The following is a 57,671-nucleotide window of genomic DNA, read 5'->3' as shown; positions in this document are numbered from 1 at the left end:
GGTCAATTAACACCACCGATCATGGGTGCAGCAGCATTCTTGATGGTTGAGTACGTGGGCATCTCTTACGTAGAAGTAATCAAAGCAGCACTACTGCCCGCTCTGATCTCTTACATCGCCCTGATTTACATTGTTCACTTAGAGGCATGTAAAGCAGGTATGACGGGCTTACCTCGTCGTCACACACCAACTATCGTGCAAAGCCTACTCTCTTTCACTGGTACTATCTTAGGCCTATGTGTCATCAGTGCAGCGGTTTACTACGGTGTCGGCTGGACAAAAGATGTCTTTGGCGCTGCAGCCACACCAATTGTGACTGTTGCTCTATTAGTCTCTTATGTCGCTCTGGTTCGTGTTTCTGCTAAATACGCAGCTGAAGGTGGCATGGAAATCGACGAGAACCTAACAGAAGTACCTGATCCAGGCCCAACGATTAAGTCTGGCCTTCACTTCCTACTGCCTATCGTAGTTCTAGTTTGGTGTTTAACGGTTGAACGTTTCTCTCCAGGTCTGTCGGCATTCTGGGCGACCGTGTTCATGATCTTCATTCTGATCACTCAGCGTCCTTTAATGACTCTGATGAACAAATCAGACGATCTCGCAGAACAAACAAAAGCAGGCTTCGTTGATCTAGCAGAGAGCTTAGTTTCAGGCGCACGTAACATGATCGGTATCGGTGTAGCGACAGCTGCAGCTGGTACGGTTGTAGGCGTGGTAACGCTGACAGGTATCGGCCTTGTAATGACCGATTTTGTTGAGTTCATCTCAGGCGGTAGCATCATTCTAATGTTGTTATTCACTGCGGTAATCAGCTTGATCTTAGGTATGGGCTTGCCAACAACGGCGAACTACATCGTTGTATCAACATTGATGGCACCAGTAATTGTTACCTTAGGTGCAGCGCACGGCTTGATCATTCCACTGATTGCGGTTCACTTATTCGTGTTCTACTTCGGTATTCTTGCGGACGATACACCTCCGGTAGGTTTGGCTGCATTTGCGGCCGCTGCGATTGCTAAATCAGACCCGATTCGTACCGGTATTCAAGGTTTTACCTACGATATCCGGACCGCGATATTGCCGTTCATGTTCATCTTCAACACCCAACTACTGTTGATGGGCATTGATTCTTGGTGGCACTTAGCACTGACGATTTTCTCTTCGGTTACTGCGGTACTTATCTTTGCAGCAGCGACACAAGGTTGGTGGTTCACTAAGAACAAGTGGTGGGAAACTATACTGCTTATCGTTCTGACCTTCTCTTTCTTCCGCCCTGGCTTCTGGTGGGACATGATTTATCCAGAGAAAGTTCTTTCACCTGGAGTTGAGATCGCTCAAATCACAGAAAATCTATCTGTGGGACAATCACTTGAATTGAGAGTCGGTGGCGAAAACTTAGAAGGTAACTATTCTGAGAAAACAGTTCGCCTTCCGTTTGAAGATTCTGCGACAACAAGTGAAGACCGCATTGCTTCAATGGGCCTAATGCTGACCCAAGCTGACGACAAGATGATTGTTGATATGGTTGAGTTTGGTAGCCCTGCTGAAGCTGCTGGCATTGACTTTGATTGGGAAATTAAATCCGTTATCCAAGATGCAGAACGACCAATGAAAGAGTGGGTATTCTTACCTGCCCTATTAATTTTGATTGGTTTAGCGATGAACCAAAGAAGGCGTGCTCGTAAGGATGAGATTAGCGCGTAATGGATAGAGCCAAATAGCGCTCTACTCTATTTGGCTTTTTTACTACATGGAAAAGATAATTACAGCGCTTGGTATGTACTCGGCGCTGCTCAAAAAGAGACGAATACATGTATAGACAAATCCTTGTTCCCGTTGATCTGAACGACAAAGGCTTTTCTGATAAAGCGGTCGAGCTAGCGGTATGGCACGCGAAACACAGTAATGCTGAGATCCACATTCTGAACGTATTACCGGGCATCCACATGTCGATGGTAGCGTCTTACTTCCCGAAAGATGCAGCAAACCAAATGAAGCTTGATGTTAAAAATCAGCTGAAAGAATTTGCTGATAAGCATATTGACGATGATGTGATCTATAAAGTTCACGTTGCCGAAGGCAAGGCCTACACAACGATTCTTGATTGCGCAGAGAAACTAGGGGCAGATCTTATCGTGATGCCTAGTCATAAGCGCTCGAAAATCGACAAGGTTGTACTGGGTTCTGTTGCAAGCAAAGTGGTTCAGAACTCACCAATCAATGTATTGGTAGTTAAGCCGCAAGGCTAAATCACTTAATCGACACAACGATCTAAATCTAAAAAGGTTGGCCTAAAAGCCAACCTTTTTTTATTTTGTGCTTGCACCATTCAATTCTTCAATCAACTCACTAAGTTCTGCGGATTACCTGCAACAAACCCATCAATATTATCGATTAAGATATCAGACAGTTTTTGAATTGAACTGTCGCTGCCCCACGCCACATGTGGTGTTAGCAGTAAATTAGGTAAGTGGCTGTTAGCCAATAGTGGATTCGAATTATCTGCAGGTTCTTGTGTAAACACATCCATGCCCGCACCTGCAATCTCATTACTTTTCAAAGCTTCAACTAAGGCCTGCTCATCGACAAGTCCACCACGGCCAGCATTAATTAATACCGCACTTGATTTCATCATGGTTAGCTCTCGCTCTGAAATCAGATTTCGAGTCGCTTCAGTTAATGGACAATGTAAGCTGATCGCATCCGCTTGCTGTAACACCGTATCAAAAGGTAGATACCCTTCTCGACAAGAATCAGCCCCTTTACGCTCAGTAAAGATGACATTCATACCAATCGCTTTTGCTAATATCGCGGTCGCTTGCCCTAAGCTACCACTCCCGATTAAGCCCAATGTACTGCCTGCAACATCTTGAATCGGATGAGTAAAGAAACAGAATTGTTTGTCCTTTTGCCACTCGCCAGCCTCGATATCTTGATGATAACCAACGAGGTTTCGCTTAAGCGTAAACAGCATCGCGATAACATGTTCAGGTACCGATTGAGTCGCGTAGCCTTGCACGTTTGTCACCGCTATGTTGTTACTCTTGCAGTAGCCAACATCGACATTGTTCACACCCGTTGCTGAAACAGCTATTAGCTTAAGTTGTTGTGCTTGAGCCAAATTCGATTCGTTAAGCACGACCTTGTTGGTAATAACAACATCAGCGCCTTCTATTCGTTCAGACACTTGTTCTGGCGAAGTGAAGTCATACTCCACCCACTGATGCTCAAAGCTAAGGGGTTTTAAATGTATTTGAGATGGGATGGTAGCTCGGTCGAGAAAGACCACTTTCAACTTCGGCATTGTACGTCCTTGCATTGGTATTAATTTAACCATTCTAAGCTTTTAGCTTACTGTAGTCTGGAAGCTCTGGCGCAATTTCAAAGTGCTGCTCGATTTGTGGCGATGCTTGAGGGTAAAAATCACATGGCACGAAAGCTTTGAAAAGCTGATTATTAGCCGGATGATAAAAACTCAGTTCACATGCGTGTAAAGCTAACCTGTCACTATAATTAAACGCATCTGGTGTTGCATAAAACTCGTCGCCCACAATTGGATTCCCTAGCTCCATGCAGTGAACACGCAACTGATGAGAGCGACCAGTGATCGGCAGCAATTTCAATAATGTCGTTTGAGGCTCTTGTTGCTCAACCACATAGCGAGTCTGAGATGGTTTACCATCGTCGAAACACACTTTCTGTCTAGGGCGATTCGTCCAATCGCAAATAAGAGGAAGGTCAATCAAACCTGCCTTGTCTTCCATTGAACCCCACACTCGTGCGTAATAAAGTTTGTGTGTCAGTCGATATTGAAATTGCTTCTTCAAATGCCGCTCAGCCTGTTTATGCTTAGCCAATAGCATCAAGCCTGATGTAGACATATCCAACCGATGCACAACTTGAATCTCCGGAAATTCGACAACCAACCGACTCCACATACTGTCGTAGTGCTCCGGCAGTCTCCCCGGTACCGAAAGCAGGCCTGCTGGCTTGTTCACCACAAGAATATCATCATCTTGATAGATAATATCAGTCCACGATTCACGTGGTGGTGTGTACTGTTCTAACGCCATTAGAGCCTCTTAATTACTGGTTAATAAATAACTCATGGTCGATTCGTTTATTAAAAAATACAATTTTAAACACTTTTGTACATAAAAGTTGACGAAATTACGAAACATGGTATTGATAAGGTAACGGAAAATAAGAACTAAGCCTCAAAGGAAAAACGATGGAAAGTACGGCTAAAACCACCTCAACACCAACCTCCACACCACTTTCAAGCCTGATTAAATCTTTTGGCCCAGGAATCATGATGGCCGCAGCTGCGGTCGGTGGATCTCACTTAGTCGCTTCAACGAAAGCTGGCGCTATTTATGGATGGCAACTAGCCGCACTGATTCTTTTAGTTAACGTATTTAAGTACCCATTCTTTAGAGCCGGCATCCAATATACCCTTGGTACTGGGCAAAGCTTGGTGGAAGGATATTCTAACCTCGGTCGACCTTACCTTGTTATCTTTTCGATACTAAGTGCCATTTCCGCCGTGGTAAATACCGCAGCCTTACTGCTATTCAGTGCAAGCTTACTGAGTTACTTTATTCCTTTTGATTTGGCCACCAGCACATTGTGCATGATCGTTTTAGCTACGTGCTTGATCATTCTATTCGCTGGCCATTATCGCGCGCTCGATACACTGTCTAAAGCGATCATGGCGATCCTGACCATCACAACCTTGGCTGCAGTCGCTATTGCTATCGGCTCTCCAGTTGAACCTGATGCGGCTTTTGTTCCACCATCACCTTGGTCATTGGCAGCTATTGGCTTTATCGTTGTCACTATGGGTTGGATGCCCGCGCCTATCGAGATATCAAGCATCACCTCTATGTGGCTAAAAAGCCAAAAAGAGAAACAAGAAGTGACCGCTCAATCTGCACTGTTCGATTTCAACGTAGGCTACATTGGTACGGCACTGCTTGCTTTGGTATTCGTTGCTTTAGGTACACTAGTACTTCATGGAACAGGCGTTGAATTGTCTCGCTCTGGTGTTGGCTTCACCCATCAATTGGTCGGCATCTACGCTTCCACGATTGGTGAATGGTCTCGCCCACTGATCGCTCTTATCGCCTTCTTCTGTATCTTTGGCAGTACCATTACCGTTATCGATGGTTACTCACGCGTGCTTGCCGAATCACAGCGCCTGTTATTGAAAAAAGAATCGAGCCCAAAAATGCTGCAAGGCTGGATCATCATTGTCTCTCTCGCGGCACTCGCAATTGTGATGTTCTTCAGCGCAGCACTGATGCCAATGCTTGATTTTGCGATGGTGCTTGCCTTTGCTACTACGCCATTCTTCGCATTGCTTAACTTCATCTTAGTAAGCAAAACTAAGCTTCCTGAAGGATTGGCGATTGGCACTAAGCTAAAATGGTTGTCTGTGGTAGGCCTTGTTTACCTATTTGGCTTCTTAGCTCTGTTCGTTTGGTGGAAATGGTTGATGTAATCTGCTCTCCAAATTCTTAGCCAAACTGTTAACCAAGCTCTTAACTAAGTTATAGATACAAATAAGGCCTTCATGATGAAGGCCTTATTTCGTTAAAGCATTTAGCTAATTCAAAACTAGTTGTGAGAAACCACAATCAAACGTAGCGAATCAAGCTGAACCTGAGCCTTGCTGATGTAACCTGTCAGTTCGTTGATTTGAGCTTCGATAACCTCTAGCTCTTCATCACGAATGTTAGGGTTAACCGCTTTAAGCGCTTGTAGACGCTCTAACTCACCGTTCAAGTTAGTTTGCATATCTTTCTGAGCTTGTTGACGAACCTCTTCAACCTTCGGCAGTACATGCGTCTCACCTGCTTCGATTAGTTTGTGAATCTCACCTTGTACCGAGTTCACTAGCTTGCTCGCTAAATGACGGTTTACCGGGCTTAGTTGACGGTTAAAGCTATCGAATTCAACCTGAGCAGATAAATCGTTACCACGACCATCCATCATCAAGCGAATCGGCGTCTTAGGCAGGAACTGGCTGATACCGCTGCGCTTTGGCGCTTGTGCATCAACAAGGTAAACCAACTCAAGTAGAATCGTACCGACTGGCAGCGCTTTGTTCTTCAGTAGAGATACCGCAGACGCACCCACACCTTCACTCAATAGCAGATCAATACCGCCCTGAATCATTGGGTGTTCCCAGCTAATAAAATTCATGTCTTCACGAGAAAGCGCGGTTTCACGGTCAAACGTAATCGTTGCACCTTCATAAGGTAAGCCTGGGTAGCTTGGCACCATCATGTGTTCAGAAGGTGTCACAACTAGTGCATTTTCACCCTTGTCATCTTGGTTCAGACCAATGGTGTCAAACAGGCTCAGTGCAAAAGAAACTAGGTTAGTATCACCATCAGTAGACGCGATCTTTTCAGCAATCTCATGGGCTTTATCGCCACCATTTGAATGCATCTCTAGTAGGCGATCTCGGCCTTTTTCTAGATCCGATTTCAGGCTTTGATTGAGCTTCGCTGATTCTTCAATGACTTCATCAAGCTGCTCAGTGTTACCAGAAGCCAGCATTTCGATCAGTACATCAGAATACTTATCGTAAACCGTGCGACCAGTAGGACAAGTCTCTGCGAATGCATTCAAACCTTCATCGAACCAACGCGCTAGAATCGCTTGCGATGTGCCTTTTAGGTAAGGGACATGAATGTCGATATCTCGAAGTTGACCGATACGGTCCAAACGACCAATACGTTGTTCAAGCAAATCCGGGTTAAACGGAAGATCGAACATCACTAACTGGTTAGCAAACTGGAAGTTACGACCTTCAGAACCGATTTCGCTACAGATAAGAACCTGAGCGCCGCCCTCTTCTTGAGCAAAGTAAGCCGCAGCTTTATCACGCTCTAGAATCGACATGCCTTCGTGGAATACCGTTGCACGCACACCTTCACGCTCACGCAGTGCTTGTTCTAATTGCAAAGCAGTACTTGCACGAGAAGCGATCACTAGGATCTTTTCGCTGCGCTTGTCTTGGATTTTTTCAATCAACCAGTTCACACGTGAATCGAACTGCCACCAGCTTGAATCTTCACCTTCAAATTCTTGGAAGATCTCTTCTGGATACAACATCTTCATCGCTCGAGCTTCTGGTGCCATCTTGCCACCGATCATGCCCGATACACGCATCGAGGTTGTGTACTGCGTTGGAATGTCCATCGGCAGTAGGTTTACATTACGCTTAGGGAAGCCTTTGATTGCAGCACGTGTATTTCTAAAAAGAACACGGCCAGTACCATGGCGATCCATAAGGTTATCAATCAGTTCTTGGCGAGCTAAGGCTTGCTCTTCTTCGCTGCTATCACCTTCGATAACACGGAACAGTGGCTCAACATCTTGCTCAGACAGAAGTTCTGTAATTTGGTTCTTCGCGCTGTTTTCAAGCTTCACGCCAGAGAACAATGCCGTTACTGCATCAGCAACTGGCGCATATTGGTCTTCTTCTTCAACGAATGCTTCGTAATCGTAGAAGCGATCAGGATCAAGCAGACGCAGACGCGCAAAGTGACTCTCACGACCCAGCTGTTCAGGGGTCGCTGTCAGTAGCAATACACCAGACGTGTTTTCAGCTAATCCTTCAACCACTTGGTATTCGCGGCTCGGTTTGTCTTGGCTCCACTCAAGGTGGTGCGCTTCATCGACAACCAACAAATCCCACTCACCTTCAAGTGCTTGCTCGTAGCGCTTACGGCTCTTGCGTAGGAAATCCAAAGAACACAGGACGTATTGCTGTGTATCGAATGGATTATCTGATTCTGCAAAAGATTCAATACAACGCTCTTCATCAAAGATAGAGAAGTGCAGGTTGAAACGGCGCATCATCTCAACTAGCCATTGGTGTTGTAGTGTTTCAGGAACCACAATAAGAATACGTTCCGCACGGCCAGACAACACCTGCTGGTGGATAATCATACCCGCTTCTATGGTTTTACCTAGGCCAACTTCATCAGCCAGTAAAACGCGTGGAGCGTGACGACGACCGACTTCATGAGCAATGTAAAGCTGATGAGGGATAAGACCTGCACGCATACCACACAAGCCGCGCATTGGGCTCTTATGTTGTTGGTATTGGTTGCTTAAAGCACGGTAGCGCAACGCAAAGTTATCCATACGGTCGATTTGACCTGCGTACAGCTTATCTTGTGGCTTGTTAAAGCGGATCTGGTTACTTAAAAAGATTTCACGCAGAGTCACCTCTGTCTCTTGAGTATCTTCACGAATACCCAAATAAGTCAGTAGCCCTTTATCTTCGATAACTTCTTCAACAGATAAAGACCAACCTTCTTGGCATTCGATGACATCGCCTACATTGAACGCCACTCGGGTTACGGGAGCATCTGTGCGTGCATAGACGCGGTTTTCTTCTGACGCAGCAAACATTACTGTTACTGTGCGAGCATCCATTGCTACAACGGTACCTAAACCTAAATCGCTCTCCGTATCGCTTATCCAGCGTTGCCCCAAAGCAAATGTCATGAATCGACTACCTCAATCTTATAGTTGGAATTTGGTCTTTCTAACTGCAATTTCAAACAAGAACGTTATTGCTCTTGAACTAAAAATATAGCCAAAAATGCCTAGTTTGCAGCCACTTTTTAAGTGCGCTCTTAATAATAAATATCTTGAGAAAATGGTGCAGAAAAAGGTCGCTAATCTTACTCGATGCTGTGATTTAGGTCACGCCTAAAGGAGACGATTTCATACTTTTTTTCTGTTTTCATAAGTGCAATCAAACTGTCAAAAAATCATGGTTATTCTATGGAGAGCAGAATGCAGCTCTCAAATGAAGTTTAGGTGAGTTGTTGACTATCACTAGAATCAGATACTAACCTTTATATGAGCTTAATCTACGTTCAATGAATGCAAGGCAAGCCGCACGTCGGCAAGGAGATGCTATGGGCGAGACCAACCGGAAGCTATTTGTTTTAGACACCAATATCCTACTTCACGAACCCTTCGCTATATTTTCTTTCCAAGAGCACGATGTCGTTATCCCAATGACAGTGCTAGAAGAACTCGACAGAATCAAAGACAGTAAAAGAGATGTTGCTCGAGATGCGAGAATTGCGATTCGAACTCTCGAAGACTTATTCAGGGAAGCCACACCAGACCAAATATCGGAAGGCATCCCTTTTTCTAAAGACATAAACGCATCTGGCAGTATTTCAATACTCGCAGATTACGAACTTCAAGAAAGCATCAAAGCCTTCGCCGATGACAAAGCTGGCGATAACCGAATCCTCAACGCAGTCCTCTATCTTCAAAATAAACGCGCGCCACGCGAAGTGGTTCTTATCACCAAAGACATCAACATGCGTTTACGAGCCAAAGGCGCCGGTGTCCGTTTTGTTGAAGACTATCAAACCGACCAATTGATTGATGATATCCAATACCTCACCAAAGGCTTCCAACAACTGGAAGGCTCATTTTGGGATGGTATCGATAATGTCGAGAGCAGAAGTTTAGGCGGAAAGACCCTGCACACCTTAGCAAGAGCGCCGTTCGAGCCAACCTTTCTCAACCAGTATGTGATTGACGAAGAAAGTGACTTTGCAGCTCGAGTCGAAGAGATTGAAACTGAAAGCATTACACTAAGAGACCTCAGTCGCGAAAGACTAATGAATCGCAGAGCATGGGACATCACACCCAAAAACGTATACCAAGGTATGGCGATCGATGCCCTGCTCGACCCTGATATTGATCTGGTGATTCTCACTGGCGCTGCTGGTAGTGGTAAGACACTGTTAGCCATGGCTGCTGCACTTGAACAAACTATTGAACGTAAACAGTTCGATAAGATCATCGTAACCCGAAACACACCTGATATAGGTGAGTCGATAGGGTTTCTTCCGGGTACAGAGGAAGAGAAGATGTTGCCTTGGTTAGCTGCAGTGACCGATACACTGGAAGCGCTGCACAAGAATGATCACTGCACAGAGGGCTCGATGAAGTACATCTGTGATAAAGCCAACATCCAGTTCAAATCGATTAACTTTATGCGTGGTCGTTCAATTCAGAATGCATTTGTGCTTTTGGATGAGTGTCAGAACCTGACCGCTTCACAAATCAAAACCATCATCACCCGTTGTGGTGAAGGGACCAAGATCGTCTGCTCAGGAAACCTAGCGCAGATAGATTCTTCCTACCTAACTCCTGTGACCTCGGGGCTCACCTACATGGTCGAGCGTTTTAAAAACTTCGAAGGCAGTGCCAACATCCACCTCAATGGTGTGGTGCGTAGCCGACTGGCTGAGTTCGCGGAAGAAAACATGTAGACTCTGCGCGCTCACAGAACCAGTAACCTATAAACAAAAAGCGCCTCACAATAGAGGCGCTTTTCAATTTATCTTTATAGTGATTTTTCAGAGGCTAATCTGCTTTACTCAGTACCACCGACGGTTAGCGAGTCTAGCTTCAACGTTGGCTGACCAACACCCACTGGCACACTTTGACCAGCCTTACCACACACACCAACACCACGGTCAATGCTTAGGTCATTACCGACCATAGACACCTGCTGCATTGCTTCGATACCAGAACCGATCAGCGTCGCGCCCTTCACTGGGTGAGTGATCTTGCCGTTTTCAATCATGTACGCTTCAGAAGCTGAGAACACAAACTTACCTGATGTGATATCAACCTGACCGCCACCGAAGTTCGGTGCGTAGATGCCTTTCTCAACCGTTGCAATGATCTCTTCCGGTGTGTGTTCGCCCGGCAGCATGTATGTATTCGTCATACGTGGCATTGGAAGATGCGCGTAAGACTCACGACGACCATTACCTGTCGGCGCTACACCCATTAGACGAGCGTTTAGCTTATCTTGCATGTAACCTTTTAGGATGCCGTTTTCGATTAGCGTATTGTACTGACCATTAACACCCTCATCATCAACGTTCAATGAACCGCGTAGATCCGTTAATGTGCCGTCATCAACAATCGTACATAGGCTTGATGTAACTTGCTCGCCGATCTTGCCAGAAAATACTGAAGACTCTTTACGGTTGAAATCACCTTCTAAGCCGTGGCCTACCGCTTCATGCAGTAGAACACCAGGCCAACCAGAACCAAGAACCACAGGCATTGCACCAGCAGGCGCAGCAACCGCTTCAAGGTTAACTAATGCTTGGCGAATGGCTTCATCAGCGAACTGGTAAGCAACTTGAGAACCGTTAGCATCACTTAAGAAAAAATCGTAACCAAAACGACCACCGCCACCGGCACTGCCACGTTCACGACGATCGCCTTTCTGTGCAAGTACGCTAATTGATAGACGAACCAACGGGCGAATATCACCAGCGAAAGTACCATCAGTTGCCGCAACAAGCATCTGTTCATGTACACCACTTAGGCTCACCGATACTTCAGTTACCATCGGTTCTTTAGTACGAATGTAAGCATCAAGCGCTTTAAGTAATTCTGTCTTTTGCTGCTTTTCCCAGCTTGCTAGCGGATTAACTGCATCATAGTAAGCTTGGTTAGAGTTACGCTTGAAAGCTTGTACCTTACCGTTTTGCCCTTGCTTAGCGATACCGCGAGCCGCGATTGCACTCTGTTTAAGGCCATCCAATTGGATTTGGTCAGAGTAAGCAAAACCGGTTTTTTCACCAGATACCGCTCGTACACCAAGACCACAATCGATATTGAAAGAGCCGTCTTTAATAATGCTGTCTTCTAGCACTAAAGATTCATGCCAGCTTGACTGAAAGTAAATATCAGCATAATCAATTTGGCGGGTAGCAATGCTCGCCAATGTATCTGCGATATTTTGCTCCGTCAGCCCTGTTGGGTTCAGTAGCGCTTCTTCAATTTGATTGATGCTCATAAATGGCTCTTATTTGTAATTAAAATTGATTGGTAAATCGAGAATGCTGCGCGATTGGCATATTTTGCCTGATTGATTCGCAACTGGATGTGTCTATCTCAACCACCATACTTTTAGGATCTTGGTCTAGCTGTGCAACCACTCGTCCCCATGGATCAACCACCATTGAGTGTCCCCATGTTTCTCTTTGGCAAGGATGATTTCCGCCTTGCCCTACCGCAATAATCCACGATTGTGTTTCGATCGCGCGGCATCTTAATAATGCTTCCCAGTGAGCTTGCCCTGTTACTGCGGTAAAAGCTGCCGGTACCACTATGATTTGTGCACCTTGCTTGCGTAACTCTGAATACAAGTGCGGAAAGCGCACATCATAACAAATACTCAAACCTAAGCGACCAAAAGGCGTTTCCGTTGTTACCACTCGGTCACCGGGCGTGAAAATATCCGATTCTCGATAGCACTTATGTGCGTCAGCGACATCCACATCAAACATGTGTAGCTTGTCGTAATGAGCAACGAGGCAACCAAAATCATCAACCACCAAAGTTGTGGTAGTCACGCCTTTAGCTGTGCTTATCGGCATACTGCCAATAACAATCCAAATTCGGTAAAGCTTTGCTAGCTCAGAGACTTTCTTTTGCAGTGGGCCATCATTTAGAGGCTCAGCATACTGGTGATAGTCGGCTTTACTGCCAAAGACTAACGCATTTTCAGGGCACACAACCCACTTAGCCCCCAACTCTTTGCACTTTGCTACTTCTTGAGCAAGATAATCAAAGTTCAAGTCAGGTCGAGGGCCTGATGTCATTTGAATCAACCCAACACAATCCATGTGTATCGCTCCTCCATTCATTATGATTCAGAAATCAGCATTTCACCGTATATTAGCTGATTAGGATACTAAGTTTTTTTCGGCTAATTTAAGGTTTATTTGGCTAATTTAAGGCTTATTCGGCTAATTTTCTGAGTTTTTCTGGTAGCTGGAATTCTCCAGAACTGCGAGAAAGCTCGCTCACTGTTGGTGAATCCAACGGTCCTTTCACCGAATAATTAACTTGGGTAAAGACTTCAACAACCGGAGAAATAACCGTAGTCACCGCTAACACGTATAGCGCTGTTTGAGGCGTTACCGCAAAAGCCGTTAATACTGGAATCCCGGAGGTGATATCTGGGGTGAAGTTCACTTCAGCATCGACCTCGCGTGTATTGAGGTTGGCGATCCCTTTTATTTTCATCTCACCGGCGACCGCATCCATATTCAGATCGTTAGTCAGAAAGATACCATTTTGAATCTCGCCAGTTCCTGTGATGCTGTTGAATGCCATGCCATTATCAAATACGTCCGAGAAGTCGAGCTGCATCTTACGGATAATCGAATCTAGGCTAAACAGCCCCAGTAATCGAGCTGCGCCACTCACATCCGAGATAATACCTTTACCAAATTGGGTTTTAACGTTGCCATCAAGGGTATCCATTTTGATCCCCCAAGGCGAACCATCCCAAGTCAATTGACCTTCTAACTCAAAGGGCGCTTTTTGAATCCCGGAAGTAATACCGAAACGCTCCATTAACTCACTGTTGTTTTCACCTTCAACATCAAGAGTTAACGATGAATGACTCTTATCGCCTTGCAGTTCCCACCAGCCACTGATATCCGCTTTATTTCCGCCGCTTCTCACCTGAATCTTATTCCACTCAATGCGGTCTTCCTTTCTCGCCATTTCAACATCAACCTTGCCAACTTTATAGCCTTGAAGCCAGAAGTCGTTCAAGGTCAGCGTCAAATTCGGCATCGCATCATGGAGCTTTCTATCCAACTCAGAGATCAATGGTGCTTCTTGCGCCTTACGCTGTAGCAGTTGATCTTGGTTTTTCTTGTCACTCCACCCAGGAACAAACAGATGCAGGCGATCCAATGAAACCGTCAAATCATAAGGTGGCAGGTAGTTAATATCTCCTTCTAGCTCTTGGCTAGACACTTCCATTTGCCATGCTTGCTTATTTTTTCGAGCGCTAAAATCAACATCATTCCAAGAAATACCACCTAAGATCAGCTCTTTGCTCTCGAAGGTGATGCGACGTGGCGCTGGAATGGTTGGCCTGTTCATCTGGCTAAGGACAGCATCCGATGGTTGCACTGGCTCCATGACTACTGACAGCCAGTCATCGGCATTGAACTTATCGGTACGAATCAAGGCATGGTGCCCTACCACGGGGCTAATTTTATAGCCACCACGACCAAGGACTAAATTGGTCGCCGTTAATTCAGGAACATCGCCGGAAATATCAATCTCAGCTTGGTATTTAGTGCTCGGCAATTGCAGACGCGCGGTAATCGATTCTTGATTGCCCGAGGCTTGTAGCCTTGCCGAGCCACTTTCTAATGACTTTTTAGCTAATGGGTATGGGTAATCACTCGCTAAGTATTTGAGGTCTGACTGTAAGTCGAGTTGGTAAGTAAAACCAATATCATTAAGTTGAATATCGATCTGGCTTTGCCATTGTGCATGACCCGACAAACGGCTTAACCACTGCTCTCCGACATACGGCTTTAGAGGATTGACGTCCCAATCACCTAACACATCAAGATCCACTGCATAGCCAGGTCCATCATTAAGACCTTTAAAGTCAACCGAGATACCTTGATTAAGCAAATCAGCTGCAAGACCACTTGCTGTCACGACATCATTATCAAATTCAATACGACCAGTGGTGTTCTCTAGCACCATTGGTGGAGCTTCAATCTCAACATGATTACCACTCAGATCTGCATATCCCCACGCTCTAGGTTCTTGTTCAGAATCAAACGGAATATTAAGCTGGAACTCAGAAGAGACATCACCACTCACTTTAAGCGCAGTTAACGCAGCACCCACAGAATCTACGAGTGGCGAAGCAGTCATGTAATTTCGAACTGCATTACCAGACGCCGTTGCTTTAGCTTCAATTTCGATATGACCGCCTTCCCCTAAATAAGGAATACGACCAGTGATTCGATCTGCCGCCACATCCATCAATTGAGCGGAGCGAGAGTCTAAATACATCGCATCATTTTCAAATAACAGGTCAAGTTGAAGGTCGGTTATCAATGGCCACGCGGTATCGAAGCTGAACTTAGCGTCTTCTAAGCCAACCCAAACTTGGAAAATACCATCATGATTGGTGTACGGGTATTGGGCTAATTCACCATGCCAAAGTAATTTAACGGTGTCGGCCTTACCCGCTTGAATCGCTGTTGAAAGGTAATCGGTTAAGTCTTGGCCAAGTGCCAATGTCGGCAAATAGCGCCATGTCTCACCGACGTTGTAAGCGTCCGCTTCACCATAAAAAGAAAGGTAAGGGCTAGCGTTATCTGGAAAGTCCAAGCGAAATGCGCCTAGTACTTGTAAATCTGGCGTGGCTGCAGTGATTTTGTCCGACCACAGTTTCCAGCCGTTTTCATCTTGCTGCCAAACAATATCAACCTGACCTTGTTTGATATTCAGAGGCGCTTGGAAAACATCACCATAAGGAAACACATCATCAATAACATATAAGCTGGCTTTCGCTTCCGAAGCCGAGCCAAACACATGCCCAGATACTTGGCTAAAGCCAGGGACTAACTCCCATTGTTCGATCGCCAAATCGGAAAAGTTCGCAGAGTAACGCAAGCTTTCAATTCCAGAGTCCATCGCAACGCGAATGTCTGAAACGATACCGCCCGGTGCCAATGCATTGATCATTTGGGTAGATTGCGAAGAATCTGGCATCAACTTGATCAACGGAGTAATGGTTTCAACATCAAGTTCAGAAACATTAAGTTCCCACGGGCCTTTATTCCACTTGAAAGCGACATCAAGTTCAGGCCAAGGCCTGTCATCCGTTCTTAGATTTAGTGAGTGACCATTAACCTGCCATCCACCATCAATGGGGGATAATTTAAAAACACCCGACTCAAGCATCAAGTCATGTTGACCATCTTCATTCCAAGTCAGTTCTGAAGGTAATACCTCAACATAAGCGCTAACTGGCTTGCTATTTCGTAGCGTTAGCCAGCTATTCAAGCTCACCGTGCCCGTCTCAATGCCGGATTCTGCCTGCATATAACGAGTTAACCAAGGCATTACTGAGATACTATCCGCGCTGACATAAAACTCGCCCGTCATATCAGTTAAAGAACCACCATCAACAAAGTTAGCACTTACTGACAAAGAGTTGAGGTTAGCGTCTTTAATACTTACTACCCCCTCCGCAAGGTGATGTTTACCTGAGTTTTGCCATTTTAAAGTTTCGATATCAAGCTGACGTTCTTCACCAGAGATAGTTCGATATAGAAGAGAGGAATCTTTAGCGGTCACATCCACCAAAGTTTTTAAAAGTAAATTGTCCAGCTCCTGCATCACTCGCTTGGAAGAGCCGGGGTCTTTAGGTTCATCTTTACCGTTTTGCCCGGCAAATAGATCAATTGAGCGGATGTCGAGGTACATTTGATTCATGACCAAATCGGCCACGACAGGACGCATCTGCACGACCGATTGAATCAAGTCAAACTCAACTTCAACACGCTCAACAGAGAAAGCCACATCTTCTGCGTTGGGAAGGCTAGCCTTAACACCTTGCAGAGCAATAGAGGGGTGAGTGTTACGCCAAAAACCACCCACATCTTGAATAGAAAACTCAAAACCGGAATGTTGGTTTACCCAAAGCTCAATTTCAGATTGATACTTATTTAAATTGGGTAAGGCTACACGCAGTGTAGTGACAGCAATGGCTAGTGTTACTAAGAGAGTAACCACTAACCATAGACATGTACGAAGAATCAGAGTAACGCTTGAACTCACAAAATATCCATTACATCATAACAACATCAAACTGCTCTTGTATGTACAGAGGCTCAGCCTGAATTTTAACTTGCTTACCAATAAACACTTCAAGCTCAGCAAGCGCGTGAGATTCCTCTCCTTCTAACGCCTCGGCAACGGCAGCCGCCGCATAAACAACAAACTTATCGGCGTCATACGCGCGATTCACTCGTGTGATCTCTCGAAGAATTTCATAACAAACGGTTTCAACTGTCTTCACGCTACCGCGACCTTCACAAGCAGGGCAGCTAGAACACAGAATATGCTCAATACTTTCACGAGTACGTTTACGAGTCATCTCAACCAAACCAAGCTGTGTGAAGCCATTAATGTTGGTTTTCACACGGTCTTTGTCTAATGCCGCTTCTAAAGAAGTTAGTACTCGCTTACGATGTTCTTCAGACAGCATATCAATAAAATCGATAATGATGATGCCGCCTAAGTTACGAAGGCGAAGTTGACGAGCAATAGCTTGTGTCGCTTCGACGTTAGTATTGAAAATCGTTTCTTCTAGATTACGACGACCAACAAAGGCACCAGTATTGATGTCGACGGTTGTCATCGCTTCTGTTTGGTCGATAATCAGATACCCACCAGACTTCAATTCGACTTTGCGATCCAATGAACGTTGAATTTCGTTCTCGGTATCGTACATATCAAAGATAGGCTTATCACCTTCATACAACTCAAGCTTGTCTGTTAGCTCAGGCACGTATTCAGAAGTAAACTCTTTTAGGTTTTCATATTCTAGACGAGAATCGACCTGAATCTTGCTCAGCTCAGTACCGACAAAATCACGTAAGATACGTTGGCTTAAGCACAACTCACCATACAAGCGAGTACGAGCTTTGTGCTTACCACGACGTTCTAACACCTTTAGCCATAATCGCTTCAAGAATGCGGCATCTTGCGCCAACTCATTTGAATCTGCGCCTTCTGCTGCCGTACGGATGATGAAGCCACCGTGCTCGTCACAGTAACGAGACACGACTTTTTTTAGGCGGTTGCGTTCTGACTCACTATCAATTCTCTGAGAAACACCAACGTGGCTTGCGCCCGGCATGAATACCAGATAACGAGATGGTAATGTAATGTCAGTGGTTAGACGGGCACCTTTGGTACCAAGAGGATCTTTGACCACTTGAACGACAATATCTTGCCCTTGGCGAACAAGCTCTGAAATATCACGAACCTGAAATTGCTTCTTTTCATTCTCAGCAACACATTCAGTGTGGGGGACAATATCAGAGGCGTGCAAAAAAGCTGCTTTATCAAGGCCAATATCCACAAATGCCGCCTGCATTCCAGGCAAAACACGGCTTACACGTCCTTTGTAGATATTTCCTACGATCCCGCGTCGAGCATCTCGTTCGACATGGATCTCTTGAAGAGCTCCCCCTTCAATCATGGCCACACGAGTCTCACTCGGGGTCACGTTCAGCAACAATTCAGCACTCATGGTGCACCTCAGATTAGTAATTATAAGAATTCTTGCAGTAGCTGGTCCGTTTCAAATAAAGGTAAGCCGACAACGGCGTAATAACTACCTTCGATTCGGGTAACAAAGCGTCCGCCCAAACCTTGGATCCCATAGCTACCAGCTTTATCGCATGGCTCCCCTGTTTGCCAGTATTGTTCTATTTCTTTTTCACTGAGGGGTTTAAACCATACGTCGGTAATAATGATTTCTGTCTTTTGTTTTTCTTCCGATACAACAGAAACTGCCGTCATCACTTGGTGACGATCATTCGCTAACTGAGTAAGCATACGCTTAGAGTCAGCAAGGTCTATTGGCTTTTCGAGCACTTGCCCTTGGCTTACGACGACCGTGTCAGAGCCCAGAACCACTGTTTCAGAATCAAGAGAACTAGCAACTACAGTATCAGAACCAGAAGCAACATGCTGTTTTTCAGAAGGGTTATCTTTCAATAAAGACAACGCAGCTAAGGCTTTATCTAAAGATAGTCGCTTAACGTACTCTTCGGCGGTTTCTTGAGCGTGTTTACACTCTTCGACATCAGTTACAAGGACATAAAACTCATAACCGAGTTGAGATAACAATTCTTTGCGGCGTGGAGAGCCGGATGCCAAAACTAAATGTTTCTTTTCCATCGTCACTCTACCTTACATGCCAATGGCGACGTACACGTCTCATTAATAAAAACATCCAAGGCCAAAGTATACAGTTTATCAATGCGCTCCATAGCGATAACGGATTGAAAACGACATCTTGGATCAAATATTCACCAAAGAATATTAGCACCTCAAACAACACAGTTAAGGCTGCAATGATTATCGCTTGCTGCCATAGCGCCATATTTCGAATCACGAGGAAGTTCATTGCAATAATGTACATTACTATTGCCATCATCATGCCTCTAATACCGAGAGTCGAACCGATCAAAAGGTCCCACAATAAGCCCAGTACTAGAGCACTACCAACGTTAACTCTGTAAGGTAACGCTAAAACCCAATAGCAGGTAACCAGTAATAACCAAGATGGCCTGAATAGGTCTAAACTACCCGGCCAAGGGATCGTTTGTAGAATAAGTGCTATCAAAAATGAGCAGCCAATTACTACTTTGCTTCTTAAAACGCTATTGGCCATTTTCACCTTCTAACAATGCTTGTTCGATACTAGATTGCTCTGCTTGCATCTGTTTATTTTCATCAGGCCACACAAGCAACAAGTATCTGAGCTTATCAAACTCAACTACAGGTTCTCCTTTGATAACGGCGAACTCGCGCTTCGGGTCATAATCAACGGCAGTCACATAAGCGACTGGGTAACCCTCTGGATATACACCACCGAGTCCAGATGTCACCAACAGATCTTCTTCTTGAATATCAGTACTGGTTGGAATGTGCTCTAACTGGATCTCATCAATCATGCCATTACCAGAAGCAATCACACGTATATCGTTACGAATAACCTGAACAGGAATTGCGTTATTTGCATCAGTCAGTAGCAAAACACGACTATTATGAGCAGCAACAAAAGTGACTTGACCAACAATGCCTTTTTCATTGATCACAGGCTGACCTTCGTACACCCCATCAATCTGACCTTTGTCGATCACGACTTGGTGACGGTAGGGTGAAGTATCAACGGCCATAACTTCTGTGACGACTTTCTTTTCATCACGGATAAACGGAGAGCCTAATAGCTTACGAAGGCGCTTGTTTTCCTCTTGATATTGCTCAAGCAGAATCAGCTCGCTCTTCAGGCGCAAGACTTCTCGTTTAATAGTATGGTTGGATTCAATTAGCCCTTTGCGAGTACTAAAACGGTCGTATACGCCATCAAACATGGTGCGAGGCAAATTAGCGGCATACTGAATTGGCGCAACCATGCTGTTTAATAGATAGCGGACATTTGAGAATGCATCTAAACGACTATCAGCCAGCATAAGGCTGGCTGATAATGTTACAGCAAAAAACAGGCGCAATTGTAGAGAGGGACCTCTACCAAAAATTGGCTTCATTCTATATTTGGTCCTAGAGCGACATTTGATCCTATAGACAAGGTCTTAGGCTCTTTACATAAAACTAGATAAGAAAAGAGCCTAACACTAGATACTATTCTTCGCTGAAAAGATCACCGCCGTGCATGTCGATCATCTCTAGAGCTTTACCACCGCCTAGAGCAACACACGTTAATGGCTCTTCCGCCACAACAACAGGGATACCCGTTTCTTCAGTTAGCAGACGATCAAGGTCTTTAAGCAGTGCACCACCACCTGTCAGTACCATACCGTTTTCTGAGATATCAGAAGCAAGCTCTGGTGGACACTGTTCAAGTGCAACCATGACTGCAGATACGATGCCAGATAAAGGTTCTTGAAGCGCTTCAAGGATTTCATTTGAGTTCAGACTAAAGCTACGAGGAACACCTTCAGCAAGGTTACGACCACGTACTTCAATCTCATCGACTTCATCGCCTGGGTAAGCAGAACCGATTTCGTGTTTGATCTTTTCGGCTGTTGCTTCACCGATCAAGCTGCCGTAGTTACGACGAACGTAGTTGATGATAGCTTCATCAAAACGGTCACCACCGATACGTACAGAAGACGAGTAAACCACACCGTTTAGTGAGATAACGGCAACTTCCGTCGTACCACCACCGATATCAACAACCATTGAACCTGTTGGCTCAGATACACGTAGGCCTGCACCAATCGCAGCAGCCATAGGCTCATCGATTAGGTAAACTTCACGAGCACCAGCACCCAGTGCTGATTCACGGATTGCACGGCGCTCAACTTGCGTTGAACCACAAGGAACACAAACCAATACGCGAGGGCTTGGTTTAAGAACACTGTTATCATGCACTTGCTTAATGAAGTGCTGAAGCATTTTTTCCGTTACGTAAAAGTCAGCAATTACGCCGTCTTTCATTGGACGGATTGCTGAGATATTACCAGGCGTACGGCCAAGCATTTGCTTAGCAGCGTGACCAACCGCAGCGACACTCTTTGCAGAACCCGCACGATCTTGGCGGATAGCTACAACTGAAGGCTCATCAAGAACAATGCCTTGGCCTTTTACATATATAAGGGTATTGGCAGTACCTAAATCAATCGATAGGTCGTTTGAAAACATGCCACGAAGCTTTTTAAACATATTCTTCGCTCATCCTGCAAGAATTAGAAGACAAAAATTGCACTAAATGTACCAATGCCTTGCTGTCACGGCAAGGCATTGAAGTATAAACATGGACTGAAACCCACAATTTCTTACAGATTCCTAACTTAACAGCCAAAAAATCATATTATTGCTGACCTATTAAGCCACTTTCACCTCGGTAGATCACACGATCGTTCCCGCGATGGATACCAAAGGTGACTACTGTTGATGGGTTTTCTTCATCAATACCATCTTGGTCCCAATCAAACATTAGCCAAGGCATATTATTATTTATGGAGTCAAGCTGTTGCCAAATTTGCACTTGCTCCCTAGTTACAGCATTAGGGGCTTGCTGTGCTGTAAAGTTGTTCGACACTCCATTATTCACATCAGCAGCTCCCGTTAATGTCGCCGTAGTCGCTCCCCCAACAGGCCATATAACCGTAGGGTTTCCATCCATTTCAGCATCGATATCAGTAAAACTATCAAATACATTGTTAATAAAAGCACCGTTTGTCCAATACTGAACTTGAAGAGGAACGGTAATCGAACTACCTTCAACCCCACCTACATCACTCAAATTCACACGACCAAAAACCACATTGGGTTGGCTATCAGGCAGTCGTTGTGTTGTCATGCCTGAAGGATCGGTTGGTTGTGTTTTGAATTGCACAGGATCTGAAAGTGTTGCTGTAAAAATATTCAAAGAGACATCTCGAATTGGCCCCCCATCAAAATTAAAAGGACCATCAGGCGAAAAGTCAGCCTGCTTCTGCCATGATATATCGTTGTTATTGATCGCCCCTCGACTACCTCGATAAGTTAAATTCAAGCGATTACCGTTGAGTAAACGCCCTTCATCTAACTCAAAAAAAGCTTGCTGAATAGTGTTAAAACTTCCGTAATTCTGAGTTTCGTTCCCCAACGCACTGTAAGCCTCAACGTCAACGGAGACATTATCAAACTCTTGATTCATGTAAGCAAAAGCTTGCCCTGCAGGGTTTCCCCACACATTATTCAACGTATTAAAGTAATCAGGATAAAAGCGGCCAATGACTTGGTGATCTTTTTGTATATCACGACCAAGATAAATAGCACTACTAATAAACTCGATAGCGCCAACTTCGCTCCAAGTATGAACGAGAGTATTCAGTACTTGGTTGGTACTAAATGAAGGAATCACATTAGGAGTCACAGCCCCTGGTTGGGGGTTTAATGATGGAGCTGGGTAAACCACCTTAAAATCTAAATCTAAGGGACCACTATCAAGTGAATAATTACTTGTCACTGGGTAGGCACACTCATCAGTGATGCCTAATGCTGAATCTGGATGAATGATTGGTTTATAGTCAACAATGAAATCTGTTCCTGCTGATATAAAGCCACCTCCTGTTTCCCCACCAGCAGGGTTAAACGAAGATCCTGAACGAACATTACATATTGCTATTTTCCAAGGGCGAGCCTTCAAGGTAATTTGACCTTTCAACGTACCGCCATCGCTAGGGCAGTTCGCGACTGTCGGGGGTTGAGTTGAACACCTAAAGCTCTTATCTTCAAGTGTGACAACTAACTCGCCTGAGTTATCAAATTGAATAGCAACATCCTCAACCACCCCTTTAGAGAAGTTAAAATCGCCACTGCCAAGGCTACCGCCACCACTTCCGGGCTTTTGAAGCACGTATCCAAGATCGTTCACATCTAACTTTTCCGCATAATTCATCACAATCGGCGTTGGTGATGCATTATTACTACAAGCCAAGACTCGAACATCAATATCTTCTGCTTTTCCGGCAATGACCTCTAGCGGCTGATTGTTCCATGTAGAACTAGCACTCGGCTTAATATCAAACCGATAAGGTACAAAGCTAATGTCTTTTTGGTCTTGGATAGTCGTTCCATTAACTGATGCAGTCGCAAGCACATCACCGTATTTATTACCACTTCGACCATCAATATCAAAAACAAACCTCTTGTTTTGGCTATCAAAAGAGCCACCGCTAAAAGTTACCTCAGGTGCACTTATAGATACCGTCTCCCCATTGACATCGCTCATTGGCTGACTGTTTTCATCATAAGGCACGACATACACCTCAGCCTTGTCATCACAAGTTAAGTGATAGTTGTTTGGTTTGATCTCTATATATTTTATCGTTGGGCTAGGAGGCGTGTAACATCCTGCTATTGACTTAGCCCTTATGAAGCTAGTGTCTGACGACCTAAATGAAACTCTAGGAGCGGTAATTGCTCCTGTCATTTGAAAACGAGCGACACCATTAATATCGAAACCAGCACTGATAGCCTCTGGCGATACATACACATTCGCATTCAAACGGATATCAGAACCACCTAAAGGCCAAAAAGATGAAAAACGGCCATGACCAATAAACGTAAAGTCATTGTGATCATAGCTAGAATCACTCTGCTCATCTATTCCTGCATTAATATATATACGACTTTTATGAGACAAATTTATATGGTTGTAGTGAATAACAACTGGACCATCACCTTTAACCTTAATGTAAGAATCGTTATGATTAAAATTGATGGTGTCAATCCAATACTCTCCAGCGGGAAAAACAACTGTGCTCGTATTTGCGCTAAAAGATAATGAAGTATAATTAAATTGAGTCGCCTCAGTCGTCTGATTATTGCCAGCCGCTATCAACACACCGCCCGAAGGGTTAAAAGCAGTAGTATCCGGAACACCTAACGGAAATAAGTTCTTAGCCGAACTCACCGTACAACTTCCGCCACTATTCTGCCCGTCTTTATAAACACAAGCTCCAAGACCAGACACTCTAGAAGAAGTAAAACCTAATGCTTCTGATTTGGAAATTTGATCGAGATAGATATTATTTCCAGTACCACTTCCTGAAGATATATCCAGTTGTCCATCCCATGGAGTCCATTCTCCGGGATTTGCACCTGGCAAATAACGGTTTGATTGCAACATTTCAGGAAAGTAATCACATTTTTGAATAGGGGGTTTTGGCCTTACTTCTTCAAATGCAAAGAACCCAACTCTTTCATATGTCTGATGCGAGCGATTTGAAGCGTCTTCTTCTAGCATAAATGTAAAATAATCCGGATTCGATAGTTCACATAACCTTAACCACCCTCCATCCGATCCACTTCGAGTTTGCTTTTGAATAATCACACCAAAGTCTTGGAACGACTGGCCATGGAACACCTGATTATCAATACAAGACTGCGCTAATGAAGCGCTTTGATTGTATGAACTACTGGGTTTATTAAAAACAAAACGAATACCACCTGAAGTTTGCCCAGAAAACTCAGGTGCCGCCATATACCCTACAGTTCTGCGTCTATAGCTTGTAGGAGTTGGTACATTTTGCCGGCCAAACTCTAAGGCCAGCCGAAAATTCGAGGTTCCAACATTTTTGTGTGCGGTAGTTACCCAAAAATCCTTACCGCTATCGGGCTGAACTTGAGAAAAGACAATAGGAGCCGCAGAGAAACGTTGAGAGTATGTTTCTCGTTTCCAGCCTTCCCTCCTTGTATCGCCTGCCGTTTGGAAGTGGTTCAACTCAACTTTACTTACACGTATTATTTTCCCTGGCTGAGATTCATCTAGTATTACGTCCCCAACCTCTGCGGCAAAATAATAGATCGGATCCATTAAGTTAGGGTCCGAGCTTAAAGGGAAGCGCTGTTTCACTTCGACCCGATCTTTAGTCACAGATGTGACGAACATTGCCGATGGATTATCATTTAGATTATAAGAAGACATCAATATAACGACAGGCGTCGTTTTAAAATCTTCATCAAAATCAAAGCTACACGTATACCCATTACAAGAGCTAGCGTCTACCTCTCCAAATTCAAATAGCGGTTTAGAACGTGGTACCAAGGGCTGGCAATCTTTTTCCGATATACAGTATTGGGAACTACTAGTGAAACTATCACCAATCAGTGTAATGGTAACAAATGGGTCGAATTTATCGGCGCCAGTGGCATAAGATAAATCAAAGTTATTAATAACTTTTTTCTGAGTACCATCTACTGAGTAGGTTAATTTTCCACTTATCCATCTAGCGTTATAATTAGAAGTACGCTCAAACTTAACCTGAAATTGTCGAAGGATGTCATCATCTTCATAATCTTCGTCAAAGATTTGCTGATAATAATCATCAAAATCATCATCATCTGTCCATAACGGGAAATATTGGCTATTCGCTAATCGAATTCGATTCGACCCGTCAGACTCAAGAGAAAAAGTGATACAAAAACCATTGCGAGCATCTACAGAAGAGCCATTAGCTAGACAAGTGGAAGCATACGAAAACGATGATATGCCGAGAGAAAACAACAAAAACAATGATAAAAATAGTACTCTCATTATCTCACCCACACATCTTGACTACGTTGCATTAAATTCACACCCGTTCCGCACATTGCGACCGCTCTTACCGTGTATAACTGAGAACTATCGACAAGTTGACCACCTGTTGGTGAGCACGTTATTTGAACATCTGCACATGTAATTGTCGTTGCGAAGTTCATTGCTGTTCCATTCAAGTTTGTACACTCTGCAGCCACATCAAATGAAACCGTTGTGTTGGCTCTAGGTGGATATATCTGCATTAAGGCTCGCTCTATTGCCGAATGAGCTAAAAGATGGGCTTGAGTACCAATCACATCTTTTGTATGTGCGTCATTATTGGACCACTCTATGCGGCTTAAGGTTGTAGCAAGAAACCCCATCACCACCAATACAAAAATAACGACAATATACAGGCTTCCGACTTGTCTTTTTTTAAGGAACATTGATCACCTGTATGTCTTGCTGGAAATTGGTCAGTTCATCCCCGACTTGGTTTCTAAATTCAAACTCAAGATGGACGATACCATTACGCTGAACATTTGCGGGTTGATAGTCTAAATCCCCAGTCACTCCCGTATCCGAAATTGGGATTAGCGCGCCATTACCTTCACTTCTCCATACTCGGCCATTCACAATGCAATAGGTGACGCGGCCATTAGGATTGTAAATATAATGTCGATTTGAAACCGAATTACCCACAAGGTTTACAGACTCATTAGCAAGCAAGAAAGTATTATTGGTTGCAGTTACAGTAGCTAAGGGGAAAATATTATTGGTCGGCGCCGCCTCTGTAGGGTTTATCACTAAAGATAATGGGGTTAGCGCAGCTGTCGTCAGTGTATTATCAGCCGTAACAAATTGAATATCATCGCCCGACACCGCATAAATCCCAGAGGTAACGATAGGGAAAAATGAAACACAGCGAGCTCCCGGGACGACAGCATTCTGATTGAACATATTCGGTACAGCATGACGCACTTCACGAGTGATTTTTTCCAAGACAAACTTGGCTTGAGTTTGTAAACGCTGCCTATCTACGGTGTCCGCATAGCCACGCGCACCCAATTCAACAAACCCAGCAATGCCTACAACTAAAATGCTACCAACAATCATGGTGATAATCATTTCAATAAGAGTGAAACCTTGCCTTCTCATTAGTAATTCCCTCGATAGGCATCCAGCACGATAGGAGGATAATTTGAGGCCGAGATCGTTAGGTTGATTCTTTTCAGTTGATCGACCATTTGGTACGTCACATCAACATCTAGGCGGTAGTTTCTGTAGGTTGTTGCGCCATTTTCATCCAGTAATAGATTAAGGTCTCGACACCCGTTAGTTGCACCGGGTTCCCAACACCCATCATAGTCATCGACATCATTGTATAGAGCAATGTCAGCCTCTTCTGGGCCAAAGTTAGCCTCAGCAGTGCAATTCACACCAGACGCCCCCTCACCGCATCTAAATTCCCCACCATCAAAATCACTATTCTCGTCGAACCCTCGAGCAAGAATCATCGACATCACGCTTTGCCCTAGCGCGGCTGAACGAGTCTGATAATGAGGATCACCAGATCGACTAACCTGAGGCGCTAAAAAGTTTATGATGGTCATCATCGCGAGCCCCATAATCACAATCACAATCACACTTTCAATTAATGTAAAACCACGTTCTTTTACAGGTGATTTATGAATACTATTCATGAGCACACCCCATTTTCGACATAACCTTGCGCGTTAATTTCCACACGGCAGGTATTCACATTTGAAGTAATCGTAATCACCACACCAGCTGCAACGTTAACGACAACGCCTGCAGGTGTTTCACCTGTTGTAGGGTTACCTAATAAATCAAAGTTAACTAGAGATAGAGGAATAGCGGGAGTGGTATCAGATGCAGCCGTTAAGTTAGCTCCGTTGAGCATAACCCAATCACTCCGCGCTTGGCTTCGCGCGGTACAGCTCACTTCCGAGCCGATACAATTCCCAACGATAGCGAGAATAAAATTGCTCTCTCCAACGACGGCCCCAAGGTCCACATTGGACTGCATACGATTCACTTGAACTTGGCGGACAACAGAAGTTACTTGCTCTTGAGCTGCAAAGGCAGAAAAGCGATCCCTTCCAGAAAGACGGCTAGCAGCGTAGGCAGAGACAATCGCGATCAACAAGATCACAATGATTAACTCGACTAAAGTAAAACCTTGTTGCTGAAATCCGATGTTTCTGTATGTTCTATTGAATTGATTCACCGAAATCCAATCCGCTAAATATTTGATAGTTTGAAGATTAAGTGTAACTCAGGGAAAGGAAGTTGTCTTTGTCGCTTACCTGAATTTCAGATAGAAAAAAGACCAGCAATGCTGGCCTTGATATCCTCTAATAATACTATTAACAGCCATCCGCACCAGTAGTGACAACATCAACAAATGCTGGTGTTGTGGCATTGGCAGCTTCAACATAAATGACAAAACAGCCATTGTTATTCGCAGGTGTAGTTGCATCGTATACAAAACCATTGTTCGCTTGTACTGGGTCAGTCCCCGCAAATGAATAAGCGACAGCGTCTGGAACAACGCCAGTTTCCGTCACATTCACTACAACCCAATCGGTACCAGGTAAACCAACTACAGCAGTTTCAATACCAGCCGGAACACCTGCGATATCAGCAGAAGTTGGATAACCAAAGTTAATAGCCACACCATCTGTTGTTTGTGGCGTTGTTGCCAGAGCTGTTTTAGGTTGACCTTCACGACCATCTACTGCTGCACGGCCATAAACGATACCCGTCGCACCTGCCATTGCGCCACGCAGGCCTTGCATAGATGATGTACGGGCATCACCTTGTAAGTTAAGAAAACGAGGTGCTGCAGTAACTGCAAGAATACCTAGAATAACAATTACCACCACTAGTTCTATTAGGGTGAAACCGCTTTGTTTTTTCATAGTCTTTTCTCTCTATGTATATTTAAACGCAGGTTTACTGCAGTGTTACGGTCACACGACCAGTTCTAATCTCGTAAACGAATTGATGCTGAGTACCGCCTTCCAATTGAATGTAAGTGCAGTAGTCATTGCTGTTATCCGCTTGCGCTGAATATTTGTAATTCGAACCATTTGCCACATTGGTTAATGTTCCAACCTTAGGAGGGTTCTGAAGTAGATTTTCCATTAAATCGACACACGAAGCATCGGTCACATCATTAGACGGAGCTGAAGCTGAATTGGTGTTTATAGACCATGGGTAGCCGTCTCTAAAATTAGTACTTCCATTGCTACTTGTTGATCTGGTTAGCCAAAAATCAACACCATCGTAATTTACAGTATTGTATGTTTCAACACCAATTCTTTCTGATGGACGAGCTTCTGCTTCCCATTGCGCTCTTGCTGAAAGTACTCCTGTCGCAAAACCACCCGCGACACCTTCAATACTGGCTTTCTTGGCTTCGTCTGTCACATCCAAGAAACGGGGTAAAGCTGCAACAGCTAATAAACCCACAACAACAATCACTATGACTAACTCAACTAGGGAGAAACCCTTTTGATTTTTAAGCACTTTCTACCTACTCATCTAATTGCTAATGCGCATTATACATTTGAATATGCATAAAACCATAAAAACAGCGTCAATACGTTCACAAGGCCAATATATTGACTTTGACACTAAATCTTTCTTTTTTGAGTAATATATCTATCTGATACTTATCACTATAATGATAACGGCAATGAAAATGAATGTTATCACTTTTGTCTTCAATGTTTGGAGAGCTGAGACCTAAAATACGCCCCTTAGGATATAATTGCTCCAACCAATAACCGCAATTTCGAGCCGAGTCTTGAATTGGCATAACCCACCCCGTTCTGCTGTAAGTCTTTGGCGGTTTCGCATCATTCTTTTGCTCCACACCAGATAACAAATACTGCTGTTTGAACAAATTCGCTTGCTCAAGAATTCGCTTGCTCGCAACGATTAATGCCGTGTTCGTTGCTTCTTCTTCTACTGTTTTCCATACAGAAAGCAATCCCATAACGAGAAAAAGAATAACCGTAACCCAAATAACAAAACGTGAGCGCTGTAGGTTATTCAGCATCCCCTAACCTTTGATTGCATCCAGCATTCCCCACATTGGCAAGAAAATACCCAGAGCTAAAACCAGCACCATTCCCGCAACGATCGTCAACAGAATAGGTTCAATTCTAGCGGTTAACGTTTTTAGATCGTAATCAACCTCTCGGTCGTAAAAATCCGCAACTTCAAGCAGCAACTCATCAATACGACCCGTTTCTTCACCCACAGAAATCATTTGTATCACGAGTGGTGTGAAAATCTCGCTGTTAATCGCGGTAGAAGAAACGGTACTTCCCGCTTCTATTGCCGATTTCATACCTTGAACACGAAGTTCTAAAAAACGATTGTCCAAAGCTTCAGCCGATAGCGATAACGATTGGTTAAGCGGTACACCTGCTTTTAGCATCAAAGCAAAAGTACGTGAGAAGCGCGACAATAGAGCTCGATTGACCACCCCACCAATCACTGGCATTTTTAAGCGCAGCCGATCCCACTTTTCCCACCCTTTATCTGTCTTAACCCATGCTTTAAAAGCAAAAACAAGACCAAAGATTAATCCAAGCATTAACCCCCAGTAATTAACAAAGAACTCAGACATTCCCATTAAAATACGAGTTGGAAGTGGTAAGTCGACCCCAAAACGCGCGAACATACTCGAAAACTGAGGAATCACGAATATATTCAAGACAAACATAGCGATTGTAATAAAAGTAATCACGAACGTTGGGTAACGCATTGCCGTTTTGATTCGCTTTCGAGTTTCAACCTCTTGTTCGTAGTATCCAGCCAGTTGTAACAATGCCTGATCTAAACGACCTGTATTCTCACCAACACTGATCATCGATACAAACAATGAACTAAATACCTTAGGGTGCATTTGCATCGACGCCGCTAACCCACGACCGTTTGTGAGTTCAGCGACCACTTCTTCAAGTGCTACTTTCAGTTGCTTATTTTCACAATGTTGAGTTAACCCTTTCATCGATCTTAATAGCGGAACACCCGCCTTAGTTAAACTATACAACTGTCGGCAAAACAGAACCAACACCTCTAAAGGCACATTCGGGGAGAACAGACTGGATACATCCATATCCAGGATTGAACCGCCACTTTTTCCAAGTTTAATCGAAGTTGGAATGATCCCTTTACTCATCAAACTGTCAGCAGCAAGATCTTCGTTATTTGCATCCAACTGGCCTGTCACTTGACTGCCATCAGAACTGCGACCTACATAACGATAAGTTGGCATATCACTCTACCCCTACAGATAAATTGGATCAGTGGCACCAGAAGCATCGCCTTCGCCAAGGTTCATTACCTCATCAAAGCTCACAACCCCCTGTATGGCCAATTCCATCGCAGAAGCTAACAGCGGTTTGTAATTTTCAGACTGCCTTGCCGTTTGAGCAAAAACAACGGCATCATTGGCTCTAAGCGCATCCATCATAGGCTGATCGAGCTCCAACATTTCAAACACACCAATACGACCACTGTAGCCTGTCAAATTACAATTTTGACAACCACGCCCTTTCATAAATGGCGTACCTCGCTGGTTTGGGAAACGAACACTCAACCATTGCTTACGCGCTTCATCCAGCTCATCATCAACCTTGCAATCAGTACATACCTTACGAACTAACCGCTGTGCGACCACGGCTCGAACAGCACTTGCTACCAGATAACCCGGAGCCCCCATGTCCATCATACGCAGTGCACTGTCTACTGCATCGTTGGTATGCAGAGTACTTAACACTAAGTGACCAGTAAGTGCCGCTCTCAAACCAATTTCAACGGTTTCGTGATCTCGCATCTCACCAATAAGAATGATATCCGGATCCTGACGTAGGAAGGTTCTCAAAATCGTTGAGAAATTGAGGTTAATCTTAGGGTTTACCTGAACCTGATTCACACGAGGAAGACGGTATTCTACAGGGTCTTCAGCGGTAATGATCTTTTTACCCGGTTCGTTTAATTCACTTAACGCACCGTATAGAGTCGTTGTTTTACCTGAGCCCGTAGGCCCGGTTACGAGAATCATGCCATGTGGGCGGCGTAATTGATGACGAAGACGAACGAGCAAATCACTCGGAATGCCTGACAACTCCAATTTACGTAGGCCAGCCGATTGATTAAGCAAACGCATAACCACTGACTCACCGTGCTGTACTGGCATAGTCGACATACGAATATCGACCGATTGACCTTTAACGCGAATATTAAAGCGACCATCTTGAGGCAGTCGTTTCTCTGAAATGTCGAGGTTAGCCATCAGCTTCAAACGCAAAACCAGTGCAGAAGCAATATTCACTTCATTCAACAACGTTTCATGCAGGACACCATCAATACGCTGACGTAAACGTAATACGTTTGAATCTGGTTCAATATGAATATCAGACGCACCAACTTGAATAGCATCTTCAAACAGCGAGTTTACTAGCTTAACGACCGTAACTTCGTCGCTGTCTTCTTCAGCGATATCAAAGTCAAAGGCTTCATTAACTTTATGCTCAGCATGAAGCTGCTCAGCAAATGAGGCAATCTCTTTGGTTCTTCGGTAATAACGGTCGAAACCATCAACTAATTGTCTCTCTTGTGCGACGACAAATTCGAGTGCGTAGTCGCCTAGTTGACTCAGCAAAGATTCTTGGGCAAACAGATCAGCAGGATCACTCATTGCAACACGTAATGTGTCACCTTGACGCCCAATGACCAAAGCTCGAAGGCGGCGAGCATGAACCTCAGGTAAAAGCTGCACAGCTTCGACGTCAACATTAGCTCGGCTAATATCAATAAGAGGAATAGCAAGCTGTTGCGACAAGAAACTGAGCATTTGCTGCTCTGATAAAAAGCCAAGCTCGATCAGTGCATCACCAAGCTTGCGGCCTGTCCTTTTTTGAGCGGCCAGAGCTTGTTCAACTTGATCTTCAGTAATGATGCCCTCTTCTACGAGCAAATCACCGAGCCTTTTTCTTAATCTAATTTGCATCGCCACTCTCCTCTAAAGCATTGAGTATTTTTAAACGATCACGTACAAAGCCTTGCGACTGAGATGAGATCCCAACTCTAACCAATGCTCCTTGGTATGATTGCTTTGCAGCCATGAAATCAAGCTGACGTTCTTGCTGAATCGCTAAACCTAACCACCAGCGAGCATTATCTGAATCGACCTCAGTCAATTTTTGGTAGCTCTCTAGCGCAATATCTTCTTGCTGAGACTTTTGACTTAATGCAGCGCGCATTGCTAAGTAGTCTTGAGTTGGACTAGGTGGTAAGTGTATTAATGGGCTCAAAGCAGCTTCCGCTTGATTGGCTTTCACAAGTAGCTTCGATAAACCTAGGCGCAGTTTTTCACTGTTGATATTGAGTTTGATACCCGACTGAAATAACTCATACGCTTTGCGAGTATCACCTTTACCAAAATAGAGAATTGCTAGTTTCTGACGGACATCTTCATTTCTTGGATCATAACGAAGCGCTTCGTTATAACCTTTCAACGCACCAGAAAGGTCATTGGCATCAAGAGCTTTCTGAGCTCGGCCTTGAGCATTAATAGAAAGTTGTTCAGGCGTTAATTCTACCTGCTCAATCAACATTCCATTACTTTCTAAATCGCCAGACGTTTCAGGTTGATTTGATACTGGTGTGGGATCTTTTTTAGCCACGCTAGCAACAAGCATTGGCTTTGCTACTTTTGCTTTAGGTGTGCTTTGAGATTTAGGTATAGCTTGAGATTCAGGGTTTACTTTAGGCTTTGTAACTGACTGAGTTGATGCAGCAATGACTGAATCCGATTTAGATTGAGTACTTTTTAGTATTACCGTGTTGTTAGCCGAAATGTTCGCTGAATCTAGCGTCACTAACTTCTTAGTCGGCGAGGACACAGGTTGAGTAATGGCCGCTTCAGGACTACCCTCTGAATTGCCTTCTGAAGTATCAATAACGGAAACTTGTATATCTCGAGTTGATATTGAGTTATCGACAGCAGGGCCTTGTGATATAGCCCAGCCCCCCATGGCCAAGCTAAGGGTAAAACCTGCGACCACCCAAACCAATGGAGAGCGTGTTTTTACTTTAGGTACCACCGCAGCTTCAATCGATGCTGTTGACTCTTTTTTTGCCAATTCAGACAAGGCGTTATTAATGACGCTCATAATTAGTTCCAACCCCACAGCATTGGCGTTTTAAATTTAGGTTTACACACATCGTATGTTTCATGCATTGCAGCAAAGAGATGTTGGTTTTCTATATTTTTCTTATCTTCACTAAAAGCAAGCAACAAAGCTTTATGACACAACTGGTTAATCAACCTTGGGATCCCCAAAGAAGAGCGCCAGATCGCTTTTTTATGGCTCAGGCTAAAGGGAGCATATTTGCCACCAGATTTAGCGATCCGGTTATCAATGTAAGCCACTGTTTCATCGAGAGTCAGTGGCCTCAGTGTCGAACTAAATGTGATTCTTTGACGAAATTGCCTTAGATGATAAGCCTCTAATCGAGCATCCAATTCCGGCTGCCCTAATAGAACAATTTGCAGCAGCTTTTTATCTTCAGTTTCTAAGTTACCAAACAACCTTAAGGTCTCTAGAGCTTCATCTGACAAAGCCTGAGCCTCATCAAGAATCGCAACCACTCGTAAGCCTGAGTTATGCAATTCAATAAGTTTATGTTGAATGTTATCCACTAAGGTGGCTTCATTATCGGTAATCAAACCAAGCTCTTTAGCCACGGCTTGTCGTAAGTCAGCCCCAGATAGCACTGGGTTAGGCAGGTAGATTAAAGCAGTACAATCATTGAGATGATTGACCAACATTCGGCACACCATGGTTTTGCCTGTGCCGACCTCCCCTGTAACCTTAACTACCCCCTCGCCCATTTCTAACGCCGAAATGACCGTTTGAATTGCCTCAAAATGAGGTGCTAAACCATAAAAAAAATCGGTATTCGGCGTTAAGGTAAATGGTAACTGTTCAAAATCAAAATGAACTTGATACATAAGACGACCTAGCTTAGTAATTCACTACCAATCTGCATTGATAAAGTGAGTGGTTACTATTCATCAGGGAACCATTCTTGTAAAAGATCTCGAGAACGCTCCATTTCTGATTGCCAAGTATTTACACCTACAACCGTTGGCTTTAATAGAATAACAAGTTCAGTTTTTTGAGTTAGTTGACTGGTATTACGGAACAAATGACCGAGTGCCGGGATATCACCAAGAAATGGAACTTTTGAAGTCATGTCACTGGTGTTTGATTTCATCAATCCGCCAATAACAACCACATCACCATCTTGCGCTCGAATCACGGAGTCAGACTCACGAATAGAGCTTTTAGCCAACGGCAGCGTCACAACACCAGTTGTTGAGCCAAGATTAAGCTCTTTCACTTCCTCTTCCACCTCAATCACTGCGGGGTGAACATGCAGGAACACATTTCCTTTATCATCGATCTGCGGCGTCACATCCAAAGAAATACCGGAGAAGAACGGGGTTAGCTCAACTTCAGGGGCAACATTCGCGTTATCACCACTACCGACCGAACTTGATAAATTCGTCACGAAATATTTATCTATACCCACTTTTATAACAGCTTTCTGGTTATTAGCTGCTGTCACTCTTGGGCTAGATAACACATTCAAGTCACCCTGTGTATCCATAAAACTCAATACAGCTTCAAAGCTACCACCGGAAACAACGAGGTTAGATTGACCACCTAAAGCGGTACCGATGGGGTCCATGCCTGGTAGTTTGCCTGGGATGATCGTACCAGCTGCATTTTTAACGATAGAACCCATACCTAGCGTGTAGTTAGTACCGTTCGACGAAAACATCTTGGTCCAGTTAATGCCTTGTTGATAGCCGTCACTAAGTGTCACTTCCATAATTTTGGCTTCCAAGATAACTTGGCGCTGCAGACGTTTCTGAGAAATACCAAGGAACTCACGAACCTCTCGGATTTCATCGGGGTAAGCACGTACCGTAATCACACTCGCTTGTGGCGTAACCACAACGCTTTGCCCATCACCAGAACCAATTAAGTGAGCGACTGCCGCTTCAAGCTGCGGCCAAAAATCACTTTCAGATATCGTTTCAATCTCCGTACCACCGTTAGATGTGGAGCTAGACGAATTCGAGTTCGAGTTCGAGTTCGAGTTCGATGAGTTTGAATTAGACGAATTAGAATTCGAGTTAGATGAGTTCGAGTTAGAGTTAGAGTCTGAAGTGGAAATTGTTCCAGTAGTAATCGTCGTTAAAGAACGACCAGAACGCTTTACTTGCAAGTAATCCACTGGAATCGTGACTGTACGCAGGCCAGCAGGGTAAATTTGAATGACCTTGCCACGCTTTTCAATATCGTAACCATACATATCCTGAGCAACAGCCAGTACTTCATCTAACGTCACGTCTGTTAGATTTAGAGTGAGTTTTCCAGCAACGCTTGGATGAATCGCGGCACTGTACTCAGTACCTTTCACTAGGCTTGCAAAAAAGGTTCTCGCTTCAACACCTTTTGCTTGAATACGAAAGCGCTTGACGGTTTCCACACTCGGAGACATAGAGTCCGAACTTAGCTGAGGCATAAGGTCATCTTGTACCGACGAAGGTAAGTCATGAAGTGCTTTACTATTCGCTTCATTAATAGATTCGTTTAAAGACTCTTTTATCTCAACAGGATCTCTATGCCCCATCGAACAGCCGACTAAAGATGACACTAGAATTGCTACTACAAGTTTACGCATGTCTTCACTCTAACCTTAATTATTCTTAACATCTAAAGAGAACATCTCTAATTTCCACTGCTTAGAGCTTCTCTGCAGAGTGACGTACTCTGGATCTATGTTCTTAACTCGGTACCCTCTGATCGTTTCTCCTTGTTCGAGAATCTGACCATTCATAATCGCATAACAAGGTGTATCGCCCTTGCAAACAATGCTCTCTAGGGACGGTAAACGATATTGAACTGGCGCCTTTTTAGCTGATGCTGATTTCTGTTGGGGCGAAAGCCAACCTAATGGCGCTGTTGGGTCTTGTTCTGCCCATACCACTGAACTACCAAACAGCAAAGATAACACTAGAGTTCTAACCACCAATAAACTCCTGTCTGGTACCTAGGGTGTAAACCTCGAACACAAGTCGAGCTTTGGGATATTCTTCTACTGAATACTCAAACGTGCGCCAATAATAGCTCACAGGAAGTGACTCAAGTGCTTGAAGATAAATTGAAATATCGAAGTAGCTACCCGTCAACTCCATTCTAACAGGATGGAGAAAGTACTTTGAATTGTCACTGTTCTCTTGATTGTCCGAAATAGCTTCTGGTTGTAACGATTCTAAAGACTCAAGCTTCAGTCCATTACCTGCATTAAGAACGCTCTCTAATAACTGCGCCATTTGAGAAGGCGTAACCAACCTATCAACGATTTCAGCGAGCTCAAATGATAGCTCTTGGCTCTCAACCAATAGTTTTTTTAACTCAAGATCAATTTCTTTATCTGGGTCTTTGTTCAACTTGGCTTGTAGAACAAGTAATTCACCTTGTTGTTTCTGATTTGACTGCGTAAGGCTCATCGACTTCACATTCTTTTCTTGTAAATCAAGATATGCAGGTTCAATCAATAAGGTAAATACAAGCATGGATAAGCCCACTAGACCACACACGAAAAGTAGCCATTTCTCTCTCAGGCTTAATGCAAGGAACTTATCGCTAAGCTGGTTCCACAGTTGCATTATTCACTCTCCCTATGAGTACTTAACTCAAACGTCACCACATCTTGCTCATTTCGACCTATCTTTATCTTTTCAAAGGTACGTCCGACTAAATTAAGTTCATTCTTAAATTGACCAACCCAATTTGGAACTACACTTGCATCACGGGCAAAACCATTAAGCTCTAAGGTATCGTGAGTCATGTATATATGCGAAAGCGAGATGTCATTTCGGCCTAATTGAGCGAAGGAGTTCATGACGCCAGAATACCCGACTTGCTGAGATTCATCGAATTGACCGACCGCCTTCAACGCCTCTTTTTTCGCTTGCGTCTCACTAGTGAGACGAGCAACCGCAGCTACCTTGTTTGGAGACGGTTTATGTTGAATTAACTGACTGTTTAATTGGTTAACTTCTTGGTTAAGCTGATTCAAGTCATATTGTAAAGCTGCTAGCTCTTCATCCAAATTCGATGCTTGATACTGCATTACACTATAACTGCCAAGCAACAAGGTACACACAAGCCCCCAAACCATAACCACATTCACTAGAGTGAAATACTCTTTTTTAGGCTTAAGGTGCTCAGGGTAGAGATTAACGTTAAAAATATTCTTTTCAGCCGCGAGCGTAACTAACCATTTCTCTGAATTTTCGCGTTCACCTTCAACAAGCAAAGAAACGGTCGAACTCAATGTGCTATTTAACACACTCTGTAATTCAGCTTCATCTTCATCATCACAGCAGATTTTTAACTGATGAAGTTGAGTGCCTTTAATTTGAGAAGACAGGTAATCAATCGATCGTTGGAGTTCTAAAGCTAGACCATCCAACTGCAATGCACTTGATGCGGTACCAGTTAAGGGGGGGACAACACTGCGGATTGTTCTTTGGAAGCAAACCGTGTTTTCAACAAATGCACCAAGCTTAAAATGTGAGTTGGGGCTGCGTTGTAAAAGAATGAAATTAGAGAGCTCACCAGCACTGTAGCCCCAAACTTCATCTTCGGGAGCAATACCTTTAAGATCAACTTGTGCTGAATTAGTAATGCTTACAAGCTTGTCCAATAGCTTTTTAGGCAAAACATACACTTGTAGCTTATTCGAGGTCGGTAGCGCTACCGCACTCGCTGTAATCTCAGTCACCCTTTCAGAGATCAGATCTTTCAATAGAAAAGGCAATGCAACCGACCATTCACTCTGTGGAATGTCCGGTTTATCAATTTGATAAGTTTGGTAGTAGTTAGCACAAACAATTAGCTGAAGGCAATCACTGGTAAGCGACTCACTGCTCAACAATTTTTTCAGCGCACTTTCCCAGTCACCGTTAACCACAGGGAAACTGGTGACTTGAGGTTTTGACTCAGTCGATGAAATATAAACGGTATCATTACCCAAAAGGACAATTTGAGAACTACCGTTATTATTCGTTGGCTTTATTTTGTCTAAAATCGCTTTAAAATTCATGCTTAACTATTACTCTTACGCCATCGATTTCTTCGACCGACTTTTACAACGGATTCAGCTTTCACTGTCTTCTTCCCTTGAGTAGGCAAGGGAATGATTTGTTGTTCTTCGTCGAAATATCTCCCTTGATAACCGTTAATGCCTAACTCTATCAAGGTATTCTTTTCTTGCTTTGTCTCAACTCCGACCGCGATCACTTCAGTTGGAGAATCACCGCATGCTCCAATCAGACTTCGAACAAACAGTTGGTTTTCATGCCTTTGATCGATTTTCTTTACCAAACTTCGATGAAGCTTAATATAGTCAACCTTCAAATCCTTTATATAATGAGTACTAACAATGGTTCGCCCAGCTTGGCCAACCACCACTTTACACCCTAACCCTCGTAACATCTTCGCCACTGGTCGCATATAATCAAGGTGAGTAATTAGATGGCCTTCTGAAAACTCAAAAGCAAGCTGAGAACGATGCTGAGCAGAGAGCTGTAACAACTCACTTCTGAACCATTTAAAATGTGATTTATTTGCAAACGGAGTGACACTCAAGTTCACCGAATAATTGACAGGCTGTGTTGATACTTTCAGCGACTTAAACAAAACCGTCAAAACCGATTGATCCATTTGAGCTTGATAACCGACTTGTTCTACCGCAGACATAAAACGAGAAGATTTCAATAGACCTTTGTCTGGATCTTGAATTCTAATGAATATTTCTTTATGCAATTCATTAACTTGACCGGAATCCGGCATAAGATAACACCGCTGAGCAAAGATTACTAAATTTTCAGGTAGTAGGGCTTTATCAAGTAATGTTCTCCAGCGAACACTGCCTCTGTCTATCTCACTTTTATTTTCTTTTGGGTAACGGCTCCAGTTATTAATGCGCTCTAACTGAGCGCTCTTTAACGCTGTTTCCGTTTCATCCATGATTTGGCTATGGCGTTCACCTTCGACATACATTGTCACGCCAATATGGCACCAGTTATCTGACTCCAAAGGCTCCGGCGGAGTCAATTTATCTAATTGCCTTAAACATTGAGCAGCCAACGTCGCAATATCCTTTGTTCCTTGATGCGGAATAAACACGGCAAAGTCTGCTTCGTAATAGCGAGAAAAAATGACATCGGGATAACGCTGAACAATATTCGACAATACTTCACCAACTTCAATAATAAATCCGTCGGTGAGCTGCTTGTCATTGGAATCTCGAACTTGTTCCCACTCGTCGATACGTATCAGTAAAACGCCTCCACGAGCGCCACTTTCATGCAGTACAGATTCAAGTTTGTTATCAAATAGTACTCGGTTGGCTGTACCAGTGAGCTTATCTAGAAAAGTATGGGTGCGGATAAAAGTATCAAAGCGACTTCGCTCTTGGCGTGCATCTTTCAACTCTTCAATCAGTACATCAAGCGCTTCACTTGCCGTATATGGCCATTCTCGCTCGTCCCCTTTTGAATGAGCCTCTACCTGCCCAGCAAGGATCATTCTCCCTCGCTCTTCCAAAATCTCTGAGCCCATTAACTGTTCTTTTAACCAACGAACACCACGAGCCAAACAAAAAAGGATCAATGCCACCGCCAAAGTAATCGACCACATAGCTTCAATCGAGTAGTTGTAACCAATATAAGGGGGGAGTGCTTTAAATTCGATTTGATAGCCTTCATTTCGATCTAAAATGAAGCTTCTTTCATAGAGACGGTTTGGATCAATTTGTGGGGAGGTATCTTTAAATCGGTAAACGATACCGGTTTTGTTTGAAAGCTTCATCTCAACGATATTGCTTGCCTGCAACATCTTCGGCATCCAACGTTGCATTGAATACGCAGCATCTGGATCTTCCATCTCTTTATCTACGACGTCGACAATGCCAACCAAATAATGATCTAAATATTCCTGTCCTATACGCTTAAAGGAGAGTGTGCCACCAATAAAAAGGATGAACATCGCACTGATCACTATCACGGTGACAAATGCGACCAATCGAGTGCTCAATTTTAGTGTCGGGGTATATCTCATGAATAACGAAATCCTTTTCAACTCACATTATACCGTATTGCTACTTATACTATAAATTGACGTTGTAAATAAAGCGTTAAGAATTGTAGGTAACAAAAAGCCGCGATGAACGCGGCTTCTTCCAATTTAATACTGCTTTTATAATATATTAAAAACAGTGCTTAAAATGGGATGTCATCATCAAAATCCATCGGCGGCTCATTATATTGAGGTTGAGCCTGCTGAGGAGCTTGTTGAGGTGCTTTCGGCTGCTGTTGAGCTGGCGCACTGTATTGTTGCTGCTGTTGTTGTGGCTGCTGTGGTTGCCCCCAACTACCTTGCTGTTGGTTGTTACCCATACCACCTTGGGCAGGAGCACCGCCTTGAGCACGACCGCCAAGCATTTGCATTACACCGTTGAAGCCTTGAACAACGACTTCTGTTGTGTAGCGATCTTGACCGCTTTGATCTTGCCATTTACGCGTTTGAAGTTGACCTTCAATGTAAACTTGGGAACCTTTACGTAGGTACTCACCAGCAACTTCCGCCAGCTTGCCAAACAGAGCAACACGGTGCCATTCTGTTTTTTCGCGCTGTTCGCCAGTTGCTTTGTCACGCCATGACTCTGACGTTGCAATGGTAATGTTCGCTACTGCACCGCCATTTGGCATGTAACGAATTTCAGGGTCATTACCTAGGTTACCCACTAATATAACTTTGTTAACTCCACGGCTAGCCATGATTTGCTCCGTCTAAATTCATAGTCTCAGAAAATTTTAGCGCACAAGAATAGCATGCTTTTCTGCAGTGATAAATCGCATTCCTATTCTCTCCTCACGACAAAGATTAAAAACGTAACAAATCATGATATTCAGAGCGATGTTGCTTTTTCCTCCACTTACAAACCACTCATTTACTTTGAGAGTTGATATTCAACGCAAGTCACATAAAAGGTGCTAGAGAAGTAAAAATGTGCATGACAACGTGAAATCTCATTAAATATAAACAGGACGTTTCAATGAGAAAATCTCGATACGCTCGCACTTTACACTTTCTGTGCATCGATCCGAGTGACACTTACCTACACGTAAAAGAAATCGAAAAACACTTATCCATTATTCTCTACAAAATGACACCAAGTGAATTGATGCTAGTTGATAGAAAGCAGAGCAATCGCATCTTACTCGTTGATTACAAAGAGGTACCACAGCTATTGGCTATTTGTCCTAACCTACCCGTGATGTGGAAGAATCATGAGATAATTTTATTCAATGTTCCTCTGCAACTTCCTACCTCAGAACTGCTGACCTATGGGGTATTAAAAGGACTCTTTTACAACACAGATCAAAAGGACAAGATTGCTCGTGGTCTTCAAGAAGTGATCGATGGTGATAATTGGTTACCAAGGAAGGTGACTAATCAACTTCTGTTTTATTATCGTAACATGGTCAATACCAATACGACCCCAACCAATGTTGATTTAACTATTCGTGAAATCCAAGTCATTCGCTGCCTTCAATCAGGATCATCAAATACTCAAATAGCCGATGACCTTTTCATTAGCGAATTCACGGTCAAATCCCACCTCTATCAAATATTCCGTAAGTTAGCGGTGAAAAATAGAGTCCAAGCTATTGCATGGGCAAACCAAAACTTGCTTGCATAACCGCTTCGCCTCTAATCTGACAATAATAATGAGGGAAGCTCGAGTAATCATAGGTATTGTTGCTGAATTTTCGACATAACATATGCTAGAGTTGCCCTCAGAAATATCAACAAATCAGTTGAATCAATAATTATTATAGATAAAGGGTCTTATCATGATCAAAAAGTGCCTTTTCCCGGCAGCTGGCTACGGTACACGCTTCCTACCAGCAACTAAATCAATGCCTAAAGAAATGATGCCTGTTGTGAACAAACCTCTGATTGAATACGGCGTTGAAGAAGCCATCGAAGCAGGTATGGATGGTATGTGCATTGTTACAGGCCGTGGTAAGCACTCATTGATGGATCACTTTGATAAGAACTACGAGCTTGAGCACCAAATTAGCGGTACCAATAAAGAAGACTTGCTAATCAATATTCGTGAGACGATTGAAGCAGCAAACTTCACCTACATTCGTCAACGCGAAATGAAAGGTCTAGGTCATGCTATCTTGACGGGGCGTGAGCTTGTGGGTGATGAACCGTTCGCGGTTGTGCTTGCTGATGACCTTTGTGTGAACGAACAGCAAGGTGTACTGACTCAAATGGTTGCATTATACAAGCAATTCCGCTGTTCAATTGTGGCAGTACAAGAAGTTCCTGAAGAAGAGACTCACAAATACGGTGTTATCTCTGGCGAGATGATCAAAGATGACCTGTTCCGTGTCGATGACATGGTAGAAAAGCCAGAGCCAGGCACTGCTCCAAGCAACCTAGCGATCATTGGCCGTTATATCCTGACCCCAGATATCTTTGAGCTTATCGAGCAGACTGAACCAGGCAAAGGCGGTGAGATCCAGATCACTGATGCATTGCTGAAACAAGCAAAAGCAGGCTGTGTATTGGCTTACAAATTTAAAGGCCAACGTTTTGACTGCGGTAGTGTTGAAGGCTACATCGAAGCAACAAATTACTGCTTTGAAAACCTATATAAAAAAGATCAACAACAAATCGAGCTAGGTAAGCACTCAACCACAAAAGAAGCTTAATCGCTAATTTTGGCTTACTCACTGTTTAGCTATTTAATTAATAGCAATGAGCGGTTGGTTAACAGCACATTAAATGATTCCAAGGGTGACTCAAAAGAGTCGCCCTTTTTTATTACTGTTTTTTTATCCAGTAAAACTTTGCACAAATCTCACTCTATGTAATACTTTAGCCACTTAAAATTACATGGTCTGTTGAGATGGATAAAATAGAAATTAGAGGCGCTCGTACGCATAACCTCAAAGACATTAACCTAACCATACCTCGTGATAAGCTGACGGTTATCACTGGATTATCAGGTTCAGGAAAGTCGTCACTTGCGTTTGATACCCTCTACGCAGAAGGTCAACGTCGTTATGTTGAGTCTTTGTCGGCCTACGCTCGTCAATTTCTATCTCTCATGGAAAAACCCGATGTCGACCACATCGAAGGTTTATCTCCAGCCATCTCCATAGAACAAAAATCGACTTCACATAACCCTCGCTCAACCGTCGGTACTATTACTGAAGTCTATGACTATCTTAGATTACTGTACGCGCGAGTTGGTGAGCCGCGCTGTCCTGATCACAATACCCCTCTTGCAGCACAAACCATCAGCCAAATGGTCGATAAAGTCTTAGAGCTACCGGCTGGTTCAAAGATGATGCTGTTGGCTCCAATAGTCAAAGAACGTAAAGGTGAGCACGTTAAAACGCTTGAGAACCTAGCGGCTCAAGGCTTTATTCGTGCCCGTATTGATGGTGAGACCTGTGATCTGTCCGATCCTCCCACATTGGAGCTGCACAAGAAGCACACCATTGAAGTTGTCGTTGATCGCTTTAAGGTTCGCCCAGATCTTCAACAGCGTTTAGCTGAATCGTTTGAGACAACATTAGAGCTCTCTGGTGGCATCGCCGTAGTCGGTTGGATGGATGATAAAGAACAAGAAGAGATCGTGTTCTCTGCAAACTTCGCTTGTCCAAAATGTGGCTACAGCATGCAAGAACTTGAGCCTCGCCTATTCTCATTCAACAATCCTGCTGGTGCATGTGGTACTTGTGATGGACTTGGTGTTCAACAATATTTTGACCCAAGTCGAGTAATTTTAGATGAGAACCTAAGCATTGCAGAAGGTGCGATAAAAGGCTGGGATCAGAAAAATTATTACTATTTCCAAATGCTGACATCGCTATCAGACCATTATGGTTTTGACCTTTATGCTCCGTTCAACTCTTTACCAAAGAAAACTCAAGAGATCATCCTCAAGGGCTCTGGTAGAACTGAAGTTGAATTCAAATACATCAATGATCGTGGTGATATCCGAGTCAAGCGTCACCCCTTTGAAGGTATTTTAAATACGCTGGAACGCCGTTACCGCGACACTGAATCTAGCGCGGTGCGTGAAGATCTTGCCAAGTACATATCAACGAAGTCATGCTCTAGCTGTGATGGTACGCGTTTAAGATTAGAAGCAAGAAACGTCTTTATTGGCGATACCACACTGCCAGAAATCGTTCAGCTCAGCATTGCTGACGCACTACAATTTTTCCAAGAGTTGAAGTTAGACGGCCAGCGTAGACAAATTGCTGATAAAGTGATGAAAGAGATCAATGATCGTCTGCATTTTTTGGTGAACGTTGGTTTGAATTACCTGAACCTATCACGCAGTGCAGAAACACTGTCAGGTGGTGAAGCGCAAAGAATTCGTCTAGCAAGTCAAATTGGGGCCGGTTTAGTTGGCGTTATGTATGTGCTGGATGAACCATCGATTGGCCTCCACCAGCGTGATAATGAACGTCTACTGCAAACTCTGGTTCACCTAAGAGACTTAGGAAATACCGTACTTGTTGTTGAGCATGACGAAGATGCGATTCGTTGCGCTGACCATGTTATCGATATAGGCCCAGGCGCAGGTGTTCATGGTGGTCACGTGGTCGCTGAAGGCACCATGCAAGACATCATCGAAAATCCGAATTCTTTAACTGGGCAATACCTCAGCGGCGCCAAAGAAATTGCGATCCCCAAACAAAGAACGCCTATCGATAAGAAAAAGGTCGTCGAGATCGTTGGCGCGACTGGGAACAACCTAAAGAATGTCACTGCGACAATCCCTGTAGGCTTGTTCAGCTGTATTACTGGTGTATCGGGATCCGGTAAATCAACACTCATCAATGACACCTTCTTTAAAGTCGCCCACACTCAATTGAACGGTGCAACAACTGCAGTTCCGGCGCAGCACAAAAAGATTAAAGGCTTAGAGCATTTCGACAAAGTAATCGATATTGATCAAAGCCCTATCGGTCGAACACCAAGATCGAATCCTGCAACCTACACTGGTATTTTCACTCCAATTCGAGAGTTATTTGCAGGTACACAAGAATCACGATCTCGTGGCTACAAGCCAGGTCGATTCAGTTTTAACGTTCGTGGTGGTCGTTGTGAAGCGTGTCAGGGAGACGGTGTCATCAAAGTAGAGATGCATTTCTTGCCAGATGTGTATGTACCGTGCGATGTGTGTAAAGGTAAGCGTTATAACCGTGAAACGCTAGAGGTCCGCTACAAGGGGAAAACCATTGACGAAGTTCTAGAGATGACTGTCGAAGATGCTCGAGAATACTTCAACCCTGTTCCTGTTATTGCTCGTAAGCTGCAAACCTTAATGGATGTTGGCCTTTCCTACATTCGCCTCGGACAAGCAGCGACAACCTTATCTGGTGGTGAAGCCCAACGTGTTAAATTGGCACGTGAGCTGTCGAAACGAGATACAGGTAAAACCTTATACATTCTCGACGAGCCAACAACAGGGCTTCACTTCCACGATATTCAACAGCTATTAACGGTACTGCATAGATTACGTGATCACGGCAATACGGTTGTCGTGATTGAGCATAACCTAGACGTCGTCAAAACCGCGGACTGGATCCTAGATCTTGGCCCTGAAGGTGGTCAAGGAGGCGGTGAAATTGTTGCAGAAGGTACTCCTGAAGATGTGGCGTTAGTCGAAGGTTCGCATACGGCTCGCTTCCTTAAACCTATGTTAAATTTGAAGTAGGTGTAAAATAGCGTCCTGCGAGCAGACAGAAAAATGTTAAAGTAACAGAGCTTGTTTCAGAAGGAACAAGCTCTGTTTTTATAAGGTTAGGGATTTATGGCAACAATACACACTAGCGGTACCCAACTAGAAAATCAGGTAACTAAGCTACCACTCAATAAAGCATTTCTGGCCTCTCTAGCTGTTGTATTCTTATTAGCCATGCATTTTTTCATGCCTAACCCAGGAGGCTCAGGCCTTACTTTATCCTTTAATCCAACCACTTGGTTAGCCCTTAGCTTTACGCTGGCGATTGGCTTCTACCAACTTGCTACTAACCGAGTACTCAAGTATTCCAAATTAACGATTGGCTTGTTGATAAGCTGCATCATACTCACACTGCCGATTTTATACAGCAACGCCGCTCCTCAAGGAGCGTCAGGGCGCTTACTTGGATTGTGGGCGGGCTTTACATTATTCGTCGTGCTGCAACAATTTAAGTTCAGCAATAAGCACAAGCAGCGCATATTGTGGTTCATTGTGCTTGCTGTTGTCATACAGGCACTATTTGGCTATGTGCAATATTTCCTATTAGAACCTGGCAACCTATTTGACTACAACACTGCGGCCAATAGACCTTATGGGATATTCCAACAACCGAATGTTATGGCAAGCTTTCTTGCTACAGGTTTTGTGCTGTCAGCTTATCTTTTAGCAAGGCAACCAACTAAATATAATCACCAAATTAGCGAGTCGCTTCTACTTTATTTAACACCAGCCTTAACCGTACCTTTGCTGATCATCATCGCATCACGTACCGGGTGGTTGGCTGCCGTCATTGGGTTTGTATGCATTCTGCCTTATCTATACAAGTTCTCGACCAAGAAACGCTTCTACGGGTGGTGTGCATCAGTGGTAGTCGGTATCGTCGTCGCCTTTTCGGTAATCAGCCTCAGTGCAACTGATAGTTTCGCCAGTAAAAAAGCAAACTTAGAAAGTCCACGAGCTTATACCTTTCCACAAGCGCTCGATATGATGATCGAAAAGCCATTTACCGGTTATGGCTACGGAAAATTCGAATCCGAATACACGCTATACACAGCCCGCCAACATCAACTTAACTCAAATTATCATCCCGGCCTTCCTTCAATGGATCACCCACACAATGAGTTCCTGTTTTGGGGGGTTGAAGGCGGAATAGTACCAATCATCGGGATCTTGATTGCTGCAATGTTGGTGATGTCACGCATAGCAAGCTCAGCGAAAGGAACACGTCTAGCACTACTTGCGCTATTCATACCTATGCTCTTACATTCTCAGCTTGAGTATCCTTTTTACCACTCGGCGATTCACTGGATAACCTTTATCATTTTGATTTACTGGGTCGACCAACGGACTTCTCGCCACTATCAGCAGCCGTTTAGTATCGTAAGTAAAATCCTATTCAGAGTGTCGAGCTTAGTCGTTCCTATCTTGGTGAGTTTTTACATGCTGAGTGCCTTACACACCAATTATGTACTCACTAAATTTGAAATGTCTAAGCCGAAAAACCCGGACATTCTTAAGCAGGTAACGAACCCCGTAGTCTGGAAAGATCGCTATGATTGGGATGTGTACAGTACCTATCTAAATATCGGCCTCTACAAAGCCGATCCTAGCCTGATCCTTCCTTATATAGATTGGTCGTTAGAAATCATAAAGAATAAGCCAAGGCCTGCTTTCTACACCAACCTGATTCTCGCATATCAAGGATTAGGCGATCACAGCAAGGCAGAACAAATTCGCAGTGAAGCGAGCTTCTTGTTCCCAAATCGAGACTTTTCCAAGGTTCAGTATAAGAAGATATCCGAAGCAGAAAACAACATTTCTTCAGCTAAATGACGCCAAGGAATCTAGAGTCATTTTGCTGTAATGACATTTAGCCTATAGCCTAGACACAAAAAAGCGCACATTCTCTCGTGCGCTTTTCTTTTAAACTTCAATTTATTACCGTTATTTTAAAATGTCTTGTAACGCTTTTAAGCACAAAGCGACATTCTCTTTACGAGCACCGTAACCCATTAGGCCGATACGCCACGCCTTACCAGCCAAAGAGCCAAGCCCAGCACCGATTTCAAGATTATACTCTTCTAACAGCTGCGTTCTTATTTTGGCTTCATCAATCCCTTCAGGGAAGTAAAGCGCATTCAATTGAGGTAAGCGACTCTCTTCAGCAACCACAAACTCCAACCCCAAAGCTTCTACGCCAGCTTTAAGTTCTTGGTGCATCGCATAGTGACGAGACCACGCATTGTCTAGGCCTTCATTTTTCAACAAAACCAACGACTCATGCAGAGCATATAGGCTGTTCACGGGCGCAGTGTGGTGATAGCTACGCTTACCTTCTCCACTCCAATAACCTAATACCAAGCTCTGATCCAAGAACCAGCTTTGTACGGGAGCTTGACGTGCTTTCATTTTATCGACAGCACGTTGAGAGAACGTCACGGGAGATAAACCAGGTACACAAGACAGACACTTCTGACTGCCTGAATAAACCGCATCGAGTTGCCATTCATCAACCAACAATGGCACACCACCTAATGATGTCACCGCATCCACAATCGACAATGCATCAAACTGGCGAGCGACTGCGGAAATAGCTTGAGCATCCGATAACGCGCCAGTAGACGTCTCGGCATGCACAAATGCGACAGCAACAGCATCGGGGTTTTCTGCCAATGCCTTTTCTACCTTTTCAACTGAAACGGGCTTACCCCACTCGTCATCAACAAGGATGGCTTCACCACCGCAGCGAACAACATTCTCGCGCATACGCTCACCAAAAACACCGTTACGACAAACAATGACCTTTTCACCAGGCTCAATCAAATTAACAAAACAGGTTTCCATGCCCGCACTGCCTGGAGCAGAAACAGCAATCGTAAATTCATTCTCTGTTTGGAATGCATACTTAAGAAGTTGTTTAAGCTCATCCATCATCGCAATAAATAGCGGGTCGAGGTGACCAATGGTTGGACGGCTTAAGGCCTGTAAAACTTGAGGAGAAATGTCTGAAGGCCCCGGCCCCATTAACGTTCGGTGTGGCGGATAAAAGCTATCGATAGCAGCAGTGAGTGTTAAATTAGACATGTACATCCCTTACGTTAATGTTGTGAACAATCCACCCTAAAGCAAATTGATTACCTCAGCAATTAGCCATAAGTATTGAGGTCAAACCAGTGTCACATAATTGTTAAAATTATTTTTCAATTATCTCACGTTACGGATTGACATTATTTGCGCAAACACGTTCAATGAAATGGCTATCTAGCAGAAGAGGAGCACTGCCCAGGCAGGTGTTTTGTGGAACCGCATTTCCAATACAAAACATTCATGGGGAGCAGTGCCGAGATAATAAAAGGATGCAGGACCTTTATTATCGGTTGAGCGGGCTGAATCCCGTTAACTGTCGCCATTTCTATATGGTGAAGAGCTTCTGAGGTTACTATTCTAATAATTCCTCTCTTTTTTGCTCTAAAACTCTCTTCGAAAAACATCGGACGTTGGATTACCCAACAGTAATTTTATTTTAGGAAATCGTGGGAGATATATCGTGAGTGCATCTAATGTAGCTGGTTCTTTTAATGTCGCTAAGTTTGGTGGAACAAGTGTTGCCAACTTTGAAGCAATGAGCCGTTGTGCTGCCATTATTGAAAACAACTCAAATACGAAATTGGTCGTGAGTAGCGCATGCTCTGGCGTGACTAACCTGCTTGTTGAGCTCGCGAATGGTGTTCAAGATAAAACTCGTCGCCAAAAACTAGTGACACAGTTAACCGACATTCATAATACGATTCTTGCTCAGCTAGCTGACCCAATTAACATTGAAAAAGATGTGCACTGTATTCTGGATGATATTGCGAGCGCTGCAGAAGCGGCATCATTCCAAGCCAGTACCAAACTCACCGATCACCTAGTGGCATGTGGCGAACTGATGTCGACACATATTCTGACTCAGATCATTCGTGAACGTGGGACACCCGCTGTTCGTTTTGATATCAGAGAAGTGATGCGCACCAATGATGACTTCGGTAAAGCAGAACCACAATTAAAAGATATTGCAGCTTTAGCACAGCAGAAATTGATTCCACTATGCCAACAGCAAGTTGTCGTTACCCAAGGCTTTATCGGTGCCGATAGCGAAGGTAACACCACAACGTTAGGTCGTGGCGGCAGTGATTATTCTGCTGCACTAATTGCCGAATCAGTACAAGCGATTGGTTTAGAGATCTGGACTGATGTTCCAGGGATCTACACCACAGATCCACGTATCGCATCGAAAGCATCTCCTATCCCAGAGATCAGCTTCAGTGAGGCATCTGAGATGGCAAACTTTGGCGCGAAAATATTACACCCTTCAACTCTGGTTCCTGCACTACGCCATCAAATCCCTGTTTTTGTCGGCTCATCAAAAGCACCAGAGCTTGGTGGAACATGGATTCGTCAACAAGTTGAAAGCTCTCCTCTGTTCAGAGCGCTTGCCCTACGCTGCAACCAAACCATGGTTACGCTACGCAGCGCTAACATGTTCCATGCCTATGGTTTTTTGGCAAAGGTATTCGAGATCCTGGCTAAACATAAGATCTCAGTCGATCTTATCACTACCTCAGAGATCAGTGTCTCACTGACTCTCGATCAAACCGATACCTCTGGTGGTGCTCCTGAGTTACCTGAAGCCGCTCGCCTTGAGCTTGAAGAGTTGTGTTCCGTAGATATTGAGCACGACCTATGCCTCGTTGCTCTTATTGGTAACAACATGAGCGAAAGCAAAGGCTATGCAAAGCAGGTATTCGGCACTCTAGAAGATTTCAACCTACGTATGATTTGTTACGGAGCAAGCCCACACAACCTATGCTTCTTGCTAGATGAATCTGTGTCTAAGTTGGCGGTTCAAAAACTTCATCAAGAGTTATTTGAGTAGATAGTCCGTTTATCATCGACAGATAAATAACTAAATTACAGATACAAAAAGGGTTGCTATTAAGCAACCCTTTCTCTTTTTTACGTTACGAATCAAAGCTCGTTATAGATTCAAACTAGTTAATGTTTGGGCCTAACCACTTCTCAGCTTCCAACATATCCCAACCTTTACGGTCGGCATAGCTATCCACTTGATCCTGTTGAATCTGTGCAATCGCAAAGTATCGGGCATCAGGATGTGAAAAATACATACCAGACACTGAAGCACCAGGCCACATCGCGTAGCTCGTGGTTAGTGACATGTCGATCGCTTTTTCAACACCCATCAACTCCCACAACGTTCCTTTTTCTGTATGTTCTGGGCAAGCAGGGTAACCTGGAGCTGGACGAATACCTTGGTACTTCTCACGAATCAAATCGTCATTAGACAGCTCCTCATCCGGCGAGTAGCCCCAAATGTCCTTTCTCACTTCTTTATGCAGGTATTCAGCGAACGCTTCAGCCAATCGGTCAGCAACCGCCTGAATCATAATCGCGTTGTAGTCATCACCGTTGGCTTTGTATTCATCAGCAAGCTCACGCTCGCCGATACCACCAGTCACTGCAAAGCCACCAATCCAGTCCGCTTTACCGCTATCTTTCGGCGCAATGTAATCAGACAAACAGTAGTTAAAACCTTTTGGCTTCTCGGTTTGCTGACGAAGGTTGTGTAAAACCTTTAACACTTCAGTACGAGATTCATCGGTATACACTTCGATATCATCGCCAACGCTGTTGGCAGGGAACATCGCACACATCCCACGAGCTTCAAGTAACTTCTCTTTCTGTACTCGATCCAATAAATCGTTGGCATCTTTGAATAAGCGTTTCGCTTCCTCGCCCACTTCTTCATGATTAAGAATTGCAGGGTATTTACCGACCAATGACCATGTCATAAAGAATGGAGTCCAGTCGATGTACTGACGCAAAGTTGCCACATCAAAATCATTAAAGATGTGAACTCCCGGTTTAGCGGGTGCCGGTGGCGTGTAAGCATCCCAATCGATAGCTACTTTATTAGCACGTGCTCTTTCAAGAGTGACCGGTTTAGTACGAGGCTTCTTACGATTATGCTGATCGCGAACGCGATCGTAATCAATATCCAACTTCTCAACAAATGCAGGTTTCAATTCGTTAGATAGCAACGAAGTACACACACCCACCGCACGTGAAGCATTGTTTACGTAGACCACAGGCTCGGAGTAGTTCTGTTCAATCTTAACGGCTGTATGCGCTTTAGATGTGGTTGCTCCACCGATGAGAAGAGGCAGTTTAAAACCTTGTCTTTCCATTTCTTTCGCAACATGCACCATCTCATCCAGGGAAGGAGTGATCAAACCCGAAAGGCCAATGATATCGACGTTTTCTTCCTTAGCGACCTTAAGGATTTTTTCACATGAAACCATCACGCCTAAATCGATAATTTCGTAGTTATTACACTGCAAGACAACGCCCACAATATTTTTGCCAATATCGTGAACATCGCCTTTTACGGTCGCAAGTAAGATTTTTCCGTTAGTTGCACCTACGTCTTTGGTTGCATTGATAAATGGCTCTAAATGGGCTACCGCTTGCTTCATAACACGTGCAGATTTCACCACTTGAGGAAGGAACATCTTACCTTCACCAAAGAGGTCACCAACCACATTCATACCATCCATTAATGGGCCTTCTATCACCTCGATAGGGCGAGAGGCATTAACACGAGCTTCTTCGGTATCTTCAACAATAAAGTCGGTAATACCTTTAACTAAAGAATGCTCTAAGCGTTTTTCTACTGGCCAGGTACGCCACTCTAAAGCAGATTTATCTTCAACCTTTCCAACTGCACGCTCTAGATATTCAGTTGCGATATCTAGCAAGCGCTCAGTGGAATCATCTCGGCGGTTTAGAACCACATCTTCAACGGCTTCACGTAAATCCTCAGGGACATTATCGTAAATCTCTAATTGCCCAGCATTTACGATGCCCATATCCATACCGTTTTTAAAGCAGTGGTATAGGAATACTGCGTGGATAGCCTCACGAGCGTAGTTATTACCTCGGAATGAGAACGAAACATTCGATACACCACCAGAAATCATCGCATGAGGTAAGTCTCGTTTGATGTCCCCTACAGCTTCAATGAAATCGACCGCATAGTTGTTATGCTCATCAATACCTGTCGCCACAGCAAAAATGTTCGGGTCAAAAATAATATCTTCAGGTGGGAAGCCCACTTCATCAACCAGAATATTGTAGGCATTAGTACAAATCTCAACCTTACGCTCTCGAGTATCAGCTTGGCCAACTTCATCGAACGCCATCACGATAACGGCTGCACCATATCGGCGAACCAGTTTCGCTTGTTCGACAAACTTCTCTTTCCCTTCCTTCAATGAGATCGAGTTAACGATGCCTTTACCCTGAATACATTTCAGACCCGCTTCAATCACTTCCCATTTTGAAGAGTCGACCATGACTGGCACTTTCGAGATCTCAGGCTCAGACGCACATAGATTAAGGAATTTAACCATACACGCCTCAGCGTCTAGCATCCCTTCATCCATGTTGATATCGATAATTTGAGCGCCATTCTCAACTTGCTCTCGAGCCACACTCAAAGCTTCATCATATAGCTCTTCTTTGATAAGGCGCTTAAAGCGAGCAGAGCCCGTAACGTTAGTTCGCTCACCCACGTTAACAAACAGAGATTCCTTGGATATCGTCAATGGCTCTAAACCAGAGAGACGACAAGAGACGGGTAAATCTGGTAATTGGCGCGGTGTCACACCTTCAACAGCTTCTGCCATTTGGCGTATATGTTCTGGCGTTGTACCACAACATCCACCAATTAAGTTCAAGAAGCCACTTTCAGCCCATTCCTTAACGTGTTCAGCCATATCTTCTGGAGACAAGTCATATTCACCGAATGCATTAGGTAAACCTGCATTAGGGTGAGCGGAAACATTGCATTCTGAAATACGAGACATTTCACCAACGTATTCACGCAGTTCGTCAGGACCTAATGCACAGTTCAATCCAAATGAGATAGGTTTTACATGACGAAGGGCATTATAGAAGGCTTCTGTTGTTTGTCCGGAAAGCGTTCGACCAGATGCATCTGTGATAGTACCGGAGATCATAACCGGTAAAATGATACCTACTTCTTCAAAGACAGATTCAACCGCAAAAGCACACGCTTTCGCGTTTAACGTATCGAAGATAGTTTCAATAAGAATTAAGTCTGAACCGCCCTTGATAAGCGCACGAGTCGATTCAGAGTAAGCGTCAACAAGTTCATCAAAGCTAACATTACGATAGCCCGGATCATTAACATCTGGGGAGAGAGAACAAGTTCGGTTAGTTGGACCTAACACACCCGCCACGAAACGGGGTTTATCAGGAGTCTTCACTGTCCATTCATCTGCTGCTTCACGAGCCAACTTAGCAGCAGCATAGTTAATTTCTTCGCTAAGACTTTCCATATCATAGTCGGCCATAGCGATGGTTGTAGCGTTAAAGGTATTGGTCTCGAGGATATCAGCACCGGCTTCCAAATACTCCATATGGATATCTTTGATAAGCTTAGGTTGTGTAAGTACCAAAAGGTCGTTGTTACCTTTTAAGTCACTATGCCAATCAGCAAATCGCTCACCGCGATAGTCTTGCTCTTCCAATTTATAATCCTGAATCATGGTACCCATGCCACCATCAATCAGTAAAATTCGTTGCTTCAACAGAGCGTCAATCTTTTGCCTTACATTACTTCCCACGATACAACCTCATTCCTTTAATTATCTCTCCATCCTACCACACATTCGAAAGGAGTCTAGACGTCTAAAACATGAAGTAAATAACCAAGTCATGACAAAAAAATGTTTGCTATTTGAGCATGAGAGAACGAGAATTAATATTCATATTTTGTTACATATTGGAATCCCAATGTCGGTCTATTACACCTTATGCTTCTTGTCCGCTGCAGCCATGCTTATTGCTTTCGTTAATACCAAAATTGGTAAAATGCAGACAACCATCGCCATCACAGCTGGCTCAATGATGCTATCTCTATTGATTATCATTGCGGGACAAAACAATTGGTTCCAATTGGCTGACATCGCTTCAGAAACCGTTGCCAGTATCAACTTTGAAGACTTCCTCCTAAAAGGAATACTGGGATTCTTACTTTTTGCAGGTGGTTTGGGGATTAAGTTACCTAATCTAAAAGATCAGAAATGGGAAATAACGGTACTCGCTCTTGGTGCTACACTGTTTTCGACATTCTTTATTGGCTTTGTACTTTATGGGTTTTGTCAATTTATCGGTATTCAATTTGACCTAATTTATTGCTTACTGTTTGGTTCTCTAATATCTCCAACCGATCCAATAGCTGTATTAGCAATAGTGAAGAAGCTCGATGCTCCCAGACGAATCTCTACTCAAATCGAGGGAGAATCTCTATTCAACGATGGTTTTGGCCTAGTTATCTTCGTAACCCTATTTACCATTGCGTTCGGCACAGAAGCTCCGACTGTAGGTAGCGTGACCATGTTATTCGTCCAAGAGGCTATTGGCGGTATCGTCTACGGATTTGTTCTAGGTTTGATATTCCACTATCTAATCAGCAACACCGATGACCACTCGATGGAGTTGCTATTAACCATCGGTATTCCTACAGCTGGTTATGCTTTTGCAGAGGTTCTGCATGTATCTGGACCATTAGCAATGGTGGTATCTGGTATCATGATAGGCAACTGGACACGCTTCATCGGATTTTCTAAGGAAAGTGAGGATCACCTAGACCATTTCTGGGAATTAATAGATGAGTTCTTAAATGGCGTACTATTCTTATTGATTGGTATGTCTATGCTGCTATTCAAGTTCCACCAAGAAGATTGGATTTTGATGGCGTTCGCAGTCCCTCTAGTATTGAGTGCACGCTATCTAAGTGTTTTCTTGTCTTATATTGGATTTAAACGCTTTAGAACTTACAACCCATGGTCGACTAAGATTCTAACTTGGGGTGGTCTACGCGGAGGCTTAGCTCTAGCTATGGCACTTTCAATCCCTTCAGGTATCTGGGTGATTGAAGACAAAGCAATAGATGTTAAAGAGATAATCCTCGTTATGACCTATGCTGTTGTTGTGTTCTCTATTCTGGTTCAAGGATCAACAATCACTCCAATGATAGAAAAAGCGAAACAAGCTGAGAAAGAATTGGATTAATACCTAAAAATATAAACGAAGGTCGCTTAGTATAAGCGGCCTTTTTTGTACCTGTGTCCATCAACAAGCACGCCTCTCTAGCCTACAAGTTGCTCCCTATCTCTGACCACTACTTTAGTCATGATTGCTATCTGCAATCACGACTCTTTGTCGTACCTAACGCTTCCAAACAGGCCAACAAGCAACCACCAGTTTGAGTGCATTCGAGCGAAGATAAACACAAAGTATTTACGGAAATAAATTAAGTAAAGATACATGGCCTTCTTTTCAAGTGAAGTATTGAAAGCATAATAAAGTGTAGAAAGAGAACCACGATCGAAGAGGAATTGTAATTAGAGTAAAGCTTCGCACACCAATGTTCTAGAACCGAAACTTCTCTATAGAACATCTGATGCAGTAGCAAGAAGGGTCTAGTCTTTCTACCGGGGCGTGCAGTCTAGATCCTTAAATATGCCAGAGGAGGACTGAGTCGGCACTCCGGAGATTCAACCAAACTGGTAAGTTAGGAGGACGCCTAGTTCTCCCAACATTGCTTCGAAGAAGCAACAGACGTAAAAAAACCTAGCATTTCTGCTGAGGCTTTGTATGTGGCAGGAGTAGAGGTTTAGACTCCCAACACGCGCTATTTTGGCAAGCCGGAGAATCCGCTGCTTTGCTAATGGCGTATAATTAGCTTCAGAAAGCAAAAAGGCCCTAGCATTTCTGCTAGAGCCTTAAATATGGCAGGGGTGGAGAGATTCGAACTCCCAACACGCGGATTTGGAATCCGCTGCTCTGCCAATTGGAGCTACACCCCTATTTCAGTTTTAAAGAGCTGAACCTCTGAATAAGTGGCGGAGTGGAC

41 protein-coding genes, 1 tRNA gene and 1 riboswitch (1 of these 43 running past the window's edge) are annotated in these 57,671 nt (G+C 43.9%); of the genes, 10 read left to right on the top strand and 32 right to left on the bottom strand.

The window, feature by feature from the left end:
• On the top strand, positions 1 to 1,704 hold the 3' portion of the coding sequence (locus AB4513_RS09600) for a TRAP transporter permease (RefSeq protein ID WP_102257737.1). It extends 876 nt beyond the left edge of the window; 1,704 of the gene's 2,580 nt are visible here — the last part of the coding sequence; its start codon lies off the left edge, out of view; its stop codon occupies positions 1,702 to 1,704.
• Between the two features lie 107 nt (positions 1,705 to 1,811).
• Complete coding sequence (locus tag AB4513_RS09595) at positions 1,812 to 2,249, top strand: universal stress protein (protein WP_009847837.1); 438 nt, start codon at positions 1,812 to 1,814, stop codon at positions 2,247 to 2,249.
• 92 nt (positions 2,250 to 2,341) lie between these two features.
• Here the strand turns inward: AB4513_RS09595 and AB4513_RS09590 are convergent, their stop codons facing one another.
• Positions 2,342 to 3,304, bottom strand: a complete 963-nt coding sequence (locus tag AB4513_RS09590) for a D-2-hydroxyacid dehydrogenase (protein ID WP_009847838.1) — start codon at positions 3,302 to 3,304, stop codon at positions 2,342 to 2,344.
• Between the two features lie 34 nt (positions 3,305 to 3,338).
• The gene (locus tag AB4513_RS09585) at positions 3,339 to 4,073 is read right to left on the bottom strand and encodes a pseudouridine synthase (RefSeq protein ID WP_102257738.1); all 735 of its coding nucleotides are present in this window, start codon (positions 4,071 to 4,073) and stop codon (positions 3,339 to 3,341) included.
• A gap of 158 nt (positions 4,074 to 4,231) precedes the next feature.
• On the opposite strand from AB4513_RS09585, the gene AB4513_RS09580 reads away from it, so the two are divergent.
• Positions 4,232 to 5,503 (top strand): NRAMP family divalent metal transporter, encoded by a 1,272-nt coding sequence (locus tag AB4513_RS09580; RefSeq protein ID WP_009847840.1) that lies wholly within the window; start codon positions 4,232 to 4,234, stop codon positions 5,501 to 5,503.
• Between the two features lie 116 nt (positions 5,504 to 5,619).
• Here AB4513_RS09580 and rapA read toward each other — a convergent pair whose 3' ends face one another.
• Positions 5,620 to 8,529: an RNA polymerase-associated protein RapA gene (gene rapA, locus AB4513_RS09575; RefSeq protein ID WP_009847841.1), complete on the bottom strand. Its 2,910-nt coding sequence runs from the start codon at positions 8,527 to 8,529 to the stop codon at positions 5,620 to 5,622.
• Between the two features lie 419 nt (positions 8,530 to 8,948).
• Between rapA and AB4513_RS09570 the strand changes: the two genes are divergently transcribed.
• Entirely contained in the window at positions 8,949 to 10,328 is a 1,380-nt protein-coding gene (locus AB4513_RS09570; RefSeq protein WP_009847842.1) for a PhoH family protein, read from the top strand.
• A 104-nt stretch (positions 10,329 to 10,432) separates the two neighbouring features.
• Here the strand turns inward: AB4513_RS09570 and tldD are convergent, their stop codons facing one another.
• The 26 genes from tldD to AB4513_RS09440 all read right to left on the bottom strand — a co-directional run bounded on the left by tldD (position 10,433) and on the right by AB4513_RS09440 (position 41,660).
• Entirely contained in the window at positions 10,433 to 11,878 is a 1,446-nt protein-coding gene (gene tldD, locus AB4513_RS09565; RefSeq protein ID WP_009847843.1) for a metalloprotease TldD, read from the bottom strand.
• Positions 11,879 to 11,897: 19 nt separating this feature from the next.
• Positions 11,898 to 12,710 carry a carbon-nitrogen hydrolase family protein gene (locus AB4513_RS09560; protein WP_009847844.1) on the bottom strand — a complete coding sequence of 271 codons (813 nt, stop codon included), beginning with the start codon at positions 12,708 to 12,710 and terminating at the stop codon, positions 11,898 to 11,900.
• A 115-nt stretch (positions 12,711 to 12,825) separates the two neighbouring features.
• Positions 12,826 to 16,698, bottom strand: a complete 3,873-nt coding sequence (locus tag AB4513_RS09555) for a YhdP family protein (protein WP_009847845.1) — start codon at positions 16,696 to 16,698, stop codon at positions 12,826 to 12,828.
• A 10-nt stretch (positions 16,699 to 16,708) separates the two neighbouring features.
• A complete protein-coding gene (rng, locus tag AB4513_RS09550; RefSeq protein WP_009847846.1) occupies positions 16,709 to 18,178 on the bottom strand; it encodes a ribonuclease G in 1,470 nt (489 codons plus the stop codon).
• Positions 18,179 to 18,198: 20 nt separating this feature from the next.
• Positions 18,199 to 18,831, bottom strand: a complete 633-nt coding sequence (locus tag AB4513_RS09545; RefSeq protein WP_009847847.1) for a nucleoside triphosphate pyrophosphatase — start codon at positions 18,829 to 18,831, stop codon at positions 18,199 to 18,201.
• 7 nt (positions 18,832 to 18,838) lie between these two features.
• The gene (mreD, locus tag AB4513_RS09540; RefSeq protein ID WP_009847848.1) at positions 18,839 to 19,327 is read right to left on the bottom strand and encodes a rod shape-determining protein MreD; all 489 of its coding nucleotides are present in this window, start codon (positions 19,325 to 19,327) and stop codon (positions 18,839 to 18,841) included.
• Positions 19,317 to 20,204: a rod shape-determining protein MreC gene (mreC, locus tag AB4513_RS09535; RefSeq protein WP_102257739.1), complete on the bottom strand. Its 888-nt coding sequence runs from the start codon at positions 20,202 to 20,204 to the stop codon at positions 19,317 to 19,319. The genes mreD and mreC overlap by 11 nt, the downstream gene beginning before the upstream one ends.
• Positions 20,205 to 20,298: 94 nt before the next feature.
• Positions 20,299 to 21,342 (bottom strand): rod shape-determining protein, encoded by a 1,044-nt coding sequence (locus AB4513_RS09530; protein ID WP_009847850.1) that lies wholly within the window; start codon positions 21,340 to 21,342, stop codon positions 20,299 to 20,301.
• A 148-nt stretch (positions 21,343 to 21,490) separates the two neighbouring features.
• Positions 21,491 to 25,705: a DUF6701 domain-containing protein gene (locus tag AB4513_RS09525; RefSeq protein WP_009847851.1), complete on the bottom strand. Its 4,215-nt coding sequence runs from the start codon at positions 25,703 to 25,705 to the stop codon at positions 21,491 to 21,493.
• Positions 25,705 to 26,133, bottom strand: coding sequence for a hypothetical protein (locus tag AB4513_RS09520; protein ID WP_009847852.1), 429 nt, complete (start codon positions 26,131 to 26,133; stop codon positions 25,705 to 25,707). Before AB4513_RS09520 ends, AB4513_RS09525 begins: the two co-directional genes overlap by 1 nt.
• Positions 26,123 to 26,845, bottom strand: a complete 723-nt coding sequence (locus tag AB4513_RS09515; RefSeq protein ID WP_009847853.1) for a PilW family protein — start codon at positions 26,843 to 26,845, stop codon at positions 26,123 to 26,125. Before AB4513_RS09515 ends, AB4513_RS09520 begins: the two co-directional genes overlap by 11 nt.
• Positions 26,845 to 27,396, bottom strand: coding sequence for a prepilin-type N-terminal cleavage/methylation domain-containing protein (locus AB4513_RS09510; RefSeq protein WP_083784122.1), 552 nt, complete (start codon positions 27,394 to 27,396; stop codon positions 26,845 to 26,847). The genes AB4513_RS09515 and AB4513_RS09510 overlap by 1 nt, the downstream gene beginning before the upstream one ends.
• Positions 27,387 to 27,938: a prepilin-type N-terminal cleavage/methylation domain-containing protein gene (locus AB4513_RS09505; protein ID WP_009847855.1), complete on the bottom strand. Its 552-nt coding sequence runs from the start codon at positions 27,936 to 27,938 to the stop codon at positions 27,387 to 27,389. Before AB4513_RS09505 ends, AB4513_RS09510 begins: the two co-directional genes overlap by 10 nt.
• 139 nt (positions 27,939 to 28,077) lie before the next feature.
• Complete coding sequence (locus AB4513_RS09500) at positions 28,078 to 28,632, bottom strand: type II secretion system protein (RefSeq protein WP_009847856.1); 555 nt, start codon at positions 28,630 to 28,632, stop codon at positions 28,078 to 28,080.
• 34 nt (positions 28,633 to 28,666) lie between these two features.
• Positions 28,667 to 29,242 carry a prepilin-type N-terminal cleavage/methylation domain-containing protein gene (locus tag AB4513_RS09495; protein WP_009847857.1) on the bottom strand — a complete coding sequence of 192 codons (576 nt, stop codon included), beginning with the start codon at positions 29,240 to 29,242 and terminating at the stop codon, positions 28,667 to 28,669.
• Positions 29,243 to 29,321: 79 nt separating this feature from the next.
• Positions 29,322 to 29,777 (bottom strand): hypothetical protein, encoded by a 456-nt coding sequence (locus AB4513_RS09490; protein ID WP_009847858.1) that lies wholly within the window; start codon positions 29,775 to 29,777, stop codon positions 29,322 to 29,324.
• 3 nt (positions 29,778 to 29,780) lie between these two features.
• On the bottom strand, positions 29,781 to 31,004 hold the full coding sequence (locus AB4513_RS09485) for a type II secretion system F family protein (protein WP_009847859.1): 1,224 nt from the start codon (positions 31,002 to 31,004) through the stop codon (positions 29,781 to 29,783).
• A 12-nt stretch (positions 31,005 to 31,016) separates the two neighbouring features.
• Positions 31,017 to 32,741: a GspE/PulE family protein gene (locus AB4513_RS09480; RefSeq protein WP_009847860.1), complete on the bottom strand. Its 1,725-nt coding sequence runs from the start codon at positions 32,739 to 32,741 to the stop codon at positions 31,017 to 31,019.
• Positions 32,731 to 33,906 carry a lipopolysaccharide assembly protein LapB gene (locus AB4513_RS09475; protein WP_009847861.1) on the bottom strand — a complete coding sequence of 392 codons (1,176 nt, stop codon included), beginning with the start codon at positions 33,904 to 33,906 and terminating at the stop codon, positions 32,731 to 32,733. The genes AB4513_RS09480 and AB4513_RS09475 overlap by 11 nt, the downstream gene beginning before the upstream one ends.
• Positions 33,907 to 33,908: 2 nt before the next feature.
• Positions 33,909 to 34,748 carry an ExeA family protein gene (locus AB4513_RS09470; protein WP_009847862.1) on the bottom strand — a complete coding sequence of 280 codons (840 nt, stop codon included), beginning with the start codon at positions 34,746 to 34,748 and terminating at the stop codon, positions 33,909 to 33,911.
• Between the two features lie 56 nt (positions 34,749 to 34,804).
• Positions 34,805 to 36,493, bottom strand: coding sequence for a pilus (MSHA type) biogenesis protein MshL (gene mshL / locus AB4513_RS09465; RefSeq protein ID WP_009847863.1), 1,689 nt, complete (start codon positions 36,491 to 36,493; stop codon positions 34,805 to 34,807).
• A gap of 15 nt (positions 36,494 to 36,508) precedes the next feature.
• Positions 36,509 to 36,841, bottom strand: coding sequence for a hypothetical protein (locus AB4513_RS09460; protein ID WP_009847864.1), 333 nt, complete (start codon positions 36,839 to 36,841; stop codon positions 36,509 to 36,511).
• A complete protein-coding gene (gene pilO, locus AB4513_RS09455; RefSeq protein ID WP_009847865.1) occupies positions 36,834 to 37,481 on the bottom strand; it encodes a type 4a pilus biogenesis protein PilO in 648 nt (215 codons plus the stop codon). The genes AB4513_RS09460 and pilO overlap by 8 nt, the downstream gene beginning before the upstream one ends.
• A complete protein-coding gene (locus tag AB4513_RS09450; RefSeq protein WP_009847866.1) occupies positions 37,481 to 38,923 on the bottom strand; it encodes an MSHA biogenesis protein MshI in 1,443 nt (480 codons plus the stop codon). Before AB4513_RS09450 ends, pilO begins: the two co-directional genes overlap by 1 nt.
• Positions 38,924 to 38,925: 2 nt before the next feature.
• Complete coding sequence (gene csrD / locus AB4513_RS09445) at positions 38,926 to 40,941, bottom strand: RNase E specificity factor CsrD (protein ID WP_102257741.1); 2,016 nt, start codon at positions 40,939 to 40,941, stop codon at positions 38,926 to 38,928.
• A gap of 161 nt (positions 40,942 to 41,102) precedes the next feature.
• Positions 41,103 to 41,660, bottom strand: a complete 558-nt coding sequence (locus AB4513_RS09440) for a single-stranded DNA-binding protein (protein WP_009847868.1) — start codon at positions 41,658 to 41,660, stop codon at positions 41,103 to 41,105.
• A 278-nt stretch (positions 41,661 to 41,938) separates the two neighbouring features.
• Here AB4513_RS09440 and AB4513_RS09435 point away from each other — a divergent pair, with 278 nt between their 5' ends.
• The 4 genes from AB4513_RS09435 (at position 41,939) to AB4513_RS09420 (ending at position 48,502) form a co-directional block, all read left to right on the top strand.
• On the top strand, positions 41,939 to 42,586 hold the full coding sequence (locus AB4513_RS09435) for a LuxR C-terminal-related transcriptional regulator (protein ID WP_009847869.1): 648 nt from the start codon (positions 41,939 to 41,941) through the stop codon (positions 42,584 to 42,586).
• A 154-nt stretch (positions 42,587 to 42,740) separates the two neighbouring features.
• Complete coding sequence (gene galU / locus AB4513_RS09430; protein WP_009847870.1) at positions 42,741 to 43,613, top strand: UTP--glucose-1-phosphate uridylyltransferase GalU; 873 nt, start codon at positions 42,741 to 42,743, stop codon at positions 43,611 to 43,613.
• Positions 43,614 to 43,810: 197 nt separating this feature from the next.
• Positions 43,811 to 46,642 carry an excinuclease ABC subunit UvrA gene (gene uvrA, locus AB4513_RS09425; protein ID WP_009847871.1) on the top strand — a complete coding sequence of 944 codons (2,832 nt, stop codon included), beginning with the start codon at positions 43,811 to 43,813 and terminating at the stop codon, positions 46,640 to 46,642.
• 96 nt (positions 46,643 to 46,738) lie between these two features.
• On the top strand, positions 46,739 to 48,502 hold the full coding sequence (locus AB4513_RS09420) for a PglL family O-oligosaccharyltransferase (protein WP_009847872.1): 1,764 nt from the start codon (positions 46,739 to 46,741) through the stop codon (positions 48,500 to 48,502).
• Between the two features lie 111 nt (positions 48,503 to 48,613).
• On the opposite strand, the gene AB4513_RS09415 is transcribed toward AB4513_RS09420, so the two are convergent.
• Positions 48,614 to 49,753: an alanine--glyoxylate aminotransferase family protein gene (locus AB4513_RS09415; protein WP_009847873.1), complete on the bottom strand. Its 1,140-nt coding sequence runs from the start codon at positions 49,751 to 49,753 to the stop codon at positions 48,614 to 48,616.
• Between the two features lie 176 nt (positions 49,754 to 49,929).
• A riboswitch (Lysine riboswitch) is annotated at positions 49,930 to 50,107 on the top strand.
• A gap of 109 nt (positions 50,108 to 50,216) precedes the next feature.
• Here AB4513_RS09415 and lysC point away from each other — a divergent pair.
• Positions 50,217 to 51,584, top strand: coding sequence for a lysine-sensitive aspartokinase 3 (lysC, locus tag AB4513_RS09410; protein ID WP_009847874.1), 1,368 nt, complete (start codon positions 50,217 to 50,219; stop codon positions 51,582 to 51,584).
• 115 nt (positions 51,585 to 51,699) lie between these two features.
• Here the strand turns inward: lysC and metH are convergent, their stop codons facing one another.
• Positions 51,700 to 55,377 (bottom strand): methionine synthase, encoded by a 3,678-nt coding sequence (gene metH / locus AB4513_RS09405; protein ID WP_102257742.1) that lies wholly within the window; start codon positions 55,375 to 55,377, stop codon positions 51,700 to 51,702.
• Between the two features lie 169 nt (positions 55,378 to 55,546).
• Here metH and AB4513_RS09400 point away from each other — a divergent pair, with 169 nt between their 5' ends.
• Entirely contained in the window at positions 55,547 to 56,827 is a 1,281-nt protein-coding gene (locus AB4513_RS09400; RefSeq protein WP_017102902.1) for a sodium:proton antiporter, read from the top strand.
• A 720-nt stretch (positions 56,828 to 57,547) separates the two neighbouring features.
• On the opposite strand, the gene AB4513_RS09395 is transcribed toward AB4513_RS09400, so the two are convergent.
• Positions 57,548 to 57,624: transfer RNA gene (locus AB4513_RS09395), tRNA-Trp, on the bottom strand.
• Positions 57,625 to 57,671: the final 47 nt, after the last annotated feature.

This window comes from Vibrio sp. 10N.222.54.E6 (genome assembly GCF_041473955.1).
GTDB classification, from domain to species: Bacteria; Pseudomonadota; Gammaproteobacteria; order Enterobacterales; family Vibrionaceae; genus Vibrio; species Vibrio tasmaniensis_A.
The sequence above is the reverse complement of the archived record's forward strand: the minus strand, read 5'-3'. Positions and strand labels throughout refer to the sequence as shown.

What these genes read in the sequence shown, in the direction of transcription:
- AB4513_RS09595 (WP_009847837.1), top strand. Translation starts at nt 1,812, where the DNA reads ATGTATAGACAAATCCTTGTTCCCGTTGATCTGAACGACAAAGGCTTT.
- AB4513_RS09590 (WP_009847838.1), bottom strand. Translation starts at nt 3,304, where the DNA reads ATGCCGAAGTTGAAAGTGGTCTTTCTCGACCGAGCTACCATCCCATCT.
- AB4513_RS09585 (WP_102257738.1), bottom strand. Translation starts at nt 4,073, where the DNA reads ATGGCGTTAGAACAGTACACACCACCACGTGAATCGTGGACTGATATT.
- AB4513_RS09580 (WP_009847840.1), top strand. Translation starts at nt 4,232, where the DNA reads ATGGAAAGTACGGCTAAAACCACCTCAACACCAACCTCCACACCACTT.
- rapA (WP_009847841.1), bottom strand. Translation starts at nt 8,529, where the DNA reads ATGACATTTGCTTTGGGGCAACGCTGGATAAGCGATACGGAGAGCGAT.
- AB4513_RS09570 (WP_009847842.1), top strand. Translation starts at nt 8,949, where the DNA reads ATGGGCGAGACCAACCGGAAGCTATTTGTTTTAGACACCAATATCCTA.
- tldD (WP_009847843.1), bottom strand. Translation starts at nt 11,878, where the DNA reads ATGAGCATCAATCAAATTGAAGAAGCGCTACTGAACCCAACAGGGCTG.
- AB4513_RS09560 (WP_009847844.1), bottom strand. Translation starts at nt 12,710, where the DNA reads ATGGATTGTGTTGGGTTGATTCAAATGACATCAGGCCCTCGACCTGAC.
- rng (WP_009847846.1), bottom strand. Translation starts at nt 18,178, where the DNA reads ATGAGTGCTGAATTGTTGCTGAACGTGACCCCGAGTGAGACTCGTGTG.
- AB4513_RS09545 (WP_009847847.1), bottom strand. Translation starts at nt 18,831, where the DNA reads ATGGAAAAGAAACATTTAGTTTTGGCATCCGGCTCTCCACGCCGCAAA.
- mreD (WP_009847848.1), bottom strand. Translation starts at nt 19,327, where the DNA reads ATGGCCAATAGCGTTTTAAGAAGCAAAGTAGTAATTGGCTGCTCATTT.
- mreC (WP_102257739.1), bottom strand. Translation starts at nt 20,204, where the DNA reads ATGAAGCCAATTTTTGGTAGAGGTCCCTCTCTACAATTGCGCCTGTTT.
- AB4513_RS09530 (WP_009847850.1), bottom strand. Translation starts at nt 21,342, where the DNA reads ATGTTTAAAAAGCTTCGTGGCATGTTTTCAAACGACCTATCGATTGAT.
- AB4513_RS09525 (WP_009847851.1), bottom strand. Translation starts at nt 25,705, where the DNA reads ATGAGAGTACTATTTTTATCATTGTTTTTGTTGTTTTCTCTCGGCATA.
- AB4513_RS09520 (WP_009847852.1), bottom strand. Translation starts at nt 26,133, where the DNA reads ATGTTCCTTAAAAAAAGACAAGTCGGAAGCCTGTATATTGTCGTTATT.
- AB4513_RS09515 (WP_009847853.1), bottom strand. Translation starts at nt 26,845, where the DNA reads ATGAGAAGGCAAGGTTTCACTCTTATTGAAATGATTATCACCATGATT.
- AB4513_RS09500 (WP_009847856.1), bottom strand. Translation starts at nt 28,632, where the DNA reads ATGAAAAAACAAAGCGGTTTCACCCTAATAGAACTAGTGGTGGTAATT.
- AB4513_RS09490 (WP_009847858.1), bottom strand. Translation starts at nt 29,777, where the DNA reads ATGCTGAATAACCTACAGCGCTCACGTTTTGTTATTTGGGTTACGGTT.
- AB4513_RS09485 (WP_009847859.1), bottom strand. Translation starts at nt 31,004, where the DNA reads ATGCCAACTTATCGTTATGTAGGTCGCAGTTCTGATGGCAGTCAAGTG.
- AB4513_RS09480 (WP_009847860.1), bottom strand. Translation starts at nt 32,741, where the DNA reads ATGCAAATTAGATTAAGAAAAAGGCTCGGTGATTTGCTCGTAGAAGAG.
- AB4513_RS09475 (WP_009847861.1), bottom strand. Translation starts at nt 33,906, where the DNA reads ATGAGCGTCATTAATAACGCCTTGTCTGAATTGGCAAAAAAAGAGTCA.
- AB4513_RS09470 (WP_009847862.1), bottom strand. Translation starts at nt 34,748, where the DNA reads ATGTATCAAGTTCATTTTGATTTTGAACAGTTACCATTTACCTTAACG.
- mshL (WP_009847863.1), bottom strand. Translation starts at nt 36,493, where the DNA reads ATGCGTAAACTTGTAGTAGCAATTCTAGTGTCATCTTTAGTCGGCTGT.
- pilO (WP_009847865.1), bottom strand. Translation starts at nt 37,481, where the DNA reads ATGCAACTGTGGAACCAGCTTAGCGATAAGTTCCTTGCATTAAGCCTG.
- AB4513_RS09450 (WP_009847866.1), bottom strand. Translation starts at nt 38,923, where the DNA reads ATGAATTTTAAAGCGATTTTAGACAAAATAAAGCCAACGAATAATAAC.
- csrD (WP_102257741.1), bottom strand. Translation starts at nt 40,941, where the DNA reads ATGAGATATACCCCGACACTAAAATTGAGCACTCGATTGGTCGCATTT.
- AB4513_RS09440 (WP_009847868.1), bottom strand. Translation starts at nt 41,660, where the DNA reads ATGGCTAGCCGTGGAGTTAACAAAGTTATATTAGTGGGTAACCTAGGT.
- AB4513_RS09435 (WP_009847869.1), top strand. Translation starts at nt 41,939, where the DNA reads ATGAGAAAATCTCGATACGCTCGCACTTTACACTTTCTGTGCATCGAT.
- galU (WP_009847870.1), top strand. Translation starts at nt 42,741, where the DNA reads ATGATCAAAAAGTGCCTTTTCCCGGCAGCTGGCTACGGTACACGCTTC.
- uvrA (WP_009847871.1), top strand. Translation starts at nt 43,811, where the DNA reads ATGGATAAAATAGAAATTAGAGGCGCTCGTACGCATAACCTCAAAGAC.
- AB4513_RS09420 (WP_009847872.1), top strand. Translation starts at nt 46,739, where the DNA reads ATGGCAACAATACACACTAGCGGTACCCAACTAGAAAATCAGGTAACT.
- AB4513_RS09415 (WP_009847873.1), bottom strand. Translation starts at nt 49,753, where the DNA reads ATGTCTAATTTAACACTCACTGCTGCTATCGATAGCTTTTATCCGCCA.
- AB4513_RS09400 (WP_017102902.1), top strand. Translation starts at nt 55,547, where the DNA reads ATGTCGGTCTATTACACCTTATGCTTCTTGTCCGCTGCAGCCATGCTT.